The organism is Butyricimonas sp. (assembly GCF_019423355.1).
In the GTDB taxonomy this organism is placed as follows: domain Bacteria; phylum Bacteroidota; class Bacteroidia; order Bacteroidales; family Marinifilaceae; genus Butyricimonas; species Butyricimonas faecihominis.
Window position 1 is genome coordinate 1 of the sequence record NZ_JAHZBP010000005.1, and the last position, 57,671, is coordinate 57,671.

Here is a 57,671-nt window from a genome sequence, read left to right on the forward strand (position 1 = left end):
TCGAACCGGGGACACAAGGATTTTCAGTCCTTTGCTCTACCAACTGAGCTATGGTACCATCGCTGAATTGCGAGTGCAAATATAGAGGTTTTATTTCAATCTGCAAGAGTTGAGGCAAAGAATCTCGAAAAATATTATTTCCCGCTTTGTCGAAGACGGATGCAGAGGTATATCATCCATATCATGATGACCATGGAAGCATAGGGAACTGCCGGAACGAACAGGAACCATAGCAAAAAGCCGATGATCAAGAGATAGAGGTAGATGAACAAGTATTTATTGATGATCCACGGTAGAGTGCGTTTACCGAGGAAGAAAGCGGCGATGAGGTTTAATGGATTTGCCCAGAAGGCATTAAAGTTGGGGAACATCGTGGGATGTTTCGTGAAGAAACACAAAAAGACGATGAGGCACCCGACAACGCCTGTCGCAATAAAGAAGGGAATAGCGATAGCTTTTAGCAAACGGCGGCTTTTTACCTTTTGTAAAAATAAAATGAGTGCAAGCGTACAAATGGCAAAAACAAAGAACGGGGAGAAATACCAAGGTGTTGAAAGGTCTTGTTCCGGGGCCTCGTATACTGTCTCTATCGGTTGCACGAGTGGAGTCCCATTATATGCCGCGGAATCTAAACGATACATGAGGTAATCGGGAAGAAACATTTGTTCATGGATGGTAGCCGTGGAGGTTGCGGGAGAGCCGAGGATCGTGTGAATACCCCATTGAATCCATGGGGAACGACCTAGATATTCATCCAGAAGATTCCAAAAGCTTTTCGTGGAAGGCTGAGCTATCCATGTGATTTGATTACCTGTACTTTTCTCTATGATGTCCCGAACCCGGGTTGAACAATTGTCATATAGAAAGTTGTAGAGGTATTCCCGGTTTGCTGGTTCATAATTTTCAACGAGTAAGTCCATCAAGTATTGCTTTTGAATGGAATCCAAGTTTAAGGTTTGGGAATACACGCTACGCTCGTCGTGAATGTAGGACGATAAAAAACGACGGAACTCGGAACACGATAATTGGTAGGGAAGTAGTCCACGTGCAAATTTGAAATAGAATCCTTGGGTTGCAAAATCAAACGTTCCGTAATTGAAAACAATATCCATGTTGTTTGCCTTGTCAACCACCCGGATGCCCGTGTGTCCGAACAGCGAGTAGAGTTCGTTACCCGGGGAACACGTCAGAATACTGATCGTGGCGTCTTTGGACAACTTGACGGAGGCTGACGTACTCGCTGTGAGTAAAATCAGGAAAAAGGATATGATGAATAGTTTTGTTTTCATGTGTTTCAATATTATAGTTTACACGGGGGATATTCAATATCACAAAGAAACAAGGCATTACCGGGAACGGAAGTTCCTGCTTTGCATCGATCCTTGCTTTCAATAATCTGTTGGAATTGTTCCAGCGTGATACGTCCTTGCCCTACATCCAACAATGTTCCCACGATGGCACGTACCATGTTACGCAGGAAACGATCGGCTTTGATCGTGAATACAAGTTGTTCATCCGTTTCTTCCCAGTTGGCCTCCATCAAATGGCAGATGTTCGTTTTTACATCCGTGTGCAGTTTGGAGAAACTGGTGAAATCCTCGTAACGCAGGAGAAGTTCACAAGCATTGTTCATTAACCGGATGTCTGGTAGGGGGTGCGGTCGGTAGGCAAACGGGTAAGTAAACGGATTCTTGTTTTTATTGATATAATATTTGTACGTACGCGAGATAGCCGAAAATCGAGCATGCATATCAGGCAACACGGCGTATATATCTTTGATCGCGATGTTTTTTCCCAAGAAACGATTGAGTTTGTCTGCCAAGGCTTTCGTGTGAGAAATGGCGACATCACTCTCGAAGTGAGCCACGAAAAACGAGGCGTGTACTCCCGTGTCTGTTCGTCCGGCCCCGGTCACGTTGATTTCCTGTTTCAACAAGAGGGAGAGAGCCTTGTTGATTTCTTCTTGGACAGAGGGAGCATTGGGTTGTATCTGCCAACCGTTATATCCACTTCCGTTATATGCTAATTCAATAAAATACCTGTGCATGTTTCCACTTTTTCAAGATTCAAAATTAACAAAATTCCGTGAGAGTAGAAGAACATGAAACGTTTTTTACTTTGTCTGTTCTTCGGGCTGCGGGAATGCCATGCACGGGTAAATTTCAATTAACTTGCGACTTGTGACCCGAGAACCTGTAACGGAAGGGTATAAACGTTAATTTTTAACGCTTGTATACTGACATTATATTCTGATTTTACGTTATATTTGTAAGTCCGTAGTATTTCAAGGGCATGTTAAATGTTGAAAAGGAATGAACAGTATTGTAGAAAATTTGAAAGAGATTGCCGGTAGTTTGCCGGAAGGAGTAAAATTAGTTGCCGTATCGAAAACAAAGCCCGTGGAGGCGATAGTGGAGGCATACGAGGCTGGGCAGAGAGTATTCGGGGAAAACCGGGTACAGGAACTAGCGGAGAAGTACGAGGTACTTCCCAAAGATATAGAATGGCACATGATCGGTCATTTACAAACGAATAAAGTGAAGTATATGGCCGCTTTCGTTTCTTTGATTCATGGTGTGGAGAGCTTGAAATTGTTGGAGACCATTGACAAGGAGGGGAAAAAACATGATCGGGTGATCCCTTGCCTGTTGCAATTTTATATAGCCAGTGAGGAAACTAAGTTCGGGTTGGATATGGAAGAGGCGAAAGCTCTCTTGGAGAGTAACGATTACAAGCAGATGAAGAACGTGAAGATCGTGGGCGTGATGGGGATGGCGACGAACACGGATGATGAGGTGCAGGTCAGACGGGAATTTCATCACCTGAAAGAGATTTTTGACGAGTTGAAGGCAACTTATTTTGCGGAGAACCCTGAATTCAAGGAATTATCCATGGGGATGTCCGGTGATTACCGGATAGCCGTGGAGGAAGGAAGTACGATGGTACGCGTGGGGAGTTCCATCTTCGGGGCGAGAAATTACGCGAATATATAATTTGAAAGATTCATTATTAACTATTTAAATAAATCATTATGGCAGATTTGAAGACGAAATACATGGGACTGGAGTTACGGAGTCCGATTATCGCGGGAAGTTGCGGTTTAACGTCCGACGTGGAGAAGATGGTCGAGATGGAGAAAGCGGGAGTGGGAGCCGTGGTGTTGAAATCTATTTTCGAGGAACAGATTAACGAGGAGACTTCCGGTGTGTTCAAGGCCGGTTACGGGATGAGTGATGCTTACCCGGAGGCCGAGGATTATATCAAAGCGTACATTCGTTCCAACACGATACAGAAGTACGTGGAATTGGTTCGTAATGCCAAGAGTCGTTTGACGATACCCGTGATTGCCAGCGTGAACTGTTTTAGTGGTGGTGAATGGATTTCGTTTGCCAGCCAGTTGGAAGAGGCTGGGGCAGATGCGCTGGAGTTGAATGTCTTCATTTTGCCTGTAAACGAATTTAGGGAGAGTGCGGAAGTGGAGAATGTGTATTTCGAGATCGTGAAATCCATCAAGAGCCAGATAAAGATACCTGTTTCTGTTAAGATCAGTCATTATTTCACGAACCTTTCCGCTTTCGTGGATAAAATCAAGGCTTACGGGGCGAATGCAACTACGTTATTCAATCGATTCTACGAGCCGGATATAAATATTAATACATTAGAAATGGGGGCCGCATCCGTGTTTAGCACGGCTGCCGAATTGAGGACAACCTTGAGATGGACCGGAATATTGGCCGGGAAGGATAAAAAGTTGGAAATTTCTGCATCCACGGGAGTACATGGCGGTGAGGCTGCCGTGAAGTTATTGTTGGCAGGAGCAACGACAGTTCAAGTTTGTTCGGTTCTTTACGAGAAGGGTATTCACGTGATCGAGGATATAAATAATTTTATCGGGAAATGGATGGACACGAAAGCTTTCAAGACGATCGGGGATTACCGGGGAATGCTTTCCTATTCGTCCATCGAGAATCCGGATCTTTATGAAAGAGCCCAGTTCATGAAATACTTTAGTAATAAACAATATTAATTTATGAGAAGTACATTTATCTTGTTGTTGTGTTGCATGTGCTTTGCATGTGCGAAGTATCCGGGAGTGCCGGAAAAATATCATGCTTTGTTGGACAAAGCTTTAGAAACGTCGGGAACGAATCAGCCGGAACTGGCAAAAGCGTTGGAAAGTGCGACGCCGGAAATGAAGGAGGGCGTGGCCTTTTTGATTTCTTACATGCCGGAGCGGGATTTGAAAACGATGAAAGGGGATGATTTGTTGTCGAACGTGAAATTGGCATACGAGGCTCGTAACCGTTTTGCTTGGGCGAAGAGCGTGCCGGATTCCATTTTCTTGAATGACGTGTTGCCTTACGCTTCACTGAACGAGGAAAGAGATCAATGGCGTGCCGATTTCTACAAGAGATTCGCTCCTTACGTGGAGAATTGCAAAACATTGGAGGAGGCAATTAAAGCCGTGAACAAGAATATTCGGGATGAAGTGAAGGTGGATTATAACACGGCCCGCGAGAAACCGGATCAGAACCCGTCAGAGTCTATTCGTCAGGGAATGGCTTCTTGTAGCGGTCTGTCTATTTTGTTAACGGATGCTTTGCGGTCAGTGGGTATTCCTTCCCGTATTGCCGGAACAGCTAACTGGCATGATAACCGTGGAAATCATAACTGGTGCGAGGTTTGGTTGGATGGTAAATGGTATTTCACCGAGTATTACCCGAACGAGCTTGACCGTTCTTGGTTCCTCGCCGATGCCGGAAAAGCTGATCCAAAGGATCGGATGCACGCTATCTGGGCCTCTTCTTTTAAACCGACAGGCGAGAGTTTCCCGTTAGTTTGGGATTTTAATATTAAGTACGTGCCTGCTATCAATGTCACTCAACGGTATTTGGATATTTATCAAGAAGTTTATCAATCTCAATTGGCCGGGGGAAATTATGTACCTTTGAAGGTTATGATGTTTAAAGATAAACGCAATATGCGTAAATCTGATGATCGGGTAGCTGCCAACGTGGATATTTTCTGTGGTAAAGACCAAATCGGTGGTGGACGTACAGCCGGACCAACACAGGATATGAATGACGTGTTGGAATTTATGGTGGAAAAAAATAAAGTATATACGTTGAATTATTTCGATAAAGACGGTAAATGGGTAGGTGAAGAAGTGAAAGTGAAAGAGAAACCGGTAGAAGTGAAATTACACTTGTAAAATCAAAGGGCGGTCTTTTGAGGCCGCCCTTTTGTTTATTAATTCTTTGGTATTGCAGATACAATCTTGAGATTGTTAGCGTCTATCGTGACATCGAATTCTCGATCCCCTTGTTCAACTTCAAAGATGTAAACGAGAGAACCGTCTGCTCTTTCTTCGTAATCAATGTCATCTATCCGGTAGTTCGCATAGGAAGAAGTTTTCAACACGTTCATCACGTTAGCCGGTACATTATTTTGCAGTACTTCCCAAGTGGTGACAACCCATTGATTCTGGTGGTTGAACACTACTTCTTTCATGATTCGTTGATCAATAATGTCAATTTTCAATAGCCCTTTATCCTGATCTATTTCCACGATATTGGCCTGCGGGTATTTCTGCTGGATGAATTGTAAAACTGCCTGTGGTGCGCTCTCCGGTTGATAGCCCCGACCGTTATCCATGAGGGTTTTTACCAGTGTTCCATTTTCCAGATAATGCAGGGCAACTTCTTGCTCCCCGAGTTCGGCTTCGATGATGTAGATGGTTTCCATCCCGGCTCTTTCCAGCTTGTCAACGTCTTCTACTTCCCATCTTCCGTATTCTCCGGATTCAAAGCTATTGCGGATTACCACGGGGAGGGAACTATACTTGACGTCGCTTTCTGTCATCACCCATTGGCCGTTGTTGTCAAACCAAGCCTCGGCTTCCGTGAAGTCGATATGGAATTCGGCCACTTGATACGTGTTTTTCACTTCCCATTCTACTCGTTTGGCAGAAGGGTATTTTGCTTTAAAGGCACTCACGACGTTTTTGGGTGGAGTGTAGCTGCTGTCTTTGCAGCTACTAAAGGCAAACGTGGTGGTGAACAGGATTAATGCGGTAACTAATGTTGTTTTCATAATTTCTAATTTAAGATCCTCTTGTTTTACGTTACAACAACTTAAATGTTACCTGTTTATTATCCCACGATGTTTCCATCCATGTTTACTGTCACGTATTTCTCGTTATCGCCTTGTTCCAGTTCGAAGATGTATACTTTACTTCCGTCTGCACTTTCTTTGTAATCAATATCGTCAATGTGGAAACCGGGATTTGCAGCCTTCACTTTGTCAGCGATTTCCTGAATCTCTCTTTCTCTAACATCCCAAGTCGTGTATAACCATTCGTTAGCACTATTGAAGTGTAATTCTTTGGCTTTGTTATCGTGTAAAATGTCGATTTCGGTGATCCCTTTTTCGACTTCAATGTCCACGATTGTTGCTTGCGGATAGTTCTTGTTGATGAAATTTTTCAAGACTTCAGGAACCGTGTTAGGCTGGTAATTGTTGTTGTTATCGACGTCTTCTACGGCTTTAACTAAAGTTCCGTCTTCCGCGTAGAATAAATCGAATTCCTGTTTGCTTTTTTCAACCTCGATCACGTACACGGTTTCCATTTCAACTCTTTCCAACATATCTACATCTTCGATTTTCCAATTTTTATAATCAGACTCGTTAAATGCGGTTTGTACGGCTTCCGGGAGATTCTTGAATAGGATGTCACTTTCGGTCATTACCCATTCGCCTTTGGTGTTAAACCATGCTTCCTTCTCGATGTTATTGTCATAGAAATCAGCCACGTAGTGGTCGTGTTGCAGTTCCCAGTCGATACGTTGCGCGTTCGGGTATTTTTCGTATAGTACGTTCACGATTTTCTCATCCGGAGTGTAGTTATCATTGTCATCATCACAGCTTGTGAAAGCAAATCCGGCTAACAATAAAGAAGCGAAAATAGTCATTCTTGTTTTCATGGCATATAAATTTTAATGTTTGTATTCTTTGTTTTAATTTCTGAGAACAAAGTAAAGGGGTGATTTGGGAAAGATTTGGGAATTTAAGGATTTTGGATTTAAAAATTTGAAGATTCTGTGATTTGATGATTGCCGATTAAGTGATTTTTTCCCCGTGAATGTGTGCTTTTTTTAATCACGGAATCATTGAATCGGAAATCACAGAATGATATATTAAAATCGTAAATCGAATCGGTGTTTACCATCAAAGGAGTAGGAAATGTGGAAATGATAAAGGTGGACGATACTCTGAACGATTGCCAATCCTAGTCCGTTGGAATCACTTTTTTTGTTGTCGGCTTGGTAGAAACGAGTGAAAAGGCGGGATTGATCCAAAGCGTTTCCATCCGTGCTGTTGGTGAAGGTGATCCCGGTTGATTGTACGCGAATGGTGATACTTCCCTCGTTCGGGGTGTGTATCATAGCGTTTTTCAGCAGGTTCGTGATTAATATATTTGCCAACGATTCATTTATATGGATTTTACAAACGGCATTTTCCTCCACTTCCACGTGCAGGTTTTTATGCTCGTAGATCTCTTGAAAATCTTCCACGAGTTCTTTGATAATCGGGTTGAGTTCCACTTCTTTTGTTTCGTGGAATTGACCGTTCTCGATACGGGAAAGGAGCAACAGGGATTTGTTCAATTTCACGATACGTCCCAGATTCCGGTGGATGTCCTCGATTTCTTCCAGTTGCCCTTCCGTGCAATCCGGTCGTTCTGCCAGTAATTCCAGCTTGTTCCGGCAAATGGCCAACGGGGTCTGGAGTTCGTGGGAGGCGTTTTCGATGAATTGTTTCTGTTGGGAATACATCTCTTCGTTTCGCCGGGTCATTTTAAGTATCGTTTCGTTTAGTCGCCGGAACTCTTTTATCTTGGTCGGGTTCTCCAACGGGGGATTCTTCTCGCCTAGGGTGAATTTGTTCAACCAGTCCAATAGTTTGTAGAAAGGGGCCAAGCTTTTCCTGAAAACAAATTCAGAAACGATCAGGATACAAATAAGTAGCGTGATGTACAGGATCACGATCGACCATAATATCGCCTCGATCATGTCATCCTGTTCTAGGGTTGAGATCATGATGGTCAATTCGTAAAACTTTTTGTCCTGTCCCCGAAAGGCCGTTTTTAAAACCCGAACGGGATCGAAGTCGTATTCAAGCTCGTAAAAACGAGTCGAATCAAAGTATCGTTCCTTGTAATGAATGGCCTCTTCTTCGGGTATTTCTTTTATGAAGTACTGACTCATTAAATCGCTACTATTATTAATCGCGGCCGTATCCCTTAAAACCTGTTGAATAATGAGGTGTTTGTAGTTTTCGAGGCTATCGTCTGTCTCGTCCAGAATTTCATCCAGAATGCTATAAAAGAAAAAGCCTGCCCAGAACGTGAGGATAATAATCATCACGATCGAGAGTTTGCTTATCGTGTGGTGGATGAGTTTCATGCTTCCGGCGTTGTGATTAGTTTATACCCGAACCCGTACACGGCTTTTATCTCCGGGATGGCCTCGGCGATTTTCATCTTTTTACGTAAGTTTTTCACTTGGGAATAGATAAAATCAAGACTATCGGCTTGGTCAATGTTGTCGCCCCACACGGCTTCCGCCAACGTCGTTTTGTTGATCAGGCGGTTGGGATTGGTGACAAAATAATAGAGCAAATCGAATTCTTTACGATTGAGTTTCAGCTCTTCTCCATTGATGAACACGGTGTGATCGTCGGGACGGACGGTCAGGTTTTCAATTTCGATCTCGGTATTCCCGTCGGTTTGATGGCGTCGGATCACGGATTTTACCCTCGCGTGTAATTCTGCCAAATGGAATGGTTTCGCGAGGTAATCATCGGCACCGAGATCAAGTCCCGTGACCTTGTCTTCAATGGAATCCTTGGCCGACACGATGATCACGCTTTCCCGTTTCTTTAATTTTTTCAGCTCTTCTAGAATCGACAAACCGCTACCCCCGGGGAGCATAATGTCCAGCAAGATACAGTCGTAGTCGTAATCATTGATCTTTTGCAGGGCTGTAGAATAGTCTGCCGCTGTCTCCACGACAAAACGTTCTTTCTCCAGTGATCGGGTCATCACTTCTCGCAAGTCTTTTTCGTCTTCAATGATTAATATCTTCATGGCGTTGAAATTTTATAGAACAAAAATAGTAATTTATTCTGGAAAGAATCTGGAATAAATTTTAAATAAGGGACTTCCGGGAGTGCATTTCCGATTTATTCCGTTATATTTGCCGCAATGCAAAAAGAGGTTGTATGAAGGATAAAGACCTGTCTTCGGACATTCCGGCTACGGTATGGCCTGTCCTGTTGTTTGGGATTGTCATGCCTGTTGGGGCTATTCTGATCTTACATCATTATTATTTGCTTTTTTGATGTAATAATAATTTAAATAATAGAAATATGGAATATCCGAGTGTTGAGGCGTTAATGGAACAGATCCGGGATTGGGCGGAAGAAGAAGATTACGATGCAATTATAGAGGCTCTGCCAGAGCTGAAAAATCCCGGTCAATTTTACGAGGCGGTTTTGTGTCTTGCTTATGCTTATTTGAATCAGGGGTTTTATCGGGACGCGGAAGAGTGGTTGCGTGAAGTGGAAGACCAAGGGCGTGAAAGTGGTGTTTGGAATTACCGAATGGCCGTGGCCTTAATGCATCAAATGAGACTGGAAGAGGCATTGCCGTATGCCGAACGTGCGGTGACGGTGGAGGCTGATTACCCGTGGGGATGGTTGGTGTACAGCAAATTATTGTATGGATGTCAAAGAACCGAAGAGGCGCTAGAGGCTGCCGGGAGAGGTTTGGCTTTGATGCCGGGAGACGAGGAATTTACCTCGTTGATCGAGGATATTTCCAACGGGCTGTCATTTTTTGAAGTTACGGGCGTGGAGGAAGACGATGGGAAGGTGGAGAACGGGGAGGAGAAGGCCGGGACTTTTTGCGGGTCCGTGTTGCTAAATTCGGTGAGTTTCGACGTGGATAAGGTCGTGGCTGATTTGAAGGCGGAGTGGGGAATAGAACCATCCGATAAACCGGGAGATATGGCCAGTGATGATGCGCATGCGGACGAATCGACCCGGGTGTTTTATCTCGGTGAGACTTTGGTGGCGATCAGTCTCATGCCGGCGAGAGTTCCGGATGGAGAGGCCGAGTATTATGCAGAAACCAATTATATGTGGCCGGAAGCCGTTGAGACAACAAAAACACATAAGGCTCACGTGTTGGTAGCGGTTCTTGCTCATGGCTTGACCCCGGTGGAAGCGGGTAAGTTACACGTGAAAGTGATCGCTACTTGTCTGAGACAGCCCAATGCTATTGGCGTTTATGTTTCTGGAACCGTGTTCCAACCGGAATTTTATATCGAGGTGGCCAATATGATGAAGGAGGATGAGGAAAACTTACCCGTGTTGGCTTGGGTATATTTCGGCCTGTACCGGAGCGAGGTGGGAAATAACGTGTACACGTACGGGATGACAGCTTTCGGGAAAGAAGAGATCGAGATATTGGGAAGTAAACATAGTTTGACCGAGTTACAAGGATTCATGCTTGAAATAGCCTATTATGTTATCGGTTCGGATGTGACGTTACGAGAAGGAGAGACATTAGGTGTCAGCGAAGAACAAAAATTACCGATTACCCGCTCAAAAGGGGTGTCCGTGGAGGGTATGACTTTGAAGATTGAATATTAATCAGAATCTATTTCGAGTTTGATCATATGGAGCGTATTTTATAAGGTCTAGGAGTTTGATATTGTTGGCGATTCGTTATCTTTGTTGGTGATAAATCCTTGGAATAGGTGAAAACAGTGCATGGATAGTGATGATATATTTATAGGATTGAAGCGTCGGGATGAAACGGCTTTGTCTGTTCTTTTCGATATATATTACGAGAAGTTGTATCTTTTCGCGGAAAAGTATATCTATGATTCAGATAAAGCGCATGACATCGTGCAGGATGTTTTTCTGAAGATATGGGAGAATGCCGAACGTTTGGAGCTAACGTCTTCCATCCAGCATTATCTTTTTGCGTCCGTGCGCAATGGTTGCTTGAATTACTTGAAAAGCCTGCAAATCGAGGATCGTAATAATCGTAAATACGTGGAGGCTTATATCGAGTCGCAGAACGTGGATATGGTGGACGATGAAGAACTCCTTGCCCGCGTCCGGCAAGTGCTTGACGAGTTGCCGGAAAAGTGCAGGGAAGTCTGTCTTTTGCGTTTCGTCGAGGGGTACAAGTATGCTGAAATCGCTGCCCGGCTCGATATGAACGAGAACACCGTGAAAGCCCAGTTGCACCGGGGAATGGAGCGCTTGAAACAGGCCTTTGCCACGTATGACTACGTGCTTGTTCTTTGCGCTCTCGGTCGGGTTTTCATGGACCGGTGATTATTCCAGTATGATATTCGTGTATTTGGAGACAGAGGCTCTCGTGTTCACCGGGGAGAGGACGAACGCGTAAGCGACGCAGTTGGCCGGGGTAAAATCCTTGTGTAAAGGGAATTCTTTCGTTCCGGGTACTCCTCGTTTGCCCAGCGGGTAGGCCAGCGTGTCCTGTTCTTTTGTGTCGTGGATAACCAAAAATATATCGTCCTCGTCTTTGGCGAGGGGACTGAGGGGTTGACGGAGCCACTCCGCGCGGACGATGCGTTCGTTTTCCCGGATATGAACCTCTACCGCGGGTGGTGTCAGGTTTCCCGTCGTGCAGGTTACTCGTTCCAAGCGGATCGTGACGTCGAGGGTTTCCGCGTCAATTTCCACGGCATTTTGATTCATCCCGATGAATCGGGTTCGGGCGGTGGACCAAGATTGACGGGGGAATCCGGCTTGTATAGCCGCGTAGAAATGGTAGGACAGGTCGGAAAGAACCTTGAAACGGGTTTGTTGGATGACTTGTGCCGGGGATTGTTTTTTCCTTTTGAAAAAGATTTTTCCCTTGGCGATGCTTTTCCCCTTGTACTTGCACATCGTGACGTTCCCCACGGAGCCGGAGGTGTTATCGAAAATATGTGAGTGAAATATAGCCATACTAATTTTAGATTTATGATTTACGGTTTTGGATTGAAGGATTCAGTTCACTTTAGCTTAACCTTGTAGTAAAGGCTATTCGTGAACGAGTCCCTGTCCGCATTCGTGAAGAAGGCATAGACATGAGCTTCCGTTGCATCCGGTTGTTCGAGAGGAATGTTGGCGATCCCGTCAGTCCGGGTGATGCCCGTGTTCTCGATGATTTGGACCCGGAAAGGTTCGTTGTCGTAAATCACGGCGAGTACGAGTTCATCCTTGTTTCTGCGGTCAAGAATCCACGGGGTGGTTTCCCAGTTGATCGAAAGAACTCCTTCCGGGGCGTCCTGTTGCCGGAAATGAAAGGGCATCTGTAAGTCCCCCACGGTAAATTTTAACAGGGCGAAATCCCCAATGTTGTAGTCCGTGTCGTACGCGTTGATGTTCTCCTTGACGAAAAGGTTGTATCCCGAAGCGATGTTCCTGTTGTTCGCTTCCCTATTCCACGAGTAAACCAAAAACGTGTTCTTCACGGATTGATAAAGGGTTACCACCGATGACAATCGGGTGTTTTGGTGGGCTCTGGTGGGTGAACCTGCGTTGCCATCATACGAGGGAAATTTGCGACCGAACGTTTTTCCTCTTTTGTGGTATATAACCATACCATCGAATTGCCCGTGGGCATCTTTTAATAAACCGGATTTAATTTCTACCATAACTTTACTATTATTAATAATTACCTATTACTCTCCCGTTTCATTTGTGTTGTTAACTAAATAGGTGGATAAAGGTACGATAGGAATGATCGTTTGTCAAGTTAAATATCCTTTTCTTTTCTTAAAATGGCGGCGATGATCGGGCGACAAGGGGGCGAGTATGGGGCGATGGCGCCTATTTACCGCCTATCTGTCGGGCAACAAGCAGGCAACGGGGGATTGTATCCGTGAGGAATGGGTATTTATAGGAATGTGATTTGTTTGGAAAGTAAAATATTTACTTGATTTTAATATTCTTGTTATCAGTGTTATAGGTGTTTTTATTCATGGCGGAGACCGTTTTTTTGAAAAATTATTCGTTTTCTTGTAAACATTTTGGAGGGGGAGTTTGTCTTTAGGGTGTAATGAAGATGAAAAGTAATGGAGAAAGAAAATATACATATTGATTGGGAAGTCATTTCGAAAAGTTTCCGGGGTGAGTTGTCCGGGGAGGAGCGGGAGAGGTTGGAAAGCTGGTTGGCGGTGTCTTCCCGGCATCGGGATTTCTACTGCCGGGCGCTTGAAGGGGGAGAGACGGATGCCACGGTCGGGGTAGATCGAGACGTGTTGGCGGCAAAGAAAAGCGAGTTGATGCGGCGGGTCCGCGTGATGACGGGGAACGTGAAACCCCGGTGGTCGTTGAGGTTCGTGTGGTATGCTGCGGCGGTTATTTTGCCCGTGGCGATTGCTGTCGGGATGTGGGTGAACATGGGAGGACGGGAGAAAAATATGGTGATTGCTCAGCGGGTGCAACCGGGTAGCGGGCGTGCCGTGCTGGAATTGCATGATGGGAGAACCTATTTTCTGGACACGACTCGGGTGGTTGAAACCGGAATCGAGGGAAATCTGGCGAAAGCCGAAAAGCAATCGCTGGTTTACACGAAACAGGAGGCCGAGGAGCTAGTGTATAATAAAGTGATCGTTCCCCGGGCGGGAGAATATTCCCTCACGTTGTCGGACGGGACGCGGGTATGGTTGAATTCCGATTCGGAGATTCGTTATCCCGTGGCTTTCGGGAAGGATCGGAGAACGGTCTTTTTATCCGGGGAGGCCTATTTTGAGGTGGAGAAGGACGCGGAACGCCCGTTCTACGTGGTGCTGGACGGTATGGAGGTGAAGGTGTACGGGACATCGTTTAACGTGAACACGCATTATCAAGGAAAGATCCTGACCACGTTGGTGGAAGGGAAGGTGGGCATCCGGGTGAAATCGACGGGGGCGGAAAGCATCCTGCAACCGAACCAGATGGCCGAGTTTAATCGCGAAAAGGAAGAAGTCGAGGTGACGGACGTGGATACGTACTACTACACGGCTTGGCGGGCGGGGGAGTTCGTGTTCCAGAACGAGACGATCGAGGAGATCATGGATCGTTTGTGTCGCTGGTATGACATGGAGGTTTTCTATGCGAATAACGACGTGAGAGGAAAGCGTTTCACGGGTGTTATTGCTCGTTTCACGAATGTGGCAGACGTGTTGCATCTGATCGGGGAGACGGCGACGGTACAGTTTAATTTGAAAGGGGACGTGATCACGGTGAGTGATTCAAGATAAAACCGCAAGTTGTGGCGCAACTTGCGGTTTGATAACGGATGTTGTGTGTACATCCATAATGTTTAATATTAATCAACAAATCTATGAAAAAAATCAGAAAGTCGTTTGATTTTTCGGACTTTTTATGTTCGATAAAGATGAAACTACTATTGGGCAAATGGGGGATAATGATGTTGATATTATTGGGATTGCCTTGCATTACTTTGGCTCAGAAACAGAAAGTGACGATCAACGTGAAGGATGTTGACGTGCAGATCGTGTTCAAGCAAATCAAGGAACAGACGAACCTGAATTTCGTGTATAACGCAGATCAGTTGAAAGTGATGAAAAGTGTGACCTTGAACGTGCGGGATGTCTCGGTGGATGCCGCATTGGCAAAGCTGTTCGAGGGTACCCCTTTCGAGTATAAGTTCGAGATGCAATCGATCGTGATTAAAAAGAAAACGGAGAGAGTTGGGAACGAGAAGATGGTGTTATCCGGTCTGGTGACGGATAAAAATGGCGATCCTTTACCCGGTGTTGCCATTTTGTTGAAAGGGTCTACGGTGGGTACCGCCACGGATATGGACGGGAATTTCAAGTTCATGATTCCGAAAGAGAATAATGTCGTGTTGGTGTTTTCCTTTATCGGGATGAAGCGGCAGGAGGTCGCCGTGAAGGATGATAAACCGTTACGTGTGGAATTGGAGGAGGATGCCACGGAGTTGGATGAGGTTGTTTCCTACGGGTACTATAACGTGGATAAACGGCACATGACGAGTTCGGTGACTTCTTTGAAGATGGACGATATTATGATGCCGGGGGTAAGTTCGGTGGATCAAATGCTGGAGGGGCGTGTGCCGGGGATGATTTTCATGCAGAATTCGGGACAGGTGGGTGCGGCTCCAAAGATTAAGATCCGGGGAACGACGACGGTTTTGGGGTCTCAAGCTCCGTTGTGGGTATTAGATGGTGTGATTTTGTCTGATCCGGTGAATATTGACCCGACGAGCATCAATGATTTGGATTTCGTGAATTTGTTGGGGAATGCTATTTCCGGTATTAACCCGGACGATATTGATAAGATCGACGTGTTGAAGGACGCTTCGGCCACGGCTATATACGGTCCGAGGGCATCGAACGGTGTGATTGTGATCACGACAAAGAAAGGAAAAGTGGGGGCCCCATCGGTTTCCTATTCTTTGACAGGAACATTTCGTCAGCGGCCCCGGTACACGGACCGGGCGGTGAACGTGATGAATTCTCAGGAGAGGATAGATTATTCTCGGGATATTGTTGAAAATAAACTGGAGATCCCGGATTTGGAGAGTTGGGTTGGTTACGAGTCTGCCTATTATGATTATCAAAGCGGTAAAATCAATCACGAGGAGTTTTTAAATGCCGTTCATAAAATGGAAACCGTGAATACGGATTGGTTAGGGATTCTAATGAAAGATTCTTATTCACATAATCATACGGTGAGTGTTTCCGGTGGTACGGATAACATTCGCTATTACGCGTCTTTGGGATATAGTAACGAGAATGGTAATATCCGGGGAGAGAAAAATGATCGCTATTCCGCTTTGACCCGTTTAAATCTGAACTATAAAAATTTCACGATGCAATTCGGGTTGAATGGTAGTACGATTAAAAAGGAATATACACCGGAGAAAGTCGGGGTGACCGATTACGCTTACAATACTTCCCGTAGTATTCAGGCGTATGATGATAACGGAGATCTTTGGTTTTATCAAAAGAGAAAAGCGGATGCTAGTGCTTATGATCAGCTATTTAATATTATAAACGAGCGAAATAATACTTACGATAAGATTAAAACGGAGCAAATCGGTTTGAATGTTTCCTTGGGGTATTACTTGTTTCCGGAATTGAAAGCTGAAGTATTCTGTTCCTATAATGTCTCTAATTCAAGCGAAGAAATATATTTTGGGGAGAAAACGTGGTATATTGCCGAGTTAAGGAAAAAGAATGCGGAAACGGGAGAAATAGATTTCGGAAAGACATTGTGTCCTTCCGGGGGAGAATTGCGGCTGGATAATACAAAAAACGAGAACTATAGTTTCCGGGGATCTCTTACTTTTAATAAAAGTATCGACAAGGGACAGGAGCATGTCGTTTCTGCTGCCGTGATCGGGGAATTGAGTTCTTCGAGATATAGTGGTTTCAAGATCACGAAACGCGGGTATCTACCGGAGCGAGGGTTGATTTTTGACAAGATTGAGTCGATGACAGACGGCAATCTTTACACGAAATATAATGAATGGTTGTTGACTGATGCGGCTAGAGGACAATTGAAAGATAATCTGACGAATTTGGTGGGATTGATCGGTACAGCGACTTATTCATACCGGAATGCTTATATTTTTAACGTGAACGCGAGAATTGATTTTTCGAATAAATTTGGGGATGCCAGTAATGATCGGTTGTTGCCGATATGGTCTGTTTCCGGGCGTTGGAATATGCACGAGAATGTGTTGCGAAATATAAGCTGGATTGATATGCTGGCGCTGAAAATGTCGTTCGGGTATCAGGGAAATATGTCGGCACAGGATTCTCCCCGTTTGATTATTAAAAAGGGAGGTACGGATAACGATTTCAAGGAATATTCCTCGACAATTGATAGATACCCGAATCCCAACTTGAAATGGGAGAAGACTTCAACTTACAACGTGGACGTGGATTTTTCGTTATTCAATAATAAAATTAACGGTACGGTCGGCTATTATTACCGTTACACGACAGATGCTTTCCTCTCGAAAAAAGTATCCGTGGTGAATGGCATTGATACTTACACGGTGAATAGTGGGAATTTGAAAAATCAAGGTTACGAGTTGACGTTGAATTTCGTACCAATTAACACGATGACAACGGTTAACGGGAAACGTCGTGGGTTAGTCTGGCGTTTTGACCCGAATTTTGGTTCGGTGTTTAACCAGTTGATTGATAAGATAAAACATAAGGATCAAGTGTTGCAGGATGAAGTGACGTTCGAAGATTATTTGAATGGTCGGGTACAAATATCCGGACGTCCGGTGAACACGTTTTATTCCTACAGATACAAGGGGTTGAACTCGAAGAACGGGGCTCCGATGTTTTACGGGACAGAGGCGACGACTATCGTGGATGGGGAAGAAAAAGATACGAGCGAGATTTACGAGGCGATGGATCGTGAGGATGTGTGGATGACCGTGATGGAACATTCCGGGTGTCGGGAGCCGTTTTTACAGGGAAGTATAAGTAATTACCTCGGATGGAAGAATTGGGGACTTTCTTTTAACTTGTCATATAGTATCGGTTCGAAAATTCGTTTGTTCAGGTTGTACCCGAATCAAGGAGTTGTGAATGGACCGGAACAGAATCTTCGTCGGGAACTGGTAAATCGTTGGCGTCGTCCGGGAGATGAGTTAAACACGAATGTTCCCGGTATCTTGTCGGGAAGAGATCATCTGGATGCTGTTTTTCCTTGGTGGGATGGAGAGACATACGATTTTTCTAGGACGTTGTGGGATATGTATGACTTTTCCAATCTTCGGGTGGCATCCGGTAATTATTTGAAATTGTCAAGTATTTCGTTGCGGTATATCGTGCCGGAAAGTTTTTGCGAGAAATTGCGGGTGAAGTCTCTTTACCTGAATTTGAGCGGGACAAATTTATTTACCTTGTGTAGCCGGAAGCTAAAAGGGCAAGACCCGTCTCAATCCGGTTCTACCGATTTGATTAATATTTCCGTGCGTCCGACATATTCACTTCAATTAAATGTAACGTTTTAAGTAAACAGAGTTATGAAAAGAATATTATTTGTTGTTGTAGTAGGATGTTTCTTGTTTAGCTCGTGTGGGGATTTTTTGGAAGAGTACTCCAAGGATCTCGTGTACGCCAGCTCTTGCGAGGATTTGGATGAGATTATTATTGGTAACGGATATATGAAAAGAAATGCGAATCAGGAATATGCCTATTACAGGGAAAATGAACTGTATTACCCGTATTTACACGTGATGGATGACGACGTGGAAGAGTTTCTTTCCGGGGCGGTAAAAATGTTAACAAATGCGAATCCTGCCGTCCGATACCGAAATTTCTACACGTGGGGAGAACGTCCTTTTTCTGATATGACCGGGGCGGAATTGGTTGATTCTGACTGGAAAAGATTATACGAGCATATCGGGTATGTTAACGTGATTATATCTTACGTGAAGGAGTTCGAGAGCGATCCGGAAGAAATTCGCCATCGGATTGCGGGAGAGGCTCTGTTTTTACGCGGGTGGTATTATTATATGTTGGTGAATCTTTACGCTAAACCTTATTCAAAGGAGACGGCAGGAAAGGATTTGGGCGTACCTTTGAACATCACGGAGTTTATTGAGGATAAGTATTTTAGCCGGGATCCGGTGGAGAAGGTGTACGAACAAATTGTTTTGGATTTGAAGAATGCGGCAGATAATTTAGCTGGTATCGTTCAGCCAACTTTTTACAGAGTAAATGAAGCGGCGGCCCGCATCTTGCTAAGTCGGGTTTATTTGTACATGGGGGAATGGCAGTTGGCTATTGACGAGTGTGACAAGGTGTTGGCCTTGGGATGTAAGTTGCGAGACATGAATGGTTTGGACGAAAAATGGTTGAATACGGTGAACTCTCCGGAAATATTGTTTACCCAAGGTAGTTACGCTATTGGAGGGTTGATGAACAATAATCTGTCACGATACGGAATTACGGGTGGTGGACGTTATCGTGTTTCGGATGAACTTCTGGCCTTGTATAAGAAATACAAGAACGATGGCGTGGTTGATTTGCGGGAAAGTGTATTTTTAGAGCCTTCCTCAAGTTATTGTCCGGGATATTTCTTTATCAGGAAGACTCCTGATTATAGTAATAATCGTAAAGGATCGGTAAAAGTTTATGATGCTTGTCTGATTCGTTCTGCCGAGGTTTATTTGAATAAGGCCGAGGCTCAGGCGATGCTGGATCAGCCGGATGCGATAAGTACGGTCAAGGTTTTGATGGAGAAACGTTATAAAGATGGCGTGTTGCCCGCAATAGACGGTTTGAAGGGAAAGGGTTTGGTTGATTTTATCAGGGAAGAACGGCGTCGGGAATTGACTTGCGAGGGGCATCGGTGGTTTGATCTGAGACGTTATGCCGTGTCACCTAAATATCCGGAATTGAAAGAAATCACGCATGGGGTTTACCAGTCCGCGATGGCGAGCTTGAAACCGGGCGTGTATGACGGGAGTTACACGTTGAAACCGTATGGTCAGGATAATGCCTGGGTGTTACCGATACCGGATTACGAGATTATTTTTGATCGAGGGACTATGGTGGACAACGATAAGCGGGAACCTCGGGAGAAGAATGAAAATTAACATTAAAAATTGCGAGTATGCTAAGAAATATTTTTGTTGTACTGGGAATGGTGTTTTGCTTTTGCGTGAGTTGTGACAAGGAAGACAATGATGTAAAGGCAGTCGAAAATATGCGCGATTGGTATAAGGTTGAGGATAAACCGGGCGAGGTGAATCATTTGCTTTATAAAATGTACAAGTATTATGACGTGACTATTTTTATTAATGATACTCTTGGACAGGAAGAACGAGGTGTGGATGCCTACGGGGAACCTATCGTTCACACGGAATTGTTTGATATGGGGTATTACGTGTACGGGACTTACACGGATGGGCGAATGACGTTATCCGCTGACAGTGTGGCCATGATTGTTGCCATTAATATGATAGAAGATCGAGTGATTCCGCATCTGCCGGAGTCGGGAGCTTACCGGCCACATTCTTTTTTGTTGGCAGATTCTGTTTTCTTGACGCAACAAATCGGTTTTTCCTATGTTACTTACGAAACGGATATTTATAGCCGGGGGATAAGAGGAATGGTGATTGGGAAATTGAACGCGATCAAAAAGATGAGTGAGGATGAACTGAAATTGTTAGGAGGGGAGATTTTGGCTGTGAAATGTGCGGACTGGATTCAAGAGTTTTGTGTGGATGAGTTACTGGATTTTTATAAAATATCCGGGGATTCTAATTATGATGAAGCGAGTATGTTTGCCCCGGCAGATTGTCCTGAAGAGCTTGGATTTATTAAATGGCTGGAAGTGGAGGTTTCATCCCGTAATTGGGTTAAGACTCCTACTAAGGAACAAGACATTCGGGATTATGTTGCGGCTATTTACGCTTATTGGGGAGAAAAGGAGAGGTTCTACGAGTCGTATCGTGATTATAAGGATATAATTAAGAAGTTTGATTTGATGGTGCCTTTGGTCGAACGGTTTAAGAAAGCAAATTGTGAGGTGAAGTAGAGAAAAGCGAATCCCACGAAGTTGATACTCCGTGGGATTCTTTTTATTTGTTTGGTTTTATTATTTCAACCACTTATTCAGCCAAGAGGCGAAAGTCCGTTGCCATAGGATTCCGTTCTGGCAACCCAATACCCAGTGACATTCTTCGGGGAAGTACAAGTACTGTGCCGGGATGCCACGCATACGGGCTGCATTGAATGCTCCCATGCCTTGAGAGGCGTCGATACGGAAGTCTTTTTGACCGTGGATAACCAAGATCGGGGTGTCCCATTCTCCCACGAATTTGTGAGGAGAGTTGTCGAATGTACGTTGAGCTACCTTGTTATTCTTTTCCCAAGGAGCGCCGCCCATATCCCAGTTAGCAAACCACATCTCTTCGGTGTTGTAGTATTGCATTTCCATGTTGAAGATACCGCAGTGAGCGATGAATGCTTTGAAGCGCTTGTCGTGATGTCCGGCAAGGAAATACACGGAGAAACCACCATAAGAGGCTCCCACGCAACCTAAACGGTTTTCATCAATATAAGGTTCTTGCTTCATCTCGTCGATGGCAGAAAGGTAATCCTTGATGTTTTGTCCGGGGTAGTCACCGCTGATTTGCTCGTTCCATTCTTGCCCGAATCCCGGTAGACCGCGACGGTTCGGGGCAACAATGATGTAACCGTTGGCTGCCATCATCTGGAAATTCCAGCGATAGCTCCAGAATTGGCTTACCGTGCTTTGAGGACCGCCTTCGCAATAAAGGATTGCCGGGTATTTTTTGTTCGGGTCGAAGTGGGGAGGATAGATGATCCAAGTCAACATTTGTTTGTTGTCCGTGGTCTTGATCCAACGGGATTCAACCTTACCCATGGTTAATTGATCCAAAATGCCTTTGTTCACGAATGATAATTCGGTGTCTTTCCCGGTTTTCGGGTCAACTTTGTAGATTTCTGCCGGTTGACTCATAGATACCTTGGTTGCGATGAGGTAATCGTTCACGGGAATAACCGAGGTGTAATTGTGTACGCCTTCGGTTAATTTGGTGATAACCCCGTCATTCAGGGTTAACCGATAAATTTCGTCCGTAGCGTGATAATCTGAAATGAAATAGATCGTGTTGTCGTCACCCCAAGAGAGAACCCCAACATTTTGATCGAAATCTTTCGTGTATTCTTTCTTCTCCCCGGTTTTCAAATTCATCACGAATAGACGAATTTTGTCCGCCTCGTAACCGTCACGTTCCATACTTTCCCAAGCCATGAGTTCTCCATTGGGGGAGATCACTTGGTTTTGGTCGTAACCCATCATCCCCTCTGTAAGGTTGCGGGTTTTACCGGAATTCAAATCGTAAAGATAGAGGTCCGTGTTGGTAGAAGTCATGTAAGCGATTCCCTCTTTTTTACGGGCCATGTAGATTACTCCTTTTCCGTCTTTGGTCCATGTGATCTGTTCTGTACCGCCCCAAGGACGAACGGGTGATTCCCATTTTTCTCCTTCCATGATGTCTTTCCCCGTGGTAACCATTTGGCCGGGGATGTAATCTGCCACGAAAGGATGGGTGTAAGCCTCTACCCAGTCATTCCAGTGACGATATACTTGACCGTCGATCAAGCGGGCGTTTGCCTTCGGAAGATCGGGGTGAAGATCGTGAACATCTTGTTCCAGTTTCACGTCTTTCAAGAAAAGAAGTTTGGATTTGTCCGGGGAGAAAATGAAGCCCCCGATACCGCCTTCAATATTGGTTAACTGGGTAAGCCCACTACCGTCGGCATTCATTTCCCATAATTGTACGGAACCGGATTTGCTGGACATGAAGGCAATTTTACCGTCGGAAGTCCAGGTTTCTCCAAATTCTTTGTAATCCGTGTCTGTCAGTTGTTTGGATTTCCCGTCGGCTAGGTTCATCACGTAGATGTCACTGTATGAACGATCTTCTTCCTTGTTGAAGTAAGTCACGTCGTACACGAGTGTTTTTTGATCGGGTGATACGCTTACGCTACCGATTCTACCAAATGACCATAACACCTCGGGAGTCATCACGTCGGATGCTAATTTCATATCCGGTGTTTTATAACTTGGTTTTACTGCCTCTTTCTTGCTGTCACACGACACCATTGCCAACAAGACTAATGCAGAACATAAATAACTTTTCATTGTAATTTTAGCTGTTTTATTACACGATTTTCTTATTTCGTTGTCGGTTGCACGCCGTTTTCCATGGCTTCCACGATTTTTTGGGTAAGCTCTTCTGCTAGTTCCGGGTTATCCATCACCAGTTGTTTCACGGTTTCCCGTCCTTGTCCCAGTTTGCTTTCGCCGTAAGAGAACCAGCTACCGCTTTTCTTGATCACGTTATATTCAACTCCGAGATCCACGATTTCGCCTGAACGAGAGATGCCTTCCCCATACATAATGTCGAATTCGGCTTTCTTGAATGGAGGTGCAACTTTGTTTTTTACCACTTTCACGCGGGTGTGGTTACCGTAGATTTCCTCTCCGTCTTTGATTTGTCCAACACGACGGATGTCCAGTCGCACGGATGAATAGAATTTCAACGCGTTACCACCCGTGGTTGTTTCGGGATTACCGAACATGACACCGATTTTATCACGCAACTGGTTAATGAATATACAGCAGGTGTTTGTCTTGCTGATGGTTCCTGTTAGTTTACGTAGTGCTTGTGACATCAAACGGGCCTGTAATCCCATCACGCTATCACCCATATCTCCCTCGATTTCAGCTTTGGGGGTTAGGGCGGCCACGGAGTCGATCACGATAATATCGATTGCTGCCGAGCGGATCAGTTGTTCTGCGATTTCAAGGGCTTGTTCACCGTTGTCCGGTTGAGATATAAACAAGTTGTTCACGTCAACTCCCAGTTTCTCGGCGTATGACCGATCAAAGGCGTGTTCGGCATCGATGATAGCCGCGATACCGCCTTGTTTTTGAGCCTCGGCGATGGCATGGATGGCTAATGTAGTCTTACCGGAAGATTCGGGACCGAAAATCTCGATCACACGGCCTTTCGGGTATCCGCCTACTCCTAATGCTCTGTCCAGTCCGATAGAGCCGGAAGGGATCACCGCGACATCTTCCACGACATTATCGCCAAGTTTCATGACGCTCCCCTTACCGAAATTCTTCTCGATCTTGTCAAGGGTAAGTTGAAGTGCTTTTAACTTGTCTTGATTGGTTTCTGTGTTTGCCATAATTTATTGATTTTAAATTTTAAATTTTAGATTTTAAATTTGAACTCCCTCCCCCCTTCGGGGTACTCCCTCTATAAACAGAGGGAGAGTTGAGTTACTTACCATCTTTGGTAAGAGTTACTAGCTCCTCCTCTATTTATAGAGGAGGTGGCCGAAGGCCGGAGGAGTTCTTTATTTTATTTTTAATTGTTCGAGGATTTGTTTTGCGTGATCCTTCGTGTTTACTTTCGTGATCACTTTTTCGATGATCCCGTTTTCGTCAATGACAAAGGTGGTGCGAACGACTCCCATGTAAGTTCTGCCATATAATTTCTTTTCGGCCCATACACCGTAGGTTTCCAGTATCTTTTTCTCGGTATCAGCAATTAGGTTGAAAGCCAAGTTATATTTGGCAATGAACTTTAAGTGAGAGCTTGCCGAATCGGGGCTGACACCAACGACTTCAAATCCTTTTTCCGTGAGGGAAGAATAACCGTCATTCAAACTACATGCTTCCGCGGTGCATCCCGACGTGTTGTCCTTCGGGTAAAAATAGAGGATTAATTTTTTCCCTTTAAAATCTTCCAGCGTGATTTTTTTCCCGTCTTGATTTATGCCCTCGAAGTAAGGGGCTTTATCTCCTTCTTTTAATGGTGCCATATTCGTTTATAATTAGTGATTTACGATAAGGAATATAAACAATTTATGATTTAATAAAACTTGTTTACTTCTTTTCCCGTAGTCTATGTACAAAAGTAGGAATATTTTGGTGAAATGAAATAGAGTTTTGGAATATTTGTACATTTGCATGAATCTAAAAATAGAGTATGGAATTTATAGAAACGTATAATTTGACAGGGCTGATTATCGGGATTTGCACGTTCCTGATTATCGGATTATTTCATCCCGTGGTGATTAAAGCGGAATATTATTGGGGAACAGGTTGCTGGTGGATTTTTCTCGTTCTGGGAATCGTGGGGACAGTGGCCGCTTTGTGGGTGACGAACGTGCTATGGTCTTCTCTACTAGGCGTGTTTGCCTTTTCTTCTTTCTGGACGATCAAGGAGATTTTCGAGCAGGAAGAACGAGTGCGTAAAGGGTGGTTTCCCGCAAACCCAAAGAGAAAAGCTAGAAAAGAATAAATTTGTAATTTACGATAAAAAGGCGTTAGCTTTGTGTGTAGAAATCACTGAATCGAAAAATCATAAATCAAGAAATTAATACATGGATAGTTCAGCAATTATAGCGCAGATGAACCGGGAAAGCCGGGGAACATTAATGGCAAGTTTAGGTATAGAGTTTATTGGTATCGGAGAGAATTGGTTGGAAGCAAAAATGCCTATTGACGAACGGACGATGCGCCCCGGTAATTTGTTGCATGGTGGAGCAATTATGGCATTAGTAGAGACCGTGGGGAGTGGATTAACTTATATCGGAGAGAATCTGGAAGAAAATCACGTGTTTGGAATCGAGATTAATGCCAACCACGTTCGGAAGGCTCAAGGAAGTTATGTTATCGGTCGTGCAGAGTTTATCCATAAAGGGCATCGTACTCACGTGGTATCTGTTAACGTGACGGATGAATTTGGGAATTTGGCATCTGTTGGACGGATCACGAATGTGGTGCTGCCTAAGTCTTAGTTAATAGAAAATAATTTCGAAGATAGAATAAGATTAGGTATACTTACAAGTAGGTATATCTAATCTTGTATAGAATTTTTTAATTGTAGAATTTCTTGTTTTAACTTGCCTACTTCTTCTGCCAGTTCTCTTATTTCTGAATCTTTTTTTGCTATAATACTGAGAAGTTTATCTTCGATATTTTGTTCTGGAGTAAAAAGAGAGGAAATTTCATCATGTTGAGATTGGAACTTTTCACCTTTTCCTGTAAAGATCCATATAGGTGATAATTCCGGATATATGGCGAAAAGTTTTGTTAATGTGTCTTCTGTAATACCTGTTTTACTCTCTAGAGTGCCTCTTGATATTCCTGTTAAAGAGTAAAATTCTCTTTTGCTGATCCCTAGATTTGCTATAAATTGTAATATTCTTTGTTTTATTGGTGAAATATTTTGTGTTTTTTCTTGCATTGGCGAAATATTTTGTATCTTTGTTGAGTTTTAATAGATTAAATGATCGTAAATATACGGAAAATAATGAATTAGGCAATGAATTTTCATTGCTGTGGTGAGGAATGTTTCATTACAGACGGTATGGGCAGAACCGTTTTTTTCTGCCTGACTTAAACCTATAACTTATGGAAAAGAATGATGCTTTGAAGGCGCAATCAGAAAATGGAGATGCGTTAGGTGGCCTGTCCACGGAAGAAATTGAAAGGCTGGAAAATTACTACATTTTGGAGGCAGAACGTTTAATGGCGTTTGGGGGGCAAGAGAAAAAGGAACCTTTAGAGGTTATGTTGAAACACTTGTGTATCGTGGAAAACCTATTACACAGTTTACAATTTCAGTGGGAGGATAGTATTTCAGTACTATATAGTAGTTTTATGCATTATGTAGTTCTGGTAGAGGGAAAAGAGAAGCAAAATCGCTTATCAGATTTGGTGATAGAGTTGATAAAAAAGATGAAACATCTTTCCAAGAAAGAACCTTTGATTATGGGTTTGGCACGTCAATACCAGCAACAGAGGAAAGAAGTAGAAGCTTTGATTGATTTGAGGAGTAATGAACCTGAAATGTGACTATCATGGGTGAAAAGGATGAAAGTGCTTTTTCTGACGGGATGTCGGGAGAGCAACAAAGAATGTCTTCGAAAGATTTCTATCTGACGAAGTCTCAGGTTATGAGAAGGTTTCGGGGTAATAAATTGAGAGGAGATTGTGATGAAAATTTATTGGGAGGCTTGCTCCATGAGATGAATGAAACGCAACAACTCTTGGATTGTATGCGACTTCCTTGGATGAAATTGGCTGATGCTTTTTTTCAAGGTTACGTTGATGTCCCCTCGTATAGTAAGGATAAGAGACTGTTAGCTTCACGATTAATAGAATTAATGGTGAAATTATCAAGGGAAACTTCTTTTGTTGAGAAATGGTTTGTGTACAATTCTTTTCAAGCGAAAGAAATTAAAGAATTAGAGGTTGCGTGTAAGATGCGACGCCTCTATAGTATTTCCATTGGTGATGAGTTATTGTACGATCTTTCGTTAAAACAATTAGTTGAAATTCATGATACGATCGAAACGTTTCTTGAACAAGATAATACCTCTTTTCAGGAATTTGAGGATGATGATTTATGTGGAATTGATGTGGATATGTCTGTTTGTCGTTTTGCGGATAAAGATACTTATGGTGTTTCTTACTATATTGATACTTACGAGGGGGAGATGCACTTTACATCTTCCGAGCAAATAAGCTGTGTTATCGAGCAAATGCAACAATTCTTGGATCGGATGGAAAAGAGAGAGTTTATGAATATTAAAGAGGCTACGGAAAAAGAAGAGGCTTTCATTACAATACGGGAAGACTATACCCCAAGAAAGAAAGTCTTGAACGAGATTCCACTTGTAAGCAAAAGTATTCGTCAATGTGATGGGGAGGTATTAACGGGAAGTTACACGATAAGTGCTAATGGTTTGTATCTAAATGATCTATCTTCCAAAAAATTTAAAGAAATTTCCGAGAAACTTGAAGAATTTTTAGAATCTGTAGATAAACAATGGAAAATACTTCGAACGCCTGTAGAATGTGGGTTCGAATCTTGATTGGAAGGGTAAAAGCAACTGGAAAAACAGTTGCTTTTTGCTATTATAATAGAAAAATATTTTTAAGGATTCAGCCGTTTGATTGTTTCTTCCAGTTTAAACATTTCATCCCGGAGGCGGGCAGCTTCAAGGAAATCCATTTCTTTGGCGGCTTTTTGCATGGCAGCTTTTGTTTTTTGCAGCATTTTTTCCAGTTCCGGTTTACTCATGTAAGCGGTAACGGGGTCTGCGGCCAAGTTCACGTGCTCTTCTTCAATGTAAGCACGGGAAGTTTCTTTTAGTACGGATTCCGTGGATTTCCGTATTTGGGTAGGGGTGATACCGTGTTGAAGGTTATACTCCATCTGTTTTTCTCGGCGATACTGGGTTTCATTGATGGTTTCCTGCATAGAGCGAGTGATCGTGTCGGCATACATGATGACTTTGCCATTTAGGTTACGGGCGGCACGTCCGGAGGTCTGTATCAGTGAACGGGTAGAGCGTAGGAATCCTTCTTTGTCGGCATCGAGGATGGCAACAAGGGAGACTTCAGGCATATCTAATCCTTCACGTAATAAGTTAACTCCTACAATTACATCAATTACTCCTTTGCGTAAATTTTCGATGATCTGTACTCGTTCCAGTGTGTCCACGTCAGAGTGAATGTACTGGCATTTGATGCTAATACGGTCCAAATATTTACTTAGTTCCTCCGCCATTCGCTTGGTCAGCGTGGTTACAAGAACTTTTTCGTTGATCTCAATTCGTTTTTGTATTTCGTTGATGAGGTGGTCTATCTGGTTCTTGCTGGGAACGACTTCGATTTCCGGATCAAGAATTCCGGTGGGGCGGATAATCTGTTCCACGACAACCCCATTGCATTTTTCCAGTTCATAATCGGCCGGGGTGGCACTGACGTATATGGTTTGCCCCGTGTTGGCCTCAAATTCTTCAAACGTGAGTGGACGGTTATCGAAAGCTGCCGGAAGACGGAACCCGTATTCCACGAGTGATTGTTTACGGGATCGGTCACCACCATACATGGCTCTTACTTGCGGGAGTGTCACGTGTGATTCGTCTACGACGAGCAGGAAATCCTGCGGGAAGTAATCCAGCAGGCAGAAGGGGCGAACTCCGGCAGCCCGCCCGTCTAGGTAACGGGAGTAATTTTCGATACCGGAGCAATAACCTAGTTCCCGGATCATTTCCACGTCATATTTTACCCGTTCGTCCAGTCGTTTTGCCTCAAAGTGTTTACCGATGGAGTTTAAGAAATCAACTTGCACGACAAGATCGTGTTCTATGTCATGTATGGCTTTCGCGAGCGTGGCTTTATCCGTGACAAACAGATTTGCGGGGTAGATGTTCAGATTTTCCATTTCGTCGATCGTTTTCCCGGTTTGCGGGCTAAACGAGGTAATCCGGTCAATCTCATCATCCCAGAACTCGATCCGGTAGGCCATTCCCTCGAAGGTTTCAATGGCCGGGAAGATGTCTACGGTTTCTCCTTTTGCCCGAAAACTACCACGTTTGAATTCCAGTTCGTTATTCACGTAAAGGGCATCCACCAAACGGCGTAAAAGTTGATTACGGGCTATCTTTTGACCTTTCTGCAAGTAGATAATATTTGAACCGAAAGCAGTTGGGTCTGCCATACCGTAAAGACACGAAACGGATGAAATCACAATTACATCCCGGCGTCCGGATAGCAAGGATGCCGTGGTTCGTAACCGTAATTTGTCGATCTCGTCATTGATCATAAGATCTTTCTCGATATATGTGTTGGTGGTGGGCAGGTAGGCCTCCGGTTGGTAATAGTCGTAGTAAGATACAAAGTATTCTACTGCATTTTCAGGGAAGAAAGCCTTGAACTCCCCGTATAACTGGGCGGCTAACGTCTTGTTGTGGCTGAGGATTAGTGTCGGACGCTGAACCTCTTGTATCACGTTGGCAATCGTAAATGTCTTTCCCGATCCTGTAACTCCCAATAATACCTGCCCCGGGACTTCATCCCGAAGTCCTTGCGTTAGTTCCTTGATTGCTTCCGGTTGATCCCCGGTCGGTTCGAATTGGGAAGTTAGTTTAAACATTTACTAATTTTAGATTTTAAATTTTAGATTTTAAATTGAAAATGTTGGTTCTTCAATTTAAAATTTACAATTATTCAATTTACAATTAAGAAAGTTTGCTCATGAATTTTTCCGGGTTGATGATAAAGCGGTCGTGGATGGCCGAGCCGATAGGGGCGGTTTCATCCCATGCCTCGATAGAGAAACGAATACGGCGACCGTCAACCTCAGTGATGGTGGCTTTGCAGGTTACTTTCTTGCCAACAGCGGTTGCCTTCACGTGTTTGGTATTGATCTCGATACCTACGGTGTCGCTGTCGGCTTCCAACATTCCTTCCAGGCATTTGATAGCTGTGTTTTCCATTAAACCTACCATTGCGGGTGTTGCGAATACTTCCAGTTTCCCGGAACCGTAAACGGCTGCCGTGTCTTTATGTTGCACGGTAATTTCTTGTGTGAAAGAGTGTCCTATTTTTATTTCCATGATCTTTGAATTTGCAATGCAAAGTTAACTAATAATCCTGTATGGAAAGGTCGTTTTAAGAAGTTTTCACGTGATGTTATGGATTGTTTAAATTCGGTTAGCTGAAAAACAGGCGTACGGCTACAATGACAAGTACGACGAGCAGGAAATACCGGATGTATTTGGCTCCCCATTTGATACTGAAACGTACTCCTAACCATGCTCCAAGCATATTTCCACAGGCTAGGATAAGTCCGACTTTAAAATCCACGAGATCGTTCCAGATAAAGATTACCAGAGCGATAATCGTGTAGAATAGCACGATAAATAGTTTTATGGCATTGGCTTTTAATAGATCGTAACCACATCCGAGAACCAACCCCGCCAGCAGGAAGAACCCGATACCGATTTGGATGAATCCGCCGTAAATTCCTAGGAAAAAGAAGATAATGTTTCGTAGCCACGGGCTTTTCATTTTTGCCTTGTCCGCATTTGCTTTAACCCAGACATCCGGGTTCAAGAGTAGCATGAAAAACATGACGATTAAAAGTCCGGCAATGACTTTTTTGAATATCTCTTCGTTGATGTCCACGGCAATAAATGCACCCACGATACTTCCGAGGGCCACGGGGAGTAGCAGTTTAGAATCGGTTTTGAAATCAAGTATTTTTTTTTGTTTAAAGCCGCTGACGGATACCACGTTTTGCAATAAAATAGCAATCCGGTTGGTTGCGTTCGCCACGTTTGCCGGTAAGCCGATGAAGATAAGGAAAGGTACTACCAACATGGAGCCGCCCCCGGCAAACGTGTTGATAAAACCTGCGGCGGTACCGAGGAGTATGGTGACGATGATTTCGATTATTGTCATGGGGCAAAGTTAAAAACTAAAAGATAAAAGCTAAAAGTTTACCGTGAGTATTTCCGAGGATAGCGGAAGAATATAGCCAAAAGGGCTGCAACACCCATTAAGTACGGGTAGTAGAGGTACTGCATGATGGCTAGCGGGGTAATGGAGGCTAGACCGGCGGCCATGAGTAATTGCGCCCCGTAGGGAATGATACCTTGCACGAAACACGAGAATGTGTCTAGCAGGCTGGCTGATTTCCGGGGATCGACACCAAAACGATTGGTAATGTCTTTAGCTATGGGGCCGGACATGATGAGGGCTATCGTGTTGTTTGCCGTGCATAAATCGGCGAAACTGACGAGGGCGGCAATACTTAATTCGGCTCCTTTTTTTGATTTGACATGAGTTGTCAATTTCTGTATGATGTAGGCAATTCCCCCGTTGGAGCGAATCATTTCGAGCATTCCGCCTGCCAATAACGTGATAATGATCAGTTCTCCCATGCCGGAGATCCCCGAACCCATGGCGGCAATCCATTCCCAGAATTGAATACTTCCGGTAATTATTCCGACTATACCGGAACAGAGAATACCGAGTAGAAGTACGATCATGACATTCACGCCAGCTAATGCGGTGGTAAGTACCAAAATGTAAGGAATTACTTTTAACCACTCGATCGGGGTGGCGCTGGGTGTTGTTGTTATTTCGCTGCCTTGGAACAGGTAAACGATAGTTACGAGTAGGGCGACCGGAATGACAATTAAGCTATTAACTTTGAATTTATCTTTCATGTTACAGCCTTGTGTGCGGGTGGCAACAATGGTTGTGTCGGAGATAAAAGATAGGTTATCCCCGAACATGGCACCTCCGACCACGATAGCTACCATGAAAGGCGTATTTATATCTGTTTGCGTGGCAATACCGACGGCAACGGGGGTAAGAGCCACGATCGTACCGACAGAAGTCCCCATGGAAAGTGAAATAAAACAGGCAGCAATAAAGATTCCTGCAAGTAGGAGACTGTCCGGAAGTATGGATAAAGCCAGATTAACGGTCGCATCTACCGCCCCCACGGCTTTTGCCGTTTGGGCAAATGCTCCGGCAAGGATAAAAATCCATACCATGAGCATGATATTGCTGTTGGCGGCTCCTTTGCAGAATAGGTCTATCCGTTTGTGGAGTTTTCCTCCGGAAGAGATGGCCACGGCCACAACGGAAGAGACGAGAAATGCTACCGTGATCGGCATTTTGTAAAAATCTCCCATGATGATAGAGGCTATCAGGTAGATACTTAAAAATACGATCAAGGGAGTTAGTGCCCAAAAGTTTGGTTTAGTTTCTTGTTGCATAGCTTAGAAAACTTGTTTTACAATTTCCTGAATATTTTCCGATTTCCCCATCGTGTAGTAATGAACGGCGGGAACCCCGTGTGCGATGAGTTCTTTACTCTGTGCTACGCACCATTCTATACCGACTTGGTTGATCTCCTTGTTATTTTTGCATGAACGAATCTCTTTAACCAGTTCGTGTGGGATGTCTATACTGAATGTACGTGGGAGCATTTCCAGATGTTTGAATGTTGATATGGGTTTTAGTCCCGGTACGATAGGTACGTTAATTCCTTGCGCCCGACATTTATCGACAAACTGGAAAAATTTGGAGTTATCGAAAAACATCTGGGTGACGATATAATTTGCTCCCGCATCGACTTTCTTTTTCAGGTTTTCGATGTCACAGGCTTGGTTGGGAGCTTCGTAATGTTTTTCCGGGTATCCGGCAACCCCGATGCAGAAGTTCGTGGGAACGGCCTCTGTCAGCGTGTCATCCAAGTATTGTCCGTGGTTCATGCGAGTGATTTGTTCTACCAGTTCACAACTATATTGGTGTCCGCCTTCTTCGGGAGTAAAGAAACGTTCTCCCGGTATGGGATCACCCCGGAGGGCCATCACGTTTTCAATGTCAAGGAAATTCAAGTCTATGAGTTCGTTCTCGATCTTGTGGCGGGTGGCTCCCCCGCACACGATATGAGGAACCATGTCCACGTTGTACCGTCTCATGATGGCTGCGGCCAGTGCCACGGAACCGGGGCGTTTTGTCACGGTAACTTTTTTGATCGTTCCGTCCGGGTATTCACGATATACCACTTCATCCCGGTGAAAGGTAATGTTAATGAATGGGGGAGCAAGGGCAATCAAGGGTTCGATGGCCTCGTATATTTTATTGATGTCTCCGCCTTTTAGTGGCGGTACCAGCTCGAAAGAGAATACCGCTTTGTCTGTATTGTTGAGTATGTCGATGACTTTCATAATTTTAGATTTTTAGATTCCAATAGTTTATCTATTTTAGAGTTCAAACTCCTCCGTCACTTCGTGCACCTCCTCTATAAACAGAGGAGGAGTTGGTGACTCTTCCCGAAAACAGGGAGTATTCCAGCTCTCCCTCTGTTTATAGAGGGAGTACCCCGAAGGGGGGAGGGAGTTTGTTACTTTTATCTTATTTTAGAAGAGTCTTATACGCTAAAATATTTTACTTTAGGATGAGAAATCAGCATGCCGCACAGGCTTGTCGAGGGATAGATGGAATACCCTTCGGTGAGGCGTACCCCGATCTGGGTAGGAGCATCCAGAATGTCAAAGGCCAATTTCTTCATCGCATGATCCGGGCAAGTCGGGTAACCGAAAGCGGGACGGATCATGTGAGTTCCTTCATTGACTTGTTCCTGCATCCATTCTGCGCAGGCTTCTGCCAACCGGGCACAGAGACTTCCTCGTAACAAGTGTTCAAAATCACGGCAATCGTTGCATTGGTGATCATCCTGTACTTTCAAGCAGAATAGTCCCACGCTGCCGATTCCTTTTTCTTTCGGGATGACGAAATCAGCCAGTGAAAGACACTCTTCCAAGTCCGCTTGCTGCCGGGGCATCGTGAATCGATATTGACCATCCAGAACGATGTCTTCATGCTCCGAATAGGCATCAAAGAAACGGACAATGATGGAAACGTCAAATTCATTTCCGGCAATCACTTTACCCAGCATATCCAGTGCTGCTTGGTAAGTACGGTCCGCCTCGTCGTTCGTGTAAATGATTTTTGGGTATATCCCTTTGAATCCCCAGAAATGGAAAAATGGCGTCCAGTCGATTCTTTCCACTAAATCTTCGAGATTCAAGCGTTTTACCAGTAGATTGTGTTCTCCGAAAGTTGTGGGTTCCACGTGTTCCCAATCGTACCGTGGGGCTCTCCGGCGAGCTTCTTCGAGTGATATTTGTTTTTGTTGATGTTGATTGTACAAAGTTCGAATGTTTTCTTGTTCAACTTTTATTTCACGAATATAATTTTCCCGATCATTCAGTAAACGCTTGATGATTCCCACGGTCCGGGATGCGTCACCACCTGACACAACGCAATATTCGTATTTCGGTGCTAGTTTGACGGCCGTATGCACGGTTGAGGTCGTAGCTCCACCAACAAGTAGGGGAACTTGTAATTGTTCTTTTTGCAACAGTTCGCACAGGTTTTCCATTTCCCCCAGAGAGGGCGTGATCAAACCGCTGACTCCGATAATATCTGCCTCGTGTTCTTTGGCAGCATTGACAATACTTTGATTGTCAACCATGACACCAAGATCGATTACTTCCAAATTATTACAGGTCAGAACAATATTCACGATATTTTTACCGATGTCGTGTACGTCTCCTTTCACCGTGGCAATCACGACACGGGGGCGACGGGTTACGTTTTTGCCCGATGCGTTGTGACGTTCGATTTCCGGTTGTAGGATGTGTACGGCTTCTTTCATAACCTTGGCTGATTTCACGACCTGTGGCAAGAACATTTTTCCTTCCCCGAAGAATTGTCCGACCCGTTCCATTCCTTTCATTAAAGGCCCTTCGATGATCTCGACCGGGCTGGCATAATGCGCGAGTGTCTCTTGAAGGTCTTCCGTCAGATAATCCGTGATTCCCTTGATTAGTGCGTGTCCGAGACGTTCTTCCAGGGGACGGTTCCGCCATTCTTCCTGTTGCACGGTTTTTACTTCTCCTTTCGTTTCCCTGTATTTCTCGGCAAGGGTGATCAGGGTTTCCGTCGCTTCGGGTGTACGGTTTAGTACGACGTCTTCCACGGCTTTCAGCAATACCGGGTCGATCTCGTCGTATACCTGTAACATGGCAGGATTCACGATCGCCATGTCCAGCCCTGCACGAATGGCATGGTACAAGAAAACGGAGTGCATGGCTTCCCGCACCGTGTTATTTCCCCGGAACGAGAATGACAAGTTGGAGACACCACCGGATGTGCGGCATCCTTTCAAGTTTTGTTTAATCCAGCGTACCGCCTCGATATAGTCCACGGCATAGTTGTTGTGTTCCTCGATTCCGGTTCCGATGGCTAGTATGTTCACATCGAAGATAATGTTTTCAGGAGTAAATCCAGCTTGCGTGGTCAACAAGTCGTAAGCTCTTTGGCAAATGTCTATTTTACGTTGGTATGTCGTGGCTTGGCCTTCTTCGTCAAATGCCATCACGACCACGGCCGCCCCTAGGCGTTGAATCTCTTTGGCTTTGTAAAGGAAGTCTTTTTCCCCTTCTTTCAAGCTGATCGAGTTTACAATACATTTTCCTTGCGTGTTTTTTAACCCGGCAAGGATGGTTTCCCACTTGGAAGAATCTATCATGAAAGCCGCTTTGGCAATATCCGGTTCGTTGCTGATGATTCGCACGAAACGTTCCATCTCGGCCGTGCCGTCCAACATGGCATCATCCATGTTGATGTCGATGATAGACGCTCCTGCCTCGATCTGTTTCCGGGCGATCGTGGCAGCCTCCGTGTAATTCTTTTCCCGGATAAGACGGGCAAATTTAGCGGAGCCTGCCACGTTTGTACGTTCGCCGATATTGATAAAATTGTTTAATTCCTTATCCACCACGACGGTATCGAGACCACTCACTTTTAGTTGGTGGTTGGATGTCGGGACTTTTCTAGGGGGGATGTCTTTCAAGGCGTTTGCGATTGCCCGGATGTGTTCCGGTGTCGTTCCGCAACATCCTCCGGCAATATTGATCAATCCCTCTTTTGCCATGTTCTGGAGACAAAGAGCGGTAAATTTCGGAGATTCGTCGTATTCTCCCATTTCATTCGGTAGTCCTGCGTTCGGGTATATACTGATGTAACACGGGATGCGTGGAGCCAGTTCCCGTAGGAAATGGTGTAACTCTTTCGCCCCGAATGAACAGTTCAGGCCAAAGCTGAGAATCGGGTAGTGGGAGAGACTCGTGAACAGGGCCTCCAGTGATTGTCCGGTCAGTGTACGTCCGCTTTTGTCGTTTACCGTGGCGGAAAGCATCACGGGAAGATGCGTACCTTTCTCTTCCTGTACTTTTGCGATAGCGTAAAGGGCGGCTTTTGCGTTCAGCCCGTCGTAGATGGTTTCAACCAGCAACAAATCTACGCCGCCTTCTATTAATGCCGTTACCTGACTGGCGTATGCATTGGCCAGCGTATCGAAATCCACGATTCGGTAAGTCGGTTGATCGGGATCAGGGGTGAGGGTCAGGGATTTATCGGTTGGTCCGATACTTCCTGCCACGTAAACTTTCCGTTCTTTACAAGCGGCTGCGGTTTCTTTTGCCAGACGGGCGCCTTCCAAGTTAAAGCGTTCCACCCATTCCGTACAACCGTATTCGGTTTGTGAAATAGCATTGGCATTGAAGGTGTTGGTTTCGATAATATCGGCTCCCGCATCAATATAGTTTTGATGTACCTGACGAATCACGTCCGGGCGGGTAATATTCAGCACATCGTTGTTTCCCTTTAGGGGGATCGGGTGGTGTGCGAATTCCTTGCCTCGGAAATCGGTTTCCGTCAACCGGAATTGCTGCAAAGCTGTTCCGGTGGCTCCATCCAGTATGTATATGCGATCTTGTAGGTTCATTTTTGTAATTTAGAATTTAAAGTTTAGAATGAAAGAGTTTTAAATCAAAAATGCCGTGAATTCCGATTTTGTCATCCTTGATACAGATGGCGGCAAGGATGTCTTTCGTCTTCCCGATCTTTTCGATGCAAGGGGCGATGTCGTCTGTTGTTTTGATTTCGTTGGCAAAAGCCGTGGCATACGTGTCGGCTAAAGCACAATTTTTACAAATAATCATGACGGCATCCGCTTTCCCGAAACTTAAAGAGGGACCCACGGTTCCGGATGAAGTACAAATTCCTAGGGGGGCGTGGTCAGCCCGGAGGGTGAAACCCACTTTTTCCGACAGGGGAGAGGGCCCGGCAAACACGGCAATATCTATGTTTTCTTGTATGTCCGCGTAGATGTCTCCGCCATTTTCCACGATGATTTCCCGCACCCCGTACTTTTCTTTGATCTCTTGACCAATTCGGCTGGCAACAGCCCCGGCAACCGCACTCATCGGACCGATTCCGGATTTTCTGGCCACCTCAGACATCTCTTGAAAAATGGCTGGGGCTCCCGGTTGTGCCTCGTAGGAAACGAGTGACGTGGCGTAATCCGGATCATTTTGCAGGTAAGCATCCATGTATTCCCGTAATGTTCGGATTCGGGATTCCGTGAATGTAGGTATGCTTTCTTGGAAAGATGCTTGATCTATTCCGATCCACAGGTCTGTCTCTTTGTAAGCAACCGTGAAAGAATACCAGCGCTCTTTCTGCAAATGCTCCCGATATGTGCGATTTTTGTACTCGATCATAACCGAATTAATTTATGATTTCAATTTTCAATTCTCCATTTTCCATTTTCAATTGTCTAGCAGCTTTCCGGATTACTGAATTCAATCTTGAAAAGTTTCAACGGGCAAGCTTTTAAACATAGTTTGCAGGCGATACATTTTTCGGGATTGAATTGTAGTTTCCAGTCGGGAGCCTCGATCGTCAAGGCGTGGGAGAAACAGGCCGAGGCACAGTTTCCGCAATTGATACAGCGGGATTCGTCGTAAGAAATCTTGCTGGATACAGGGCTTACGGTTACCCCGTTATCATTCAGGAAGGCGATAGCCTGTTCTATTCTCAAGGGATCCGCATCCATTTCGATCAAGAGTGATCCGGTTTTTCCGGGTTGTATCTCTGCCTTTAGGATATTTACTTTTACATCATAGATACGAATTAAGTCGTATGTCAAGGGTCTATCTGTTGCGTCAACCGGGAAGGTTAATATTACTTTTTTAGTCATAGCCGCTATTAATTTTAGATTTTACTAATTATTTGATTCTGTGATTTCCGATTAGATGATTATAAAATCACGTAATCGTTGAATCGGCAAGCACTTAATCTTTTTTCAATTCTCCATTTTCAATTTCTTGGAGTCCTTTTAGAGAAGTGCCTGTTGGCATGGGGCGAACGGGTTCCGTGAGCAGGAAGTCTCCTTTCTGAATCCATGACTTTAAAATCTCGGCAATTTGCCGGGCTTTTGACAAGCTGGCAACAGGAGCCGTTTTGATTTTATGGCCATTGACCTCGATCTCTCCACTTTGTAGGGCGGCGTAATTTGTTTTACCTAAAATCTTATTCCCGTCTCCGTAATCGACAACCGTGGTTTCTATTTGTTCATTTCGGATAGATACTCTGCGGGCAAGGTCTTCATCCAGAATCGGGATGGGGATGCCGATGCCGACAAACATGCTTACCCCGTATTTTTCGTAATAAACTCCTCTTAAAAATTCCGTACTCATGTTTTTTAAGTCACCGATTACGGCAATCGTGCGGGCATTGCTGGTGGGTATTCCGTGTTCGTTCGTTTCTTTCGTGGAGTGGAATTGTGTTCCGTTCCAAGTGACGTATCCTTCTGTCCCGCAGAGGAAAATACGAGTTCCTAAACCGATCGTACGACATTCCGGATCGTTCAACAGGGGAGATAATTCTCCGGCCGTGCTGTAAGAGGCATTTCGCAATTTTGGCAACAAGGTTCCCATGTACGTGTATTTAATTTTATCCGTGGAGTTAGTAGCCACGTTATAATTCTGGTAGGCATTTCTGGGGTTGTACAGGATGGCCTCGTTAATCGTATCTTTGGTGATCACCGTTTTGATATGTTTCCGGGGATAACAATCCGTACCTTTTCCCCAGGCCTCCAGCGTGATTTCTTTACCTGCAATCAGGTCTTCTATGATATGGGCACCCCCGTAACTGGGATTTTCCGGGTTGCAATCAGTGGCACCCACGTAAGTGTCCACGGCGGCTAGTCCACCACTGACACGAATGCCGTTCAACTCGATTTTTTCCATGCGAATCGGGGGATTAGCGTGTCCGAAGTTTAGGAATGCCCCGGAGGAACACATTGCCCCGAAAGTGGCCGTGGTCACGACATCCACTTTCTCCGCAATCTCTTTCGGGGAGAGCGTTTTTGCCAGTTCTGCAACTTCTTCGGCAGTCAACACGACAGCCGTACCTTTCTTGATTTTATCGTTTATTTCTGCGTATGTTTTAGCCATGATCTTGTACAATTTTTTAATGGATAAATTGTTTGTTGGTGATTTTTTATCTGTTAGCTGCCTTGCAACTAATTGATTTCTATGGATGATTTGATGGTATGCAATGACACGTTTTCACACGGTTTATCCTTGAAACCGATTCATAAAATCCTGAAAATTACCGTGTAATTTCCCAATCAAAAATCTGAAATTAAAAAAATCTAAAATAAAAAGTCCGGGGTATAAAAAATATTAGCGCATGCAGCGCATACGCATAGACATGGCGATAGAATGAATGAAAAGAATGCTACAATTTGTAGTGCAATAAATGCTGTTTTGTTTTGTTGTTTCTGTTTTCATTTTCTTTCAGCTTAAATTATAACTCCTGGTTCTCAGGTCGGGTTTTGGCACCTTGCAAGTGGTCTTGCAGGTTGTCGGAGTTTCCATGAGCCCGTTCTCTCGACTCCTCTTTATAATTCAAACAATCCTCGCAGATTGAATTGATTGGGACAAAGAAAAACAGAATAAATGAATAATGCAAGTATTTGGCGGGATTTTTTCAGCCGATCGAATATTTACGTCCGTGTAGTTTCCTAAAATCGAGTAAACCGATTTTAGAAAACTACATTAGAAATAAGGTAGGATTAGATAATCTTGAATCCTAGGGTTAAGTTCCATGATTTGGGAGCTTTTATATCGTCCCCGAATTTCTTTAATCCGAATTCGTAGTCAATGTCGAAAGTTACTTTCCAAACGTCAACTCCGGCTCCGATTTTCCCGTTCCACATCATTTTATCCGTGTTGAAGTCCTTTTTTAAATCCTTGGTCACGAAGGAAGCAACGGGACCCGCAAATCCACGCAATTTGAATACGGGGAGTTTAAGGATGTTATATCCAACCATAACAGGAATGTCGATGGAGCTGTATTTGAATTTCCCGATGGAACCGATTTCGCCATTAATTTTACTTTCTTTGTGAGCAAAGTTCAAGGCGGGTTCAAGATAAATACTTCCCAGATTGATACGGGCGAAAGCTCCAATCATATATCCCCCGTGGGAATCTACTTTCAAGTGTTTTGCACTGATTTTCGTATCATTCCATCCCGCATGTATACCAAAATTAATTGGGAGTGATTGGGCCATTGTTGCAAGGCCGATAAGGCTGAATAATGCCAATACTACAATTTTCTTCATACTGTTCTTTTTGTTTTAAATAATTGACTTTGTTTAGTTATTATATTCTATTCGTTTGAATTCCGAAAGGATGATACCTGTGGCAACTCCCACGTTCAGGGATTCTGTCGAATAAAGACTGTGTGCAAAACTGGGAATTGTTATTTTGTGGTCCACCAGTTGTTCGATACCCGCGGTAATTCCGTTTCCCTCGTTTCCCATGACGATAAATCCCTTGGTTTGGAGGTTCATCTGGTAGATGTTTTCTCCTTCCAGAAATGTCCCGTAACAGGGAAAGTCCGGGTTCGTGAACCGGGGGATAAAACTGACAAGATCCAAGTAAAAAACGTTCACCCGGAATATTGCACCCATGCTTGCTTGAACGGATTTCGGGTTAAAAATGTTTGCACAATCGTGATCGCAAAATATGTTCCGGATACCGAACCAGTCGCAAACCCGGAGTATCGTGCCGATGTTGCCGGGATCTTGAATACCGTTGAGAATCACTGAAAGCGAGTCTTTTATCTCCTCCGGGTTGTATGTTTTAACGGGGATTTCGGCTAATGCAATGACTTCCGGTAGGGATTTGAAATTGGAAATACGTCCCATCTCGATCTCGTTTACCTCGATCGTGTTGCATTTTTTCACATGTTGTTGATTACTTTCGATCCACGAGGGACGGGCAATCAATGAATCTATTTTCATGTCAGAGAGGAGTAATTCCTGTACGAGTTTATCTCCTTCTACCTTGTATAAATTATATTTTTCCCTGAATTTCTTTTTTTCAAGGTTTTGAATTACATTTGTTAGGTGTTTGCTAAGCATCATTTTTAAGCTTGCTGGTTAAAATAAAACACAAACATAGTATTTTTTTGAGATTTTTGAGCATGCGGGTAGCGTACAAGATAAGTTTTATTTTTTTTATATTCTTCATTTTTTATTCGTGTTCACCGACGAAGTATGTCGGGAAAGACGAGTATTTGCTGGATCGTGTGAAGGTAAAAGTGGATGATTATAAGCTTAATCGGTCTGATTTGAAACGAAATATCCGACAAAAACCGAATACCCGGATTTTGGGGGTTGCCCGTTTTCATCTGGGATTATATAATTTAAGCGGGAGGAATGAAAAAAAGAAATTTAACCAATGGTTACGACGTATCGGGGAGGCTCCCGTTATTTACGATCCTTTCATGACGCAACGAAGTGCCAGCCAGATTGAATTGTATCTCCATAATAAAGGGTTTTATAGTGCGGAAGTGTCAGATACGATCTTTTATAAGAAAAGGAAGGCGTTTGTGGAATACCACGTGAAAGTGGGACCTGTTACCCGGATTCAGGAAATGCGATTTGACGATAAGGAGGGGGGACGGGTAAACCAGATCGCCGAGGAAAGCGGGTTGATGGCCAATTTCCGACGGGATACGGTGAATTCTCTTTTGGAGAAAGACGCTCCATTGGATCTTGACGTTCTAGATGATGAACGGGAACGAATCACGAAGATGCTCCGGGAAAAAGGTTATTTCAATTTTTCAAAGAATTTTATCCAGTTTTTTGCCGATACAACAAGCGCGGCTAAAGAAAATATGGCCAAAGTTTTCGTACGGGTGATTGAGAACGCCGTGGATAGCAACGCTTACAGGCGTTATTTCGTGCGGAATATCAGCGTGAATTTTGATTATGATCCGCTGATGACAGCGGGACGGGTGGATTCTACGTATAATACTTTGTATTATAACGGTTATAATATTCTGTACAAGGGGAAATTAAAAATAAAGCCCAAGATGATTATCGAAACCATCCAGTTGCAGCAGATGGAATTGTACGATGCCCGGCGGGTGATTGATACTTATGTACGATTGCAGGCGCTGAATCTTTTCAAGATGGTGAATATTGATTTTAAAGAGGTGGAGTCGGATGGAGACGTGAAAGCCTTGGATTGCGTGATCCAGTTGTCACCCGTGAAGAGGCAATCCTATAATGTGTTCTTGGAGGGTACGCATAATTCGGGCAACATGGGAGTGGGAGGTAATTTTACTTATAACCATCGTAACGTGTTCCGTGCGGGAGAGAATATTTCGGCCAGTATTTGGGGAAGTTTGCGGAAAGAACAGGTCAATGGAGAGGGAAAAATATTTAATACTTCGGAAATCGGAGCTGAATTGAAACTTGTGACCCCGCAGTTTTGGATGCCGTTTTTCAAGATGAAAGATTTCCGGCGGAATTATGCTCCGAAGACTTCGATTTCTTTTTCGTATAGCTATGAATATACCCCGTATTATACCCGTTCGATTGCTAATGCCCGTTTCGGTTATTTATGGCGGAAAGCGAATAAAAAGTGGAGGTACAATTTTGATTTGATTGATTTGAACTACGTGTTGATGAAGGATGTGGACCAGAATTTTATCGATGGTTTGAAAAACGAGTATATCAAAAATGCCTACACGGACCATATGATCCTTTCTGCCGTTTTCTCTGCCACTTATACGGATCAGCAGGTGAACGTGAAAACGGCAAATTATAGTTATTTTCGGGTGAACACGGAAACTTCAGGGAATTTTCTTTCCGTTATAGATGGAATTGCCGGGAGTAAAAGTTCCGCGAGTGGAACGTTAAATGAAAAGTATTACAAAATTTTCGGGGTAAGGTATGCGCAATTTGTGAAAGCAGATGCTGAATATCGTTATAACTGGTATATCAACCGGGCGAACTCGCTCGTGGGACGTCTTTTCGTGGGGTGTGGTTACCCGTATGGAAACATGAAGGTTTTGCCTTTTGAGGAGGCGTATTATGGGGGTGGGGCAAATGACATCCGGGCTTGGCAGGCTAGGACGTTAGGTCCCGGTTCTTATCTGGCCACGGAGAAATACCCGAATAGTGTGGGGGATTTCAAATTGGCGGGAAATATTGAATACCGTTTCAAGTTGATTTGGTTGTTGGAGGGAGCATTGTTCGTGGATGCCGGAAACGTGTGGAATATAAACCCGAAAGAAAATCGTTTCGGGGCGAAACTGAATTACAATTTCTTTAACCAGATTGCTATCGGCACGGGGGCGGGTTTGAGGTTGAACGCTAATTTCTTTTTGTTACGTTTTGATTTGGGAATCAAGGTGAAAGATCCTTCCATGCCCGTGGGAAATCGTTTCGTGTTATTTGATTCACGGGGAGGATTCCGACGCTCCGTGTTTAACGTGGCGATCGGGTACCCGTTCTAGGTCATGTTAATCTTATACTAATAAAAATAAAAATAATAGTTATGTTTTAATAGATAATTTATATCTTTGGAACGTAATTTTATTGAAGATACAAGGCGTTTAAAGAATTATCCGTGTTCAGGAAATCCCCAATTTCAATACTACAATGGATAATGCAGACAACGTCCCTCGTGCTATATCGTATACTCATTTGATTATATTATATAGGCGTGGGGCTTTATGTATTTACTTGTAGTGAGTATGGGGATACTTCTGGACGGTAATACTAAAAGTTCCCACGCTTAACCTTATATGGATTCAACCCATGGGAACAGGGTTGTTGTATATTTGAGTTTTATGAAAATTATGAAATTGAAAAAAGAAATTATCATTGTCCCCAGATTTACACTTCTTATCCGTCATTGTTTTAAAGACACGCTTGATTTTCACTTCTTCTCGTCGATCACTTCATTTTTGTCATTTTCTCTATTTCTCATTGCGCAAACAATATGCCAAAATAGAGGTTTCATTCATGTTAATAGATGAAGAGACATTCCAGAGAAGAGGATTTTCGGATGTTATTTTTTGTTTTATCGAAGGAAATCCGGGAGCTGAAGCGTGGTTTACAAGGAGATTCTTGGGAATTCGTTCTCAGTAGAATAGAGGATATTGAAAAAGAACTGGATCTTATGTTGACTTTTTTACAGGTGGAAGAGGACAAAAAGACATAAGATTCTTTTTACTTGACGATATGTCACGACTTTATAGAAGTATGAAACAGTAATTAAATTTTAAGTTGATAATGGATAAGCGAATAGAATATGCCGTGAATGAGTTAATAAATGCGGAGTTATGGTCTGCGAACTTGTATTTGTCGTTACAAGTTTATTTCGAAGAACAACAACTGGCAGAACTGGCTTCTTGGGTAAATTTGCAATCTCAGGATAATATGAGCAGGATTTGTCGGATGATTGAATCTATTTATCGTTCAAAGGGAAGTGTTCTGATTCGGGAAATGAAACGGGATGCGTGGGATTGGAATAATACGTTACATGCCTTAAACGAATTGATCAACCATGAAAAATATATGGCGGAGCAGATTGAAATACTTTTGGTGCTTACCGAGAATGTTGATGTAGCTTTTCACGCTTTTGTCCGTGAAATATATTTGCAGAAGAGATTTACTTCTAGGATTTTTATAGAGTTACTTCATATTTTTACCCAAGAGAAGAGATGGAGATTACCCTTGAATATTGACTTGAATAATCGAGAGAATGAGGGTTAGTTGAAAGGGAATGGGAGATATGTAAACGTGCATATCTTCCACTAATCATGACATATACTTGCTGATAATGTTCGAAGTCTAAAAACTTGGTAAGTTTGGAAATAATGCCGATATTTGAACATGGCTTTTATCTTTTAGTTTTTAACTTTTAACTAATACATATGTCGTGGTTACACAAATAGTTGTATACTTGTCTTTGTTGTTACAGATCGTTGCGATGGGATTCGCTATTAGTTTGTTTAAGCGGACGAAGTTTAATGCCGCTTGGATTTTGATTTCAACGGGCTTTTTTTTGATGGCGATTTACCGGGCGATAGAATTGGTTCCCTCGATGCACCGGGGAGAGTCGGAAGAGTTGTACCAGACGAAAGTGTGGTTGTCATTTGTTATTTCGCTGGCCTTTGCTATCGGGGCATTTTATATACGGAAAGTATTCCAGTTTTTACGTCGGCTGGATGGTATACGGAGTGAGACGGAAAAGCGGGTACTGTCGGCTGTTATCCGCACGGAGGAACAGGAGCGGCAGCGTTTTGCCAAGGAGTTGCATGACGGGTTAGGGCCTTTATTAAGTGTTATAAAGATGTTGCTTTCCGGTTTCGAGGAAAAGAACTCGCCGGAGGTAAACGACAAAATCAAAGGGAACTTGAAACAAGCTGTTGATGAGGCTATCACGAGCGTGCGAGAGATTTCAGCTAATATCAGTCCTCATATATTAAATAATTTTGGTTTAAAGGATGCCACGGAGTCATTTATTCGAAAATTGCGTCCGGCTGAAGGTATTAGTATTAATTTTAAAACAAATATTGATAATCGTCGTTTTATATATAACGTGGAAGTAATCATGTACCGGGTGATTTGCGAGTTGATCAATAACACGTTGCGACATGCTAATGCCAGTAAAATCAATATTGACCTACAGTTGCAGGGTGATGTTTTGTACTTGGAATACGAGGATAATGGTATGGGGTTTGACGTGAAGCAGGCCGAAAGTGATGGCGGGATGGGATTGAGTAACATGCAGTACCGGTTGAATTCGGGAAATGGAGATATAAAGATTTCCAGCGAATCGGGCCGGGGAATGATTGCGAGGGCTTTTATAACGTGTAAGTAAATCTTGTTTTATGGATAAATTGAGAATATATCTGGTTGATGATCACAAATTGTTTAGGGAGGGGTTGAAATTATTGCTTTCGACTCAGGATTTCGTTCGACATATTTACGAGGCCTCGAACGGGAGGGAGTTTATTGAGAATTTGTCGTTTGTTGATTGTGATGTCGTGCTGATGGATATAGAGATGCCGGAGATGAATGGTATTGATGCCACGATCGAGGCGATGAAAATGAAACCCAATTTGAAGATTATTGTTCTTTCCATGTACGGGGACGAGCAGTATTATTACAAGATGATTGATGCGGGAGCAAAGGGTTTCTTGTTGAAGAACTCGGGAATTGATAAGGTGGTAACGGCTATTCGGAAGGTGGCGGAAGGGGAAAGTTTCTTCTCGGAAGAGTTGCTGGTGAATATTCTGAATAATATGCGTGATAACAAAAGCGAGACACCGGAAACCGTAGATAATGATATTTCGGAACGGGAGCTGGAAATTTTGTATCACGTGTGCAAAGGATTGTCAAATCAGGAGATTGCGGACGAATTGTTTATCAGTAAACGTACGGTAGACAAGCACCGGGCAAATCTACTCAGTAAGACTGGATGTCGGAATACGGCGGCATTGGTGATGTATGCGATTAAAAATAATATTATAGAGATATAGATGAATGGGATGATTTTTGCAGCCGGTTTAGGTACCCGGTTGCGGCCATTGACAAACGATCGCCCGAAAGCTCTGGTAGAATTGAAAGGAAAGACGCTGTTGGAACGGGTGGTCGAGAGAATGAGAGAAGTGCAGGTGGAGCGGTTAGTGATTAATATTCATCATTTCGCCGATCAGGTAGAACTCTTTCTGAAAGAGAAAGGAGATTTCGGTATGGACATCGTTTTGTCCGATGAACGAGATGAGTTACTGGATACGGGAGGAGGGGTTTTGAAGGCCCGAGAATTATTTATTCCGGGGGAACCCGTGCTTATTCATAACGTGGATATTTTAACGGACTTGGATTTGAAGGCTCTCGTTTGTCAACATGAATCACGTGAGGCATACGCCACACTGGTCGTGCAACAGGCCGTTGCAGATCGGGTATTGAAGTTTAATCACGGTATTTTGAAGGGGTGGGAGAACAAGCGAACCGGGGAGCAAAAGATCGTGGACGAAGGCTTTTACGGGGCCACGGAGTTCAATTACTGCGGGATTCAGATTCTTAGCTCGGAATATTTAAAGCATATCATTCATCAGGGAGTATTCTCTATCATCGACGAGCATCTGGCGCAGGCAAAAGAACATCCTATCGAGCTTTTCCGGCACGATGGCCGATGTCTCGACTTGGGTACCCCGGAGGCAATAAAAGAAGCGAGTAATTTTAGATTTAATGATTTTAGATTTTAGATTCCAACCACACAAGCTATCCCTTCTTTTAATCTCTCAATCTAAAATCATTAAATCTAAAATCATTAAAGGCTTCTGTTTCCCGGGATTAGTTTTATCCTGTTCGTGTCTTCGAAGAACCTGAAATACATGTAGAGTTTGTAATTGAAATCAAACCCGTAGTCCCTGTTCAGGCTGTAATCGATATAACTGTTGATTCTCGGATCTCCGGCAGCATACCTTCTGTTCCATTCGATGGCATACTGGTGATTCATACTTTGGTAATAACTTTCCGAGTGTTGACTGGCCACGTTTTGGTGACTTGCCAACCAAAAATCGAATCCCGAATCAAAAACGATCAATTCATATTGCGCTGAATCTTTTATAGCGCAACGCCCCTTTTTATTTTGGGCTACCTCTTTTTGAGATGCACAGGAGAAAAATAGGGCAAGCATAAGGAGTAAACCGAATATTCTCATCATGTTTGATTTAAGTTATGCACTACTTTCCTCTAAGGTAAGAAAAAAAAATGAAAAAACGGCTGAACCAGCCGTTTTTATCTTTATTTTATAGCGATGGTTTCAATTTCAACCATGGCACCCATCGGAAGGGCTTTTACGGCAAAAGCTGCACGGGCAGGACAATCTGTCTTGTAATATTTGGCATAGATTTCGTTCATATCAGCGAAATAAGACATATCTCCCAACAGGCAAGTTGATTTAACCACGTTGTCAAAAGTATATCCGGCTTCTTCTAGGATGTAACCGATATTTTTCAAACATTGTTCTGTTTGTTCTTTTACTCCACCTTCAACGAATTTTCCGGTGTTCACGTCAATAGGAAGTTGACCACTGATGTAAAGCGTTCCGTTTGCTTCAATTGCTTGACTGTAAGGACCGATGGCTTTCGGTGCTTTTGGTGAGTTGATTACTTTTTTCATAATGACTTTATTTTATCAATTAAAAAATAGATTTCTGTTTCTTTGTCGCGAATATAACGAAAATCGAGTTGTGATTTCTTCAAGAGGGATAAAATAAAAAACTAAAAGTTGAGACATCTGCCTCAACCTTTAGTTTTTTATCCTCAATTACAAGTATGATTAGTAATTGTTTTTCTTTTCCTCGAAATATGCTTGAGGATGAGCGCAAGCGGGACACGCTTTCGGGGCTGTTTTGCCTTCGTAAACGAAACCGCAGTTACGGCATTGCCACAGGATCACTTCGTCTCTCTCGAATACTTTACCGGCTTCCACGCGAGCTAAAAGCGTTCTGTAACGAGCCTCGTGTTCTGCCTCTACTTTCGCAATGTTACGGAATACAGCAGCGATGGCGGTAAATCCTTCTTCCTCGGCAACTTTAGCAAATTCCGGGTAGAGGTCTGACCATTCTTCATTTTCTCCTTCTGCGGCAGCTTTCAGATTCTCTGCTGTTGTTCCGATTACACCTGCGGGGTAAGATGCGGTGATTTCAACCATTCCACCTTCTAAGAATTTGAAGAATCTCTTGGCGTGTTCTTTTTCCTGTTCGGCAGTTTCCATGAATACTCCGGCGATTTGTTCGAATCCTTCTTTTTTAGCTACACTAGCGAAAAAAGTATAACGACTTCTGGCCTGTGATTCACCGGCAAATGATTTCAATAAGTTTTGTTCTGTTTTTGTTCCTTTAATGCTCATAAATTTAATCTTTTTAGTGGTCGTGTTTTGATAGCACAATAATACGACAATTTGTTTTGATAAACAAATATTTAGTTTTTATCAGATGATAGAAAATGCCTATAAAGTGTAATTTTTCTTATCTCTGATGTACTACCGTATGGCCAGTATCAAGCATTTTTTTGAATTGAATAATCCGTGATTCCCAGACTTTCATAAGTCTTCATGAGAGCTTCATCATCATCCGTGATCACGAGTAACTTATCTCCGGTATGTAGTTTGGTTTTTCCCTTGGGAACGCAATAGGAATCGTTCTTTTTGATCAAGGCTACCAACGTGTTATCCGGTAATACCAAATCCATTAATTTGTCGCCTTTTGCCAGCATGGAAGGAATGACTTCAATTTCGGACATGGCGGTTTTAATTTCTTCGGGTAGTTCGACGTTAAAGACGTTTTTACGTTCTTCAGGGGTTGACAAACCGAGTAATTTTGCCATGAAACTGACAGTTGTCCCTTGTACGACCAAAGAAAGAATGGTAATGAAGAATACCACGTTAAATATTAATGATGCGTGCTGGATGTTTGCGATTAGCGGGTACGTGGCAAAAATGATGGGGACTGCTCCGCGCAAACCGACCCATGAAACGTATGCCCGTGCTTTTGTGGTCATTTTCCGGAAGGGGAGAAGGCACCAAAATACACTTATCGGACGAGCCAGTATAATCATGAATACTCCGATAAGAATGCTTAACACCGCAACCGGGAATAATTCAGCCGGGTTTACTAAAAGGCCTAATGTGAGGAACATCACGATTTGGAATAACCATGTGATACCGTCGAAAAAGGTGGTAAGACTCTTCTTGTGTACCACTTTGTGATTTCCAACTACTAAGCCGGCTAAATAAACTGCCAGATAACCGTTACCTTTTACCAGATCTGTGAACGAGAAAATGAAAAACACGAAGGCTAATAAAAGAACGGGATATAATGATTGGTTGATGTTTAGTTTATTGATGCAGTATACTGCCAATCTTCCTAACAAGTAACCGGATACGGCACCAATGCTCATCTGCATGATGAATTGCAGTATCGTGTTACTTAAACTGCTTTCTCCGGATTGGATAATTCCGATAAGTAATATCGTTAACATATAGGCCATCGGGTCATTACTACCACTTTCCAGCTCTAGCATGGGGCGTAAATTCTCTTTTAGTCCTTGTCGTTTTGAACGGAGGATCGAGAACACGGATGCGGAATCGGTAGATGACATGACGGAGGCGAGTAACAATGATTCTGTGAAATTTAGGGTGACGAAACTATTTTCGAGATTCGTGATATAATAGATAAAATAACCCGTGAGAAAGGCCGTAAACATGACTCCGGCCGTGGCGAGAACAATGCCTTGTCCCAGAACGGGTTTGATTTCTGCCGCACTTGTATCCATACCACCGGAAAACAATATAATACTTAATGCAATCACTCCGATAAATTGAGCGGTTTGCGGGTTGTTAAACTCGATCCCTAAACCGTCGGTTCCGAAAAGCATTCCTACTCCCAAAAAGAGAAGTAAAGCGGGTACTCCGAAACGGAAACCTGCTTTTCCGACAACGATACTAATAAATAATAGGATAGATCCAATAAGTAATATATTTCCGGCATTTAGAATCATAAGTGTTTAATTTTAAAGGGTTATTTATCTAGTTTGAGCCTCCTTCTCGCTTGGCGTGGTTTTTCTTTTTTACGAAAGAACGGCCACTAGGTTTTCGTCCTCTGCCTTTTGACGAGCCATGTTCGAATGCTTTCGGATTGTATTCCGGTGCCGGTCCCAAGTAGGCGGGGAGCGGTATCTTGTAAATCGTTTCTTCAATAAATTGCTCTATGCGATGAAACTTTCCTTGTTCCGCCCCGGAGACAAAGGTCAAGGCAACACCTTCTGCGCTGGCTCTCGCTGTTCGTCCGATACGGTGAATATAATCTTCCGGATCATGGGGAACGTCAAAGTTGATTACCAATCCAATCTCATCAATATCTATACCACGGGATACGATGTCGGTGGCAACGAGTATATCTATTTTATTATTTTTAAAATCCATCATAACAGATTCCCGTTCTGACTGCTCCAAGTCGGAGTGCATGGCTGCTACATTGAATTTTTTACGTTTTAAGGTGAAGGCGAGGTCTTTTACTTTTTGTTTGGAAGAGGCGAAGATTAGCGTTTTGTGTAAGACCGGTTTGCTGAAAAGTTCTTCAATGATACCCATTTTCTGGCTTTCGTGGCAGATGTAGGCGGCTTGCATGATGGCTTCGTTGGGTTTGGATACCGCCACGTTGATTTCTACCGGGTCTCGAAGTACGTTTTGGGCTAACTGCCGTATCTTCGGGGGCATCGTGGCCGAGAAGAGTATGGTTTGTCGGTCTTTGGGCAGTTTGTTCACGATTTGCATGATGTCGTCAAAAAATCCCATATCCAGCATCCGGTCGGCCTCGTCAAGGATAAAGTATTTTACTTGCGAAAGGTCCACATCGCTATGTTGCAGATGCGCGATCAACCGTCCCGGTGTTGCGATGGCAACATCCGCACCCAGACGCAATGCTTTTTTCTGTTGATCCCATAAACTTCCGTCACCACCCCCATAGACGACTACTGTCGAAACAGGGAGAAAATAAGAAAATCCCTCGAATTGTACATCTATTTGTTGGGCTAATTCCCGGGTGGGAGCCATGATCACAGCTTTTACCGTATCCGATCGGTTCTCTTCTTTGATTAATCGATTTAAAATCGGAAGGGTGTAAGCGGCTGTTTTTCCAGTGCCTGTCTGTGCGCAGGCGATTAAATCTTTTCCCTCTAAGATAACAGGGATCGTTAATTCTTGTATAGGGGTTGTTTCCTGAAAATTCATGGCATCTAATCCTTGCAACAATGAATCCTCTAGTTCCAGCTCGTCAAATCTCATCTTTTATATCTCTACTATTCTTTATTTTTAATGCTGCCTTTTTCCTGTTTTAAAGTACAGCGGCAGGAGAAAATTACACATAAATCTATCATCGTGTCAATCCCTTCTGTTTGTTGCAAAGTTAAAAAAAATATTTTATTCCCATTCACTCGTGGAATCTTTTAATTCCGGGATGAACGAGGACTTGAATATGATATTTTTCTTCCTGATACGGCGTTGACGGTTGTAGTCCTGTAATGCTTTCAAGGCGATTTTACCCAGTAATACGATTGCGATCAAGTTGGTTATAGCCATGATTGCCATGAATAGATCGGCAATATTCCACACGAGATCTAGGGCGGCGATTGATCCGAACATGACCATTCCCCCCACGATAATTCGGTAAAGTTGTAAATAGGTTTTATTCTTGGATATGAAAAATAAGTTTGTTTCACAGTATGAATAGTTACCCACGATGGAACTGAAAGCAAACAGAAGTATACAAATAGCGATAAATTGTCCTCCCACGCTTCCGATCTGGTGAGACAGGGCCATTTGTGTCAGATGGATTCCTTTCACCGAGCCGTCTAGCGGAACGTCCGAAAGTAGGATAATGAGTGCTGTGCAGCTACAAATGATCAGCGTGTCGGTGAAAACACTGAGTGCTTGGATTAATCCTTGTTTCACCGGGTGAGAGACGGTTGCCGTTGCGGCAGCATTTGGGGCAGACCCCATACCCGCTTCATTTGAGAAAAGTCCTCGCCGGACACCTTGCATGATGACGGCTCCTAAACCCCCGCTTGCGAATTGTTCGAATCCGAATGCGTTCGTAAAAATAGAACCAATGACATGGGGTAATGTTCCGAGATGCGTGAACAGGATGAAAGCGGCAAGTAGAATGTATGCGATAGCCATGAGGGGGACGATAATCCCGGATATAACGGCGATCCGGTGAATTCCACCGAATATGACCAGTAGGGTGAACAGGGTTAGAATGATTCCCAGCCAGACACGGCTTGTACCGAAGACTTCATGAAATGCCAAGGTAACGGTATTTGCCTGTACCGAGTTGAATACAAGTCCGAAGGTGATGGTAATGATGACTGCAAAAAGAATACCTAACCATCGTTTTTTCAAACCTTTTTCCATGTAAAAGGCGGGTCCCCCGATGAACGAGCGGTCTCCTTTAACTTTATATATTTGGGCTAATGTGGATTCGATGAAGGCAGAGGCAGAACCGATAAGCGCTATAAGCCACATCCAAAATATAGCTCCCGGTCCTCCCAAGGCTAGAGCTGTAGCCACACCCGCTAGATTACCTGTACCAACTCGCGAAGCGGTTGCAATGCAAAATGCTTGAAAAGAAGAAACCGAGTTCTTGTGGTTCCCGCTTGCTATTCCGTCACCGAGCAGCCGGAACATTTCCCGGATATTCCGGAATTGTACGAATCTACTCTTGAAGGTAAAGTAGACCCCGATACAGATGAGCAGGGCTATTAATATATAGGTCCAGATAAAATCATTGGTTACTATAATCCAGTTGTTTAAATTTTCCATAACCGCATTACGTATTTAAATTACGAGTTTAAAGAAAAAGTTCACACCATTCCTCGAAACGGGCGGCTGTTTCTTCGCCGTAAAAGGCCATTTCTGCTCGGATTTTGCCTAGTTTCTTTTCCCGGGTTAAATTGGTTTTCGAATAAAATTTATCGGCAAAAGCGATTAGTTTTTCTTCAAGCGTAACGGGGAGCATATCTCGTTGGGGTAAAGGTAAATGATTCTCCTTGATCATTTCAAGTGATATGCCGGCTCCCGTGTGTCGTTCACATACTAGAGCATGGCGAGGAAGGCCTTCCTCGCGGAGTAGATCGGCTCCCAGATAACCGTGGCAGATGTAGGGATGTTCTCCGAAACAACCGATGTCCGGGGCCTTCGTGAGAAAAATCCCGATGTCGTGGAGCATGGCAGCCTCTTGAATGAAGGGAATGTCCAGATCCATTTCGGGATGTCGGATAGCCAGTGATTGTGCTTTATCTCGAACAAGTTGGCTATGTATGAGGAGGGATTGCCCGGCGAGGGAATCCAACGTGTAATATTTACGAATAATATCTAATGGGTTTATCATTATTTGTTCTTTTTTTTAAACTTGCAAATATAGATGTTTGCTCGTGAAAATGTCATGACTGGTTTATTATAAATATTCCGGGTTATTTGTAACGAGCCCCGACGGTTCTCCAGTCTATAATTGTCCATAATTTTTCGATGTGTTCCGGACGGCGATTCTGGTAATCAAGGTAATAAGCGTGTTCCCAAACGTCGATCCCTAGTATCGGAGTGTAACCTTTGGTAATTGGGTTCCCGGCGTTGCTCTCGGAGAAAATGTATAGTTTCCCTTTTTTGTCCTTTGCGAGCCATACCCATCCGGACCCGAATAACGAGGTGGTGGCAGCCGAGAACTCCTTTTTGAAATTATCGAATGAACCCCATTCTTTTTCTATGGCAGCAAGTAGCGCTCCTGATGGGGTATGTTCTGCTTTCGGAGAGAACGAATTGAAATAGATGATATGGTTCAGCGCTTGTGCTGCGTTGTTAAATATCGCTCCGGTGGAGTTCTTGACGATGGTTTCAAGATCACAGTTCTCGAATGGTGTCCCCACGATCAATTTATTCAGGTTATCAATGTAGGTTTTCAGATGTTTACCATGATGTAGTTTTATGGTGGTTTCACTGATAACGGGTGCTAGGGCATTTGTTTCGTAAGGTAAAGGCGGGAGGGAAAATTTCTCTTTTGTTGTTTGTTGTTGAGCCCACAATGCCCCGCTTGTCGTGACGAGAAGGGCAACTATCCATATCTTTTTGAATGCTTGTTTTGTTTTCATCTTCTATTTTTCTTTTAAAGTTTATGTCATTTACGAATAAAAGTACATTTTGGTTATTAAAAAGTCCTATAACTTTTATAATTTTGACCGTTTTTATGAAAGAGAGCGGTGGGGAACAAATGTGCAATTTCAAAATTTGAGTATATGATCAGGATAAATGTTACAATAGAGGTGAAGAGTGAGGTTCGCGCTCAGGTCATGGAACTTTTGCGTGAGATGTCTGAATTGTCAAGACAAGAAAAGGGGTGTATCGGGTACGAAATATTTGAAAATAGTCGTTTGAATAACGTGTTGATGATCGTGGAGACATGGGAAAATGAAGCTTTGTTGGCTATTCATAAAGAAAGCGACCATTTCGTGAGGATTATTCCGCGAGTGCGGGAGCTGGCAACGGAAATGTGTAGCCAGAAATTTACGGATATGCTTCCATAAGCGCAAGAAGACATTTTATCACTCGTTAAAAATATTCGTAAAAAAATCACTAAAAAGAGAACCTTTTCATGTTTCAGTTCGTTAAATTAGGTACGAACATAAAAATTAAAGAATATGAAACATGAAACTTCAAATCTATTGATAGGGCTAGGTATTGGCGCTGTTGTAGGAGTTGCTGTCGGTTATTTAATGGTAGCTGATAATCGTAAAAAATTAGCGGAAGAATTCGATCATGCCGTGTCTAAAGTGAAGGAAGAGGTGAAGGAGGTTTATTCAAAAGCAAAAAACAAGGCCGAAAACGTGAAAGAACACGTGACCGAGGATGTCAATCATGTAGCTGAAAAGGTTGCGGGGAAGACAGCTACGGAAACGAAGTAATAGCTTATGGAGAATATTGCCGAGAAGACGTTCGCTGAGTTGAAAGAGGATATTTCAACTTACGTGGAATTGAGGCTAGAGCTATTAAAATTGAATACATACGAAAGGGTTGCTAAGACAATGGCAGTCTTTTCGTATGGTATTGTTTTGGTTTTATTGGCTTTTTTTGCCATTTTATTTTTGTTCTTGGCGTTAGGTTTTTTCTTGGGAGAATTATTGGGTAGCATGGCTTTGGGATTCGTGTTGGTGGTTGGGATGTACCTGTTGTTGTTCGGTATAACGATGTTTTTCAAGAGAAAGATCACGTCCAAGGTGATGAACGAGATTATAACAGCAATGATGAGTAAGGATGAAAAGGATAATGAGGAGACAACCGACCCCGCTGGACATGTTGATGGCGGAACAGCGCCGGGTGCGTGAGAGTTGCCGGGTGCAGGAACAGAAAATAAACGAGGATTTTAAGTTCATACATGATCATTCCGGGCGGATTTTGTTTGCCGGGATTTCTTCTTTGTTTTTTTCTAAACGAAGAGAAAACGGGAAGAATGACGGGGGAGAAGAGGCGGAAGGACAAATCCCGATGTTGGGAATGATGTTTAAAAATATTTCGCCCTTGTTGTGGGAGGCCGCTTTGCCAATCCTTTTGCGTTGGGGATTGGGGCGAGTTGGTAATTTGTTTAAAAAACGCCCCAAATGATAAAAGTTTAAAATTTAGAGTTTAAAATTTAGAATGAAATCAAAAAGCGTTGGCCTTGTGCGGTTGGAATCTAAAATCTAAAATTAATAAGGCCTTGTGTGGCTGGAATCTAAAATTTAGAATCTAAAATCTAAAATAAACGACGAGTTTTTGTATCTTTGTGTCCTCTATTCGGGTTATATTTCTGAAAATAGTGGGTCAATCACGGCCATTCCATCAAGAGGTGTTTTATTTTAATAGAAGGAGGATAAAGAGTTATGTCGAGTATTAATGCATCGCAGGTTTTGGAGACAAAGCCAGTCGGCAAGTTATTGTTACAGTATTCAATCCCTGCAATCATCGGGATGACGGTAACGTCATTGTATAATATTATTGATAGCGTTTTTATCGGGCATGGCGTGGGGCCGTTAGCTATATCGGGTTTAGCGATCACTTTTCCCTTGATGAACCTGATTATTGCTTTTTCGACTTTGGTGGGCATCGGGGGTGCGACAATCAGTTCGATTTATCTTGGGCAGAAAGACACGGAGAAAACAAATTCTGTCTTGGGGAACGTGTTGTTGTTATGCATGATTAATGGATTTTGTTTCGGGGGATTGACCTTGATATTCCTAGATCCGATCTTGCATTTCTTCGGGGCTAGTCCGGCGACTTTACCTTATGCCCGGGATTTTATGCAGGTTATCTTGATGGGGAATCCGATAGCTTTTACTTTTATCGGTCTGAATAACGTGATGCGAGCCACGGGGTACCCAAAGAAGGCTATGTTAAGTTCTTTACTGACCGTGTTTGCCAATATTATTTTGGCTCCGATATTTATTTTTCATTTGGATTGGGGAATCCGGGGAGCGGCATTGGCCACGGTAATCTCCCAGTCGATCGGTTTAATCTGGATCGTGAGTCACTACCTGAACAAGAACACGACGATACGTTTTAAGCCGGGGATATTTAAATTGCGAGGTCGAATAATCATGAGCATTTTTTCCATCGGGATGTCACCTTTCTTGATGAACGTGTGTGCCAGTTCGGTGGTCATTATATTGAATAACAGTTTTATGCGCTATGGCGGTGACTTGGCTATCGGAGCCTACGGAATAGTAAACCGGGTACTGACCTTGTTTATCATGATTGAGATCGGGGTGACACAGGGGATGCAGCCGGTAATTGGGTTTAATTACGGGGCACTTCTTTTTGACCGGGTGCGTAAGACTTTACGTTACGCTTTGATTGCCGGGGTTTCGATCATGACATTCGGTTTTTT

Annotated in this window: 55 protein-coding genes and 1 riboswitch (1 of these 56 running past the window's edge); of the genes, 24 read left to right on the top strand and 31 right to left on the bottom strand. The window is 43.5% G+C overall.

Going from position 1 to position 57,671, the window contains the following annotated elements:
• Window positions 1-134 precede the first annotated feature (134 nt).
• Entirely contained in the window at window positions 135-1,289 is a 1,155-nt protein-coding gene (locus QVC79_RS07940; protein WP_270593286.1) for an Lnb N-terminal periplasmic domain-containing protein, read from the bottom strand.
• Window positions 1,290-1,300: 11 nt separating this feature from the next.
• Window positions 1,301-2,047, bottom strand: coding sequence for a tRNA pseudouridine(38-40) synthase TruA (gene truA / locus QVC79_RS07945; RefSeq protein WP_270593287.1), 747 nt, complete (start codon window positions 2,045-2,047; stop codon window positions 1,301-1,303).
• A gap of 265 nt (window positions 2,048-2,312) precedes the next feature.
• On the opposite strand from truA, the gene QVC79_RS07950 reads away from it, so the two are divergent.
• Genes QVC79_RS07950 through QVC79_RS07960 form a run of 3 tightly spaced genes read left to right on the top strand, consistent with a single transcriptional unit; the run spans window position 2,313 to window position 5,212 of the window.
• Window positions 2,313-2,993 (top strand): YggS family pyridoxal phosphate-dependent enzyme, encoded by a 681-nt coding sequence (locus tag QVC79_RS07950; protein WP_124315923.1) that lies wholly within the window; start codon window positions 2,313-2,315, stop codon window positions 2,991-2,993.
• A gap of 38 nt (window positions 2,994-3,031) precedes the next feature.
• A complete protein-coding gene (locus tag QVC79_RS07955; RefSeq protein ID WP_270593288.1) occupies window positions 3,032-4,027 on the top strand; it encodes a dihydroorotate dehydrogenase-like protein in 996 nt (331 codons plus the stop codon).
• Window positions 4,028-4,030: 3 nt separating this feature from the next.
• Window positions 4,031-5,212 (top strand): transglutaminase-like domain-containing protein, encoded by a 1,182-nt coding sequence (locus tag QVC79_RS07960; protein ID WP_124315921.1) that lies wholly within the window; start codon window positions 4,031-4,033, stop codon window positions 5,210-5,212.
• A 38-nt stretch (window positions 5,213-5,250) separates the two neighbouring features.
• On the opposite strand, the gene QVC79_RS07965 is transcribed toward QVC79_RS07960, so the two are convergent.
• The 4 genes from QVC79_RS07965 to QVC79_RS07980 all read right to left on the bottom strand — a co-directional run bounded on the left by QVC79_RS07965 (window position 5,251) and on the right by QVC79_RS07980 (window position 9,148).
• A complete protein-coding gene (locus QVC79_RS07965) occupies window positions 5,251-6,093 on the bottom strand; it encodes a PepSY-like domain-containing protein (RefSeq protein ID WP_270593289.1) in 843 nt (280 codons plus the stop codon).
• 59 nt (window positions 6,094-6,152) lie between these two features.
• A complete protein-coding gene (locus QVC79_RS07970; protein ID WP_270593290.1) occupies window positions 6,153-6,983 on the bottom strand; it encodes a PepSY-like domain-containing protein in 831 nt (276 codons plus the stop codon).
• A 213-nt stretch (window positions 6,984-7,196) separates the two neighbouring features.
• Window positions 7,197-8,465 (bottom strand): sensor histidine kinase, encoded by a 1,269-nt coding sequence (locus QVC79_RS07975; RefSeq protein ID WP_270593291.1) that lies wholly within the window; start codon window positions 8,463-8,465, stop codon window positions 7,197-7,199.
• Window positions 8,462-9,148, bottom strand: a complete 687-nt coding sequence (locus QVC79_RS07980; RefSeq protein ID WP_270593292.1) for a response regulator transcription factor — start codon at window positions 9,146-9,148, stop codon at window positions 8,462-8,464. Before QVC79_RS07980 ends, QVC79_RS07975 begins: the two co-directional genes overlap by 4 nt.
• A gap of 281 nt (window positions 9,149-9,429) precedes the next feature.
• Between QVC79_RS07980 and QVC79_RS07985 the strand changes: the two genes are divergently transcribed.
• Both QVC79_RS07985 and QVC79_RS07990 read left to right on the top strand, forming a co-directional pair.
• On the top strand, window positions 9,430-10,716 hold the full coding sequence (locus tag QVC79_RS07985) for a DUF4261 domain-containing protein (RefSeq protein WP_270593294.1): 1,287 nt from the start codon (window positions 9,430-9,432) through the stop codon (window positions 10,714-10,716).
• A 120-nt stretch (window positions 10,717-10,836) separates the two neighbouring features.
• Complete coding sequence (locus QVC79_RS07990; RefSeq protein ID WP_270593295.1) at window positions 10,837-11,412, top strand: RNA polymerase sigma-70 factor; 576 nt, start codon at window positions 10,837-10,839, stop codon at window positions 11,410-11,412.
• Here the strand turns inward: QVC79_RS07990 and QVC79_RS07995 are convergent, their stop codons facing one another.
• Together QVC79_RS07995 and QVC79_RS08000 are read right to left on the bottom strand one after the other, a co-directional pair.
• Entirely contained in the window at window positions 11,413-12,051 is a 639-nt protein-coding gene (locus QVC79_RS07995) for a hypothetical protein (protein WP_270593296.1), read from the bottom strand.
• A gap of 47 nt (window positions 12,052-12,098) precedes the next feature.
• Complete coding sequence (locus tag QVC79_RS08000) at window positions 12,099-12,743, bottom strand: hypothetical protein (protein ID WP_270593298.1); 645 nt, start codon at window positions 12,741-12,743, stop codon at window positions 12,099-12,101.
• A gap of 420 nt (window positions 12,744-13,163) precedes the next feature.
• Between QVC79_RS08000 and QVC79_RS08005 the strand changes: the two genes are divergently transcribed.
• The 4 genes from QVC79_RS08005 to QVC79_RS08020 all read left to right on the top strand — a co-directional run bounded on the left by QVC79_RS08005 (window position 13,164) and on the right by QVC79_RS08020 (window position 20,634).
• Window positions 13,164-14,333 carry a FecR family protein gene (locus tag QVC79_RS08005; RefSeq protein ID WP_270593299.1) on the top strand — a complete coding sequence of 390 codons (1,170 nt, stop codon included), beginning with the start codon at window positions 13,164-13,166 and terminating at the stop codon, window positions 14,331-14,333.
• A gap of 83 nt (window positions 14,334-14,416) precedes the next feature.
• Window positions 14,417-18,100 (top strand): SusC/RagA family TonB-linked outer membrane protein, encoded by a 3,684-nt coding sequence (locus QVC79_RS08010; protein WP_270593300.1) that lies wholly within the window; start codon window positions 14,417-14,419, stop codon window positions 18,098-18,100.
• Between the two features lie 12 nt (window positions 18,101-18,112).
• Window positions 18,113-19,690: a RagB/SusD family nutrient uptake outer membrane protein gene (locus QVC79_RS08015; protein ID WP_270593301.1), complete on the top strand. Its 1,578-nt coding sequence runs from the start codon at window positions 18,113-18,115 to the stop codon at window positions 19,688-19,690.
• A 17-nt stretch (window positions 19,691-19,707) separates the two neighbouring features.
• Window positions 19,708-20,634, top strand: coding sequence for a hypothetical protein (locus tag QVC79_RS08020; protein WP_270593302.1), 927 nt, complete (start codon window positions 19,708-19,710; stop codon window positions 20,632-20,634).
• A gap of 60 nt (window positions 20,635-20,694) precedes the next feature.
• Here QVC79_RS08020 and dpp5 read toward each other — a convergent pair whose 3' ends face one another.
• The 3 genes from dpp5 to bcp form a co-directional block, all read right to left on the bottom strand.
• Window positions 20,695-22,770: a dipeptidyl-peptidase Dpp5 gene (dpp5, locus tag QVC79_RS08025; RefSeq protein ID WP_270593303.1), complete on the bottom strand. Its 2,076-nt coding sequence runs from the start codon at window positions 22,768-22,770 to the stop codon at window positions 20,695-20,697.
• A 32-nt stretch (window positions 22,771-22,802) separates the two neighbouring features.
• Entirely contained in the window at window positions 22,803-23,825 is a 1,023-nt protein-coding gene (gene recA / locus QVC79_RS08030; protein ID WP_124317434.1) for a recombinase RecA, read from the bottom strand.
• 171 nt (window positions 23,826-23,996) lie between these two features.
• On the bottom strand, window positions 23,997-24,464 hold the full coding sequence (bcp, locus tag QVC79_RS08035; RefSeq protein WP_087420476.1) for a thioredoxin-dependent thiol peroxidase: 468 nt from the start codon (window positions 24,462-24,464) through the stop codon (window positions 23,997-23,999).
• A gap of 167 nt (window positions 24,465-24,631) precedes the next feature.
• On the opposite strand from bcp, the gene QVC79_RS08040 reads away from it, so the two are divergent.
• The gene (locus QVC79_RS08040) at window positions 24,632-24,946 is read left to right on the top strand and encodes a DUF4491 family protein (RefSeq protein WP_270593304.1); all 315 of its coding nucleotides are present in this window, start codon (window positions 24,632-24,634) and stop codon (window positions 24,944-24,946) included.
• An 82-nt stretch (window positions 24,947-25,028) separates the two neighbouring features.
• Window positions 25,029-25,445 (top strand): PaaI family thioesterase, encoded by a 417-nt coding sequence (locus QVC79_RS08045; RefSeq protein WP_270593306.1) that lies wholly within the window; start codon window positions 25,029-25,031, stop codon window positions 25,443-25,445.
• Between the two features lie 59 nt (window positions 25,446-25,504).
• Here the strand turns inward: QVC79_RS08045 and QVC79_RS08050 are convergent, their stop codons facing one another.
• Window positions 25,505-25,894: a transcriptional regulator gene (locus QVC79_RS08050; protein WP_270593307.1), complete on the bottom strand. Its 390-nt coding sequence runs from the start codon at window positions 25,892-25,894 to the stop codon at window positions 25,505-25,507.
• Between the two features lie 167 nt (window positions 25,895-26,061).
• On the opposite strand from QVC79_RS08050, the gene QVC79_RS08055 reads away from it, so the two are divergent.
• Window positions 26,062-26,505, top strand: coding sequence for a hypothetical protein (locus QVC79_RS08055; RefSeq protein ID WP_270593308.1), 444 nt, complete (start codon window positions 26,062-26,064; stop codon window positions 26,503-26,505).
• Between the two features lie 5 nt (window positions 26,506-26,510).
• Complete coding sequence (locus tag QVC79_RS08060; RefSeq protein WP_270593309.1) at window positions 26,511-27,527, top strand: hypothetical protein; 1,017 nt, start codon at window positions 26,511-26,513, stop codon at window positions 27,525-27,527.
• A 62-nt stretch (window positions 27,528-27,589) separates the two neighbouring features.
• Here the strand turns inward: QVC79_RS08060 and uvrB are convergent, their stop codons facing one another.
• The 11 genes from uvrB to QVC79_RS08115 form a co-directional block, all read right to left on the bottom strand.
• Entirely contained in the window at window positions 27,590-29,596 is a 2,007-nt protein-coding gene (gene uvrB / locus QVC79_RS08065) for an excinuclease ABC subunit UvrB (RefSeq protein ID WP_270593310.1), read from the bottom strand.
• Between the two features lie 85 nt (window positions 29,597-29,681).
• Complete coding sequence (locus tag QVC79_RS08070; RefSeq protein ID WP_118258242.1) at window positions 29,682-30,059, bottom strand: thioesterase family protein; 378 nt, start codon at window positions 30,057-30,059, stop codon at window positions 29,682-29,684.
• 97 nt (window positions 30,060-30,156) lie between these two features.
• Window positions 30,157-30,906 carry a sulfite exporter TauE/SafE family protein gene (locus QVC79_RS08075; protein WP_270593311.1) on the bottom strand — a complete coding sequence of 250 codons (750 nt, stop codon included), beginning with the start codon at window positions 30,904-30,906 and terminating at the stop codon, window positions 30,157-30,159.
• A 38-nt stretch (window positions 30,907-30,944) separates the two neighbouring features.
• The gene (locus QVC79_RS08080) at window positions 30,945-32,234 is read right to left on the bottom strand and encodes a Na+/H+ antiporter NhaC family protein (protein ID WP_270593312.1); all 1,290 of its coding nucleotides are present in this window, start codon (window positions 32,232-32,234) and stop codon (window positions 30,945-30,947) included.
• A gap of 3 nt (window positions 32,235-32,237) precedes the next feature.
• Window positions 32,238-33,191, bottom strand: a complete 954-nt coding sequence (gene metF / locus QVC79_RS08085; protein WP_270593313.1) for a methylenetetrahydrofolate reductase [NAD(P)H] — start codon at window positions 33,189-33,191, stop codon at window positions 32,238-32,240.
• 203 nt (window positions 33,192-33,394) lie between these two features.
• Window positions 33,395-36,817: a methionine synthase gene (gene metH, locus QVC79_RS08090; protein ID WP_270593314.1), complete on the bottom strand. Its 3,423-nt coding sequence runs from the start codon at window positions 36,815-36,817 to the stop codon at window positions 33,395-33,397.
• A gap of 16 nt (window positions 36,818-36,833) precedes the next feature.
• Window positions 36,834-37,595 (bottom strand): UPF0280 family protein, encoded by a 762-nt coding sequence (locus QVC79_RS08095; RefSeq protein WP_270593315.1) that lies wholly within the window; start codon window positions 37,593-37,595, stop codon window positions 36,834-36,836.
• Window positions 37,596-37,651: 56 nt separating this feature from the next.
• Window positions 37,652-38,074, bottom strand: coding sequence for an NIL domain-containing protein (locus QVC79_RS08100; protein WP_087420462.1), 423 nt, complete (start codon window positions 38,072-38,074; stop codon window positions 37,652-37,654).
• A gap of 94 nt (window positions 38,075-38,168) precedes the next feature.
• Window positions 38,169-39,332, bottom strand: coding sequence for a homocysteine biosynthesis protein (locus QVC79_RS08105; protein WP_087420461.1), 1,164 nt, complete (start codon window positions 39,330-39,332; stop codon window positions 38,169-38,171).
• A gap of 352 nt (window positions 39,333-39,684) precedes the next feature.
• Window positions 39,685-39,790, bottom strand: a riboswitch (SAM riboswitch).
• A gap of 165 nt (window positions 39,791-39,955) precedes the next feature.
• Window positions 39,956-40,504, bottom strand: coding sequence for a porin family protein (locus tag QVC79_RS08110; RefSeq protein WP_124317482.1), 549 nt, complete (start codon window positions 40,502-40,504; stop codon window positions 39,956-39,958).
• 33 nt (window positions 40,505-40,537) lie between these two features.
• Window positions 40,538-41,311, bottom strand: a complete 774-nt coding sequence (locus tag QVC79_RS08115) for a TrmH family RNA methyltransferase (protein WP_416336073.1) — start codon at window positions 41,309-41,311, stop codon at window positions 40,538-40,540.
• Window positions 41,312-41,355: 44 nt separating this feature from the next.
• Between QVC79_RS08115 and tamL the strand changes: the two genes are divergently transcribed.
• The 6 genes from tamL (at window position 41,356) to QVC79_RS08145 (ending at window position 47,460) form a co-directional block, all read left to right on the top strand.
• On the top strand, window positions 41,356-43,695 hold the full coding sequence (gene tamL, locus QVC79_RS08120) for a translocation and assembly module lipoprotein TamL (protein ID WP_270593318.1): 2,340 nt from the start codon (window positions 41,356-41,358) through the stop codon (window positions 43,693-43,695).
• A 521-nt stretch (window positions 43,696-44,216) separates the two neighbouring features.
• Window positions 44,217-44,405 carry a hypothetical protein gene (locus tag QVC79_RS08125; protein WP_270593319.1) on the top strand — a complete coding sequence of 63 codons (189 nt, stop codon included), beginning with the start codon at window positions 44,217-44,219 and terminating at the stop codon, window positions 44,403-44,405.
• A gap of 71 nt (window positions 44,406-44,476) precedes the next feature.
• The gene (locus QVC79_RS08130; RefSeq protein WP_270593320.1) at window positions 44,477-44,959 is read left to right on the top strand and encodes a ferritin-like domain-containing protein; all 483 of its coding nucleotides are present in this window, start codon (window positions 44,477-44,479) and stop codon (window positions 44,957-44,959) included.
• Between the two features lie 166 nt (window positions 44,960-45,125).
• Window positions 45,126-46,070 carry a sensor histidine kinase gene (locus QVC79_RS08135; protein WP_270593322.1) on the top strand — a complete coding sequence of 315 codons (945 nt, stop codon included), beginning with the start codon at window positions 45,126-45,128 and terminating at the stop codon, window positions 46,068-46,070.
• Window positions 46,071-46,080: 10 nt separating this feature from the next.
• Window positions 46,081-46,731 carry a response regulator transcription factor gene (locus QVC79_RS08140; protein ID WP_151411752.1) on the top strand — a complete coding sequence of 217 codons (651 nt, stop codon included), beginning with the start codon at window positions 46,081-46,083 and terminating at the stop codon, window positions 46,729-46,731.
• Window positions 46,732-47,460, top strand: coding sequence for a nucleotidyltransferase family protein (locus QVC79_RS08145; protein WP_229782916.1), 729 nt, complete (start codon window positions 46,732-46,734; stop codon window positions 47,458-47,460).
• A 65-nt stretch (window positions 47,461-47,525) separates the two neighbouring features.
• Here the strand turns inward: QVC79_RS08145 and QVC79_RS08150 are convergent, their stop codons facing one another.
• The 8 genes from QVC79_RS08150 to QVC79_RS08185 all read right to left on the bottom strand — a co-directional run bounded on the left by QVC79_RS08150 (window position 47,526) and on the right by QVC79_RS08185 (window position 54,903).
• The gene (locus QVC79_RS08150; protein WP_124317928.1) at window positions 47,526-47,921 is read right to left on the bottom strand and encodes a DUF6146 family protein; all 396 of its coding nucleotides are present in this window, start codon (window positions 47,919-47,921) and stop codon (window positions 47,526-47,528) included.
• Window positions 47,922-48,001: 80 nt separating this feature from the next.
• On the bottom strand, window positions 48,002-48,379 hold the full coding sequence (locus QVC79_RS08155; protein WP_124317929.1) for a RidA family protein: 378 nt from the start codon (window positions 48,377-48,379) through the stop codon (window positions 48,002-48,004).
• Between the two features lie 159 nt (window positions 48,380-48,538).
• Complete coding sequence (gene rbr, locus QVC79_RS08160; protein WP_118449150.1) at window positions 48,539-49,111, bottom strand: rubrerythrin; 573 nt, start codon at window positions 49,109-49,111, stop codon at window positions 48,539-48,541.
• Between the two features lie 149 nt (window positions 49,112-49,260).
• The gene (locus QVC79_RS08165) at window positions 49,261-50,760 is read right to left on the bottom strand and encodes a potassium/proton antiporter (protein WP_270593326.1); all 1,500 of its coding nucleotides are present in this window, start codon (window positions 50,758-50,760) and stop codon (window positions 49,261-49,263) included.
• Window positions 50,761-50,788: 28 nt separating this feature from the next.
• Window positions 50,789-52,045: a DEAD/DEAH box helicase gene (locus QVC79_RS08170; RefSeq protein ID WP_124317931.1), complete on the bottom strand. Its 1,257-nt coding sequence runs from the start codon at window positions 52,043-52,045 to the stop codon at window positions 50,789-50,791.
• A 135-nt stretch (window positions 52,046-52,180) separates the two neighbouring features.
• Window positions 52,181-53,581 (bottom strand): alanine/glycine:cation symporter family protein, encoded by a 1,401-nt coding sequence (locus tag QVC79_RS08175; protein ID WP_270593327.1) that lies wholly within the window; start codon window positions 53,579-53,581, stop codon window positions 52,181-52,183.
• Window positions 53,582-53,609: 28 nt separating this feature from the next.
• Complete coding sequence (locus QVC79_RS08180) at window positions 53,610-54,146, bottom strand: HD domain-containing protein (protein WP_124318335.1); 537 nt, start codon at window positions 54,144-54,146, stop codon at window positions 53,610-53,612.
• An 85-nt stretch (window positions 54,147-54,231) separates the two neighbouring features.
• Window positions 54,232-54,903 (bottom strand): superoxide dismutase, encoded by a 672-nt coding sequence (locus QVC79_RS08185; protein WP_270593328.1) that lies wholly within the window; start codon window positions 54,901-54,903, stop codon window positions 54,232-54,234.
• Window positions 54,904-55,047: 144 nt separating this feature from the next.
• Here QVC79_RS08185 and QVC79_RS08190 point away from each other — a divergent pair, with 144 nt between their 5' ends.
• The 5 genes from QVC79_RS08190 to QVC79_RS08210 form a co-directional block, all read left to right on the top strand.
• On the top strand, window positions 55,048-55,335 hold the full coding sequence (locus tag QVC79_RS08190; protein WP_270593330.1) for a putative quinol monooxygenase: 288 nt from the start codon (window positions 55,048-55,050) through the stop codon (window positions 55,333-55,335).
• A 114-nt stretch (window positions 55,336-55,449) separates the two neighbouring features.
• Window positions 55,450-55,713: a YtxH domain-containing protein gene (locus QVC79_RS08195; protein ID WP_124318049.1), complete on the top strand. Its 264-nt coding sequence runs from the start codon at window positions 55,450-55,452 to the stop codon at window positions 55,711-55,713.
• 6 nt (window positions 55,714-55,719) lie between these two features.
• On the top strand, window positions 55,720-56,133 hold the full coding sequence (locus QVC79_RS08200; protein ID WP_027201127.1) for a phage holin family protein: 414 nt from the start codon (window positions 55,720-55,722) through the stop codon (window positions 56,131-56,133).
• Window positions 56,075-56,410, top strand: a complete 336-nt coding sequence (locus QVC79_RS08205) for a hypothetical protein (protein ID WP_270593331.1) — start codon at window positions 56,075-56,077, stop codon at window positions 56,408-56,410. The genes QVC79_RS08200 and QVC79_RS08205 overlap by 59 nt, the downstream gene beginning before the upstream one ends.
• A 257-nt stretch (window positions 56,411-56,667) precedes the next feature.
• Window positions 56,668-57,671, top strand: the 5' portion of a protein-coding gene (locus QVC79_RS08210; RefSeq protein WP_270593332.1) for an MATE family efflux transporter. It continues 364 nt past the right edge of the window; only the first 1,004 of its 1,368 coding nucleotides appear in the window; the start codon lies at window positions 56,668-56,670; the stop codon falls past the right edge of the window.

Excerpts from the sequence above, each read along its gene's own strand:
- QVC79_RS08005 (WP_270593299.1), top strand. The coding sequence starts at position 13,164 with ATGGAGAAAGAAAATATACATATTGATTGGGAAGTCATTTCGAAAAGT.
- QVC79_RS08105 (WP_087420461.1), bottom strand. The coding sequence starts at position 39,332 with ATGGCTAAAACATACGCAGAAATAAACGATAAAATCAAGAAAGGTACG.
- QVC79_RS07970 (WP_270593290.1), bottom strand. The coding sequence starts at position 6,983 with ATGAAAACAAGAATGACTATTTTCGCTTCTTTATTGTTAGCCGGATTT.
- QVC79_RS08125 (WP_270593319.1), top strand. The coding sequence starts at position 44,217 with ATGAAGAGACATTCCAGAGAAGAGGATTTTCGGATGTTATTTTTTGTT.
- bcp (WP_087420476.1), bottom strand. The coding sequence starts at position 24,464 with ATGGCACCATTAAAAGAAGGAGATAAAGCCCCTTACTTCGAGGGCATA.
- QVC79_RS08150 (WP_124317928.1), bottom strand. The coding sequence starts at position 47,921 with ATGATGAGAATATTCGGTTTACTCCTTATGCTTGCCCTATTTTTCTCC.
- QVC79_RS08155 (WP_124317929.1), bottom strand. The coding sequence starts at position 48,379 with ATGAAAAAAGTAATCAACTCACCAAAAGCACCGAAAGCCATCGGTCCT.
- QVC79_RS08115 (WP_416336073.1), bottom strand. The coding sequence starts at position 41,311 with ATGATGCTTAGCAAACACCTAACAAATGTAATTCAAAACCTTGAAAAA.
- QVC79_RS07985 (WP_270593294.1), top strand. The coding sequence starts at position 9,430 with ATGGAATATCCGAGTGTTGAGGCGTTAATGGAACAGATCCGGGATTGG.
- truA (WP_270593287.1), bottom strand. The coding sequence starts at position 2,047 with ATGCACAGGTATTTTATTGAATTAGCATATAACGGAAGTGGATATAAC.
- rbr (WP_118449150.1), bottom strand. The coding sequence starts at position 49,111 with ATGAGCATTAAAGGAACAAAAACAGAACAAAACTTATTGAAATCATTT.
- QVC79_RS08175 (WP_270593327.1), bottom strand. The coding sequence starts at position 53,581 with ATGGAAAATTTAAACAACTGGATTATAGTAACCAATGATTTTATCTGG.
- QVC79_RS07960 (WP_124315921.1), top strand. The coding sequence starts at position 4,031 with ATGAGAAGTACATTTATCTTGTTGTTGTGTTGCATGTGCTTTGCATGT.
- QVC79_RS08130 (WP_270593320.1), top strand. The coding sequence starts at position 44,477 with ATGGATAAGCGAATAGAATATGCCGTGAATGAGTTAATAAATGCGGAG.
- uvrB (WP_270593310.1), bottom strand. The coding sequence starts at position 29,596 with ATGTTTAAACTAACTTCCCAATTCGAACCGACCGGGGATCAACCGGAA.
- QVC79_RS07940 (WP_270593286.1), bottom strand. The coding sequence starts at position 1,289 with ATGAAAACAAAACTATTCATCATATCCTTTTTCCTGATTTTACTCACA.
- metH (WP_270593314.1), bottom strand. The coding sequence starts at position 36,817 with ATGAACCTACAAGATCGCATATACATACTGGATGGAGCCACCGGAACA.
- recA (WP_124317434.1), bottom strand. The coding sequence starts at position 23,825 with ATGGCAAACACAGAAACCAATCAAGACAAGTTAAAAGCACTTCAACTT.
- QVC79_RS08165 (WP_270593326.1), bottom strand. The coding sequence starts at position 50,760 with ATGATTCTAAATGCCGGAAATATATTACTTATTGGATCTATCCTATTA.
- QVC79_RS08170 (WP_124317931.1), bottom strand. The coding sequence starts at position 52,045 with ATGAGATTTGACGAGCTGGAACTAGAGGATTCATTGTTGCAAGGATTA.
- dpp5 (WP_270593303.1), bottom strand. The coding sequence starts at position 22,770 with ATGAAAAGTTATTTATGTTCTGCATTAGTCTTGTTGGCAATGGTGTCG.
- QVC79_RS08060 (WP_270593309.1), top strand. The coding sequence starts at position 26,511 with ATGGGTGAAAAGGATGAAAGTGCTTTTTCTGACGGGATGTCGGGAGAG.
- QVC79_RS08080 (WP_270593312.1), bottom strand. The coding sequence starts at position 32,234 with ATGCAACAAGAAACTAAACCAAACTTTTGGGCACTAACTCCCTTGATC.
- QVC79_RS08070 (WP_118258242.1), bottom strand. The coding sequence starts at position 30,059 with ATGGAAATAAAAATAGGACACTCTTTCACACAAGAAATTACCGTGCAA.
- QVC79_RS08200 (WP_027201127.1), top strand. The coding sequence starts at position 55,720 with ATGGAGAATATTGCCGAGAAGACGTTCGCTGAGTTGAAAGAGGATATT.
- QVC79_RS07955 (WP_270593288.1), top strand. The coding sequence starts at position 3,032 with ATGGCAGATTTGAAGACGAAATACATGGGACTGGAGTTACGGAGTCCG.
- QVC79_RS08205 (WP_270593331.1), top strand. The coding sequence starts at position 56,075 with ATGAGGAGACAACCGACCCCGCTGGACATGTTGATGGCGGAACAGCGC.
- QVC79_RS08050 (WP_270593307.1), bottom strand. The coding sequence starts at position 25,894 with ATGCAAGAAAAAACACAAAATATTTCACCAATAAAACAAAGAATATTA.
- QVC79_RS08045 (WP_270593306.1), top strand. The coding sequence starts at position 25,029 with ATGGATAGTTCAGCAATTATAGCGCAGATGAACCGGGAAAGCCGGGGA.
- QVC79_RS08195 (WP_124318049.1), top strand. The coding sequence starts at position 55,450 with ATGAAACATGAAACTTCAAATCTATTGATAGGGCTAGGTATTGGCGCT.
- QVC79_RS08020 (WP_270593302.1), top strand. The coding sequence starts at position 19,708 with ATGCTAAGAAATATTTTTGTTGTACTGGGAATGGTGTTTTGCTTTTGC.
- QVC79_RS08040 (WP_270593304.1), top strand. The coding sequence starts at position 24,632 with ATGGAATTTATAGAAACGTATAATTTGACAGGGCTGATTATCGGGATT.
- QVC79_RS08075 (WP_270593311.1), bottom strand. The coding sequence starts at position 30,906 with ATGACAATAATCGAAATCATCGTCACCATACTCCTCGGTACCGCCGCA.
- metF (WP_270593313.1), bottom strand. The coding sequence starts at position 33,191 with ATGAAAGTCATCGACATACTCAACAATACAGACAAAGCGGTATTCTCT.
- QVC79_RS07990 (WP_270593295.1), top strand. The coding sequence starts at position 10,837 with ATGGATAGTGATGATATATTTATAGGATTGAAGCGTCGGGATGAAACG.
- QVC79_RS07975 (WP_270593291.1), bottom strand. The coding sequence starts at position 8,465 with ATGAAACTCATCCACCACACGATAAGCAAACTCTCGATCGTGATGATT.
- QVC79_RS07950 (WP_124315923.1), top strand. The coding sequence starts at position 2,313 with ATGAACAGTATTGTAGAAAATTTGAAAGAGATTGCCGGTAGTTTGCCG.
- QVC79_RS08140 (WP_151411752.1), top strand. The coding sequence starts at position 46,081 with ATGGATAAATTGAGAATATATCTGGTTGATGATCACAAATTGTTTAGG.
- QVC79_RS07980 (WP_270593292.1), bottom strand. The coding sequence starts at position 9,148 with ATGAAGATATTAATCATTGAAGACGAAAAAGACTTGCGAGAAGTGATG.
- QVC79_RS08095 (WP_270593315.1), bottom strand. The coding sequence starts at position 37,595 with ATGATCGAGTACAAAAATCGCACATATCGGGAGCATTTGCAGAAAGAG.
- QVC79_RS08015 (WP_270593301.1), top strand. The coding sequence starts at position 18,113 with ATGAAAAGAATATTATTTGTTGTTGTAGTAGGATGTTTCTTGTTTAGC.
- QVC79_RS08010 (WP_270593300.1), top strand. The coding sequence starts at position 14,417 with ATGAAAAAAATCAGAAAGTCGTTTGATTTTTCGGACTTTTTATGTTCG.
- QVC79_RS07995 (WP_270593296.1), bottom strand. The coding sequence starts at position 12,051 with ATGGCTATATTTCACTCACATATTTTCGATAACACCTCCGGCTCCGTG.
- QVC79_RS08000 (WP_270593298.1), bottom strand. The coding sequence starts at position 12,743 with ATGGTAGAAATTAAATCCGGTTTATTAAAAGATGCCCACGGGCAATTC.
- QVC79_RS08100 (WP_087420462.1), bottom strand. The coding sequence starts at position 38,074 with ATGACTAAAAAAGTAATATTAACCTTCCCGGTTGACGCAACAGATAGA.
- QVC79_RS08110 (WP_124317482.1), bottom strand. The coding sequence starts at position 40,504 with ATGAAGAAAATTGTAGTATTGGCATTATTCAGCCTTATCGGCCTTGCA.
- QVC79_RS08185 (WP_270593328.1), bottom strand. The coding sequence starts at position 54,903 with ATGAAAACAAAACAAGCATTCAAAAAGATATGGATAGTTGCCCTTCTC.
- QVC79_RS08145 (WP_229782916.1), top strand. The coding sequence starts at position 46,732 with ATGAATGGGATGATTTTTGCAGCCGGTTTAGGTACCCGGTTGCGGCCA.
- QVC79_RS08190 (WP_270593330.1), top strand. The coding sequence starts at position 55,048 with ATGATCAGGATAAATGTTACAATAGAGGTGAAGAGTGAGGTTCGCGCT.
- QVC79_RS07965 (WP_270593289.1), bottom strand. The coding sequence starts at position 6,093 with ATGAAAACAACATTAGTTACCGCATTAATCCTGTTCACCACCACGTTT.
- QVC79_RS08055 (WP_270593308.1), top strand. The coding sequence starts at position 26,062 with ATGGAAAAGAATGATGCTTTGAAGGCGCAATCAGAAAATGGAGATGCG.